The 57,671-nt window shown below is 42.4% G+C and carries 41 protein-coding genes; 12 read left to right on the top strand and 29 right to left on the bottom strand.

Features of this window, described 5'->3' with window-relative positions; genetic code table 11:
- Positions 1–291: 291 nt before the first annotated feature.
- From LCH52_04100 to LCH52_04115, 4 genes are all read right to left on the bottom strand, one after another.
- The gene (locus LCH52_04100) at positions 292–2,856 is read right to left on the bottom strand and encodes a site-specific DNA-methyltransferase (protein ID MCA0387654.1); all 2,565 of its coding nucleotides are present in this window, start codon (positions 2,854–2,856) and stop codon (positions 292–294) included.
- On the bottom strand, positions 2,853–5,933 hold the full coding sequence (locus LCH52_04105) for a DEAD/DEAH box helicase family protein (protein ID MCA0387655.1): 3,081 nt from the start codon (positions 5,931–5,933) through the stop codon (positions 2,853–2,855). Before LCH52_04105 ends, LCH52_04100 begins: the two co-directional genes overlap by 4 nt.
- Before the next feature lie 202 nt (positions 5,934–6,135).
- Positions 6,136–11,754: a tetratricopeptide repeat protein gene (locus LCH52_04110; GenBank protein ID MCA0387656.1), complete on the bottom strand. Its 5,619-nt coding sequence runs from the start codon at positions 11,752–11,754 to the stop codon at positions 6,136–6,138.
- A gap of 12 nt (positions 11,755–11,766) precedes the next feature.
- The gene (locus LCH52_04115; GenBank protein MCA0387657.1) at positions 11,767–14,217 is read right to left on the bottom strand and encodes a CHAT domain-containing protein; all 2,451 of its coding nucleotides are present in this window, start codon (positions 14,215–14,217) and stop codon (positions 11,767–11,769) included.
- A 278-nt stretch (positions 14,218–14,495) separates the two neighbouring features.
- Here LCH52_04115 and LCH52_04120 point away from each other — a divergent pair, with 278 nt between their 5' ends.
- The 6 genes from LCH52_04120 to LCH52_04145 all read left to right on the top strand — a co-directional run bounded on the left by LCH52_04120 (position 14,496) and on the right by LCH52_04145 (position 23,025).
- Positions 14,496–15,557 carry a hypothetical protein gene (locus LCH52_04120; protein ID MCA0387658.1) on the top strand — a complete coding sequence of 354 codons (1,062 nt, stop codon included), beginning with the start codon at positions 14,496–14,498 and terminating at the stop codon, positions 15,555–15,557.
- Positions 15,558–15,559: 2 nt separating this feature from the next.
- Positions 15,560–16,237 carry a FecR domain-containing protein gene (locus LCH52_04125; protein MCA0387659.1) on the top strand — a complete coding sequence of 226 codons (678 nt, stop codon included), beginning with the start codon at positions 15,560–15,562 and terminating at the stop codon, positions 16,235–16,237.
- Between the two features lie 154 nt (positions 16,238–16,391).
- Complete coding sequence (locus tag LCH52_04130) at positions 16,392–18,824, top strand: hypothetical protein (protein MCA0387660.1); 2,433 nt, start codon at positions 16,392–16,394, stop codon at positions 18,822–18,824.
- 1 nt (position 18,825) lies between these two features.
- Entirely contained in the window at positions 18,826–21,048 is a 2,223-nt protein-coding gene (locus LCH52_04135) for an adenylate/guanylate cyclase domain-containing protein (GenBank protein MCA0387661.1), read from the top strand.
- The gene (locus tag LCH52_04140; protein MCA0387662.1) at positions 21,020–21,493 is read left to right on the top strand and encodes a septal ring lytic transglycosylase RlpA family protein; all 474 of its coding nucleotides are present in this window, start codon (positions 21,020–21,022) and stop codon (positions 21,491–21,493) included. The genes LCH52_04135 and LCH52_04140 overlap by 29 nt, the downstream gene beginning before the upstream one ends.
- A gap of 83 nt (positions 21,494–21,576) precedes the next feature.
- Positions 21,577–23,025, top strand: coding sequence for an O-antigen ligase family protein (locus LCH52_04145; GenBank protein MCA0387663.1), 1,449 nt, complete (start codon positions 21,577–21,579; stop codon positions 23,023–23,025).
- On the opposite strand, the gene LCH52_04150 is transcribed toward LCH52_04145, so the two are convergent.
- Positions 22,955–23,878 (bottom strand): hypothetical protein, encoded by a 924-nt coding sequence (locus LCH52_04150; GenBank protein MCA0387664.1) that lies wholly within the window; start codon positions 23,876–23,878, stop codon positions 22,955–22,957. The genes LCH52_04145 and LCH52_04150 overlap by 71 nt on opposite strands.
- Positions 23,879–24,084: 206 nt before the next feature.
- On the opposite strand from LCH52_04150, the gene LCH52_04155 reads away from it, so the two are divergent.
- Together LCH52_04155 and LCH52_04160 are read left to right on the top strand one after the other, a co-directional pair.
- Positions 24,085–25,593 (top strand): response regulator, encoded by a 1,509-nt coding sequence (locus LCH52_04155; protein MCA0387665.1) that lies wholly within the window; start codon positions 24,085–24,087, stop codon positions 25,591–25,593.
- A gap of 79 nt (positions 25,594–25,672) precedes the next feature.
- The gene (locus LCH52_04160) at positions 25,673–27,199 is read left to right on the top strand and encodes an AbgT family transporter (protein MCA0387666.1); all 1,527 of its coding nucleotides are present in this window, start codon (positions 25,673–25,675) and stop codon (positions 27,197–27,199) included.
- 93 nt (positions 27,200–27,292) lie between these two features.
- On the opposite strand, the gene LCH52_04165 is transcribed toward LCH52_04160, so the two are convergent.
- The 6 genes from LCH52_04165 to LCH52_04190 form a co-directional block, all read right to left on the bottom strand.
- On the bottom strand, positions 27,293–28,183 hold the full coding sequence (locus LCH52_04165) for an esterase family protein (GenBank protein ID MCA0387667.1): 891 nt from the start codon (positions 28,181–28,183) through the stop codon (positions 27,293–27,295).
- 3 nt (positions 28,184–28,186) lie between these two features.
- The gene (locus LCH52_04170) at positions 28,187–29,236 is read right to left on the bottom strand and encodes a hypothetical protein (protein ID MCA0387668.1); all 1,050 of its coding nucleotides are present in this window, start codon (positions 29,234–29,236) and stop codon (positions 28,187–28,189) included.
- 64 nt (positions 29,237–29,300) lie between these two features.
- Positions 29,301–30,014, bottom strand: coding sequence for an MBL fold metallo-hydrolase (locus LCH52_04175; GenBank protein ID MCA0387669.1), 714 nt, complete (start codon positions 30,012–30,014; stop codon positions 29,301–29,303).
- 18 nt (positions 30,015–30,032) lie between these two features.
- Positions 30,033–32,069 carry a ferrous iron transporter B gene (locus LCH52_04180; GenBank protein ID MCA0387670.1) on the bottom strand — a complete coding sequence of 679 codons (2,037 nt, stop codon included), beginning with the start codon at positions 32,067–32,069 and terminating at the stop codon, positions 30,033–30,035.
- Between the two features lie 2 nt (positions 32,070–32,071).
- Positions 32,072–32,302: a ferrous iron transport protein A gene (locus LCH52_04185; protein MCA0387671.1), complete on the bottom strand. Its 231-nt coding sequence runs from the start codon at positions 32,300–32,302 to the stop codon at positions 32,072–32,074.
- Complete coding sequence (locus tag LCH52_04190) at positions 32,283–32,747, bottom strand: transcriptional repressor (protein ID MCA0387672.1); 465 nt, start codon at positions 32,745–32,747, stop codon at positions 32,283–32,285. The genes LCH52_04185 and LCH52_04190 overlap by 20 nt, the downstream gene beginning before the upstream one ends.
- Positions 32,748–32,933: 186 nt before the next feature.
- Between LCH52_04190 and LCH52_04195 the strand changes: the two genes are divergently transcribed.
- The 4 genes from LCH52_04195 to LCH52_04210 are packed head-to-tail and all read left to right on the top strand — an operon-like array spanning position 32,934 to position 38,418.
- Complete coding sequence (locus LCH52_04195; GenBank protein MCA0387673.1) at positions 32,934–34,598, top strand: CotH kinase family protein; 1,665 nt, start codon at positions 32,934–32,936, stop codon at positions 34,596–34,598.
- A 35-nt stretch (positions 34,599–34,633) separates the two neighbouring features.
- A complete protein-coding gene (locus LCH52_04200) occupies positions 34,634–35,716 on the top strand; it encodes an ABC transporter ATP-binding protein (GenBank protein ID MCA0387674.1) in 1,083 nt (360 codons plus the stop codon).
- Positions 35,706–36,569, top strand: coding sequence for an ABC transporter permease (locus LCH52_04205; protein ID MCA0387675.1), 864 nt, complete (start codon positions 35,706–35,708; stop codon positions 36,567–36,569). The genes LCH52_04200 and LCH52_04205 overlap by 11 nt, the downstream gene beginning before the upstream one ends.
- A complete protein-coding gene (locus LCH52_04210) occupies positions 36,559–38,418 on the top strand; it encodes an extracellular solute-binding protein (protein ID MCA0387676.1) in 1,860 nt (619 codons plus the stop codon). Before LCH52_04205 ends, LCH52_04210 begins: the two co-directional genes overlap by 11 nt.
- Here LCH52_04210 and LCH52_04215 read toward each other — a convergent pair.
- From LCH52_04215 to LCH52_04300, 18 genes are all read right to left on the bottom strand, one after another.
- Positions 38,415–39,167, bottom strand: a complete 753-nt coding sequence (locus LCH52_04215) for a glycosyltransferase family 2 protein (protein MCA0387677.1) — start codon at positions 39,165–39,167, stop codon at positions 38,415–38,417. The genes LCH52_04210 and LCH52_04215 overlap by 4 nt on opposite strands.
- A 2-nt stretch (positions 39,168–39,169) precedes the next feature.
- On the bottom strand, positions 39,170–39,583 hold the full coding sequence (locus LCH52_04220; protein ID MCA0387678.1) for a DCC1-like thiol-disulfide oxidoreductase family protein: 414 nt from the start codon (positions 39,581–39,583) through the stop codon (positions 39,170–39,172).
- Positions 39,576–40,799 carry a hemolysin family protein gene (locus LCH52_04225; GenBank protein ID MCA0387679.1) on the bottom strand — a complete coding sequence of 408 codons (1,224 nt, stop codon included), beginning with the start codon at positions 40,797–40,799 and terminating at the stop codon, positions 39,576–39,578. The genes LCH52_04220 and LCH52_04225 overlap by 8 nt, the downstream gene beginning before the upstream one ends.
- Complete coding sequence (locus tag LCH52_04230) at positions 40,799–41,305, bottom strand: hypothetical protein (protein ID MCA0387680.1); 507 nt, start codon at positions 41,303–41,305, stop codon at positions 40,799–40,801. Before LCH52_04230 ends, LCH52_04225 begins: the two co-directional genes overlap by 1 nt.
- Positions 41,305–42,192, bottom strand: a complete 888-nt coding sequence (locus LCH52_04235) for a decaprenyl-phosphate phosphoribosyltransferase (protein MCA0387681.1) — start codon at positions 42,190–42,192, stop codon at positions 41,305–41,307. The genes LCH52_04230 and LCH52_04235 overlap by 1 nt, the downstream gene beginning before the upstream one ends.
- A complete protein-coding gene (locus LCH52_04240; protein MCA0387682.1) occupies positions 42,189–43,844 on the bottom strand; it encodes a methylmalonyl-CoA mutase family protein in 1,656 nt (551 codons plus the stop codon). The genes LCH52_04235 and LCH52_04240 overlap by 4 nt, the downstream gene beginning before the upstream one ends.
- A 264-nt stretch (positions 43,845–44,108) precedes the next feature.
- On the bottom strand, positions 44,109–46,085 hold the full coding sequence (gene mutL, locus LCH52_04245) for a DNA mismatch repair endonuclease MutL (GenBank protein MCA0387683.1): 1,977 nt from the start codon (positions 46,083–46,085) through the stop codon (positions 44,109–44,111).
- A gap of 199 nt (positions 46,086–46,284) precedes the next feature.
- Complete coding sequence (locus LCH52_04250) at positions 46,285–46,806, bottom strand: dihydrofolate reductase (protein ID MCA0387684.1); 522 nt, start codon at positions 46,804–46,806, stop codon at positions 46,285–46,287.
- Complete coding sequence (thyA, locus tag LCH52_04255; protein MCA0387685.1) at positions 46,803–47,642, bottom strand: thymidylate synthase; 840 nt, start codon at positions 47,640–47,642, stop codon at positions 46,803–46,805. Before thyA ends, LCH52_04250 begins: the two co-directional genes overlap by 4 nt.
- A gap of 106 nt (positions 47,643–47,748) precedes the next feature.
- The gene (locus LCH52_04260; protein MCA0387686.1) at positions 47,749–49,650 is read right to left on the bottom strand and encodes a M1 family metallopeptidase; all 1,902 of its coding nucleotides are present in this window, start codon (positions 49,648–49,650) and stop codon (positions 47,749–47,751) included.
- 4 nt (positions 49,651–49,654) lie between these two features.
- Complete coding sequence (gene aroA, locus LCH52_04265) at positions 49,655–50,938, bottom strand: 3-phosphoshikimate 1-carboxyvinyltransferase (GenBank protein MCA0387687.1); 1,284 nt, start codon at positions 50,936–50,938, stop codon at positions 49,655–49,657.
- Positions 50,939–51,032: 94 nt separating this feature from the next.
- A complete protein-coding gene (locus LCH52_04270; GenBank protein ID MCA0387688.1) occupies positions 51,033–51,629 on the bottom strand; it encodes an RNA methyltransferase in 597 nt (198 codons plus the stop codon).
- A 1-nt stretch (position 51,630) separates the two neighbouring features.
- On the bottom strand, positions 51,631–51,858 hold the full coding sequence (locus tag LCH52_04275; GenBank protein ID MCA0387689.1) for a hypothetical protein: 228 nt from the start codon (positions 51,856–51,858) through the stop codon (positions 51,631–51,633).
- The gene (gene deoC / locus LCH52_04280; GenBank protein ID MCA0387690.1) at positions 51,827–52,489 is read right to left on the bottom strand and encodes a deoxyribose-phosphate aldolase; all 663 of its coding nucleotides are present in this window, start codon (positions 52,487–52,489) and stop codon (positions 51,827–51,829) included. Before deoC ends, LCH52_04275 begins: the two co-directional genes overlap by 32 nt.
- Positions 52,490–52,703: 214 nt before the next feature.
- Positions 52,704–53,582 (bottom strand): bifunctional methylenetetrahydrofolate dehydrogenase/methenyltetrahydrofolate cyclohydrolase FolD, encoded by an 879-nt coding sequence (folD, locus tag LCH52_04285; protein MCA0387691.1) that lies wholly within the window; start codon positions 53,580–53,582, stop codon positions 52,704–52,706.
- A gap of 1 nt (position 53,583) precedes the next feature.
- The gene (locus LCH52_04290) at positions 53,584–54,393 is read right to left on the bottom strand and encodes a TIGR00282 family metallophosphoesterase (protein ID MCA0387692.1); all 810 of its coding nucleotides are present in this window, start codon (positions 54,391–54,393) and stop codon (positions 53,584–53,586) included.
- Positions 54,394–54,576: 183 nt separating this feature from the next.
- A complete protein-coding gene (locus tag LCH52_04295; GenBank protein MCA0387693.1) occupies positions 54,577–56,487 on the bottom strand; it encodes a T9SS type A sorting domain-containing protein in 1,911 nt (636 codons plus the stop codon).
- A 12-nt stretch (positions 56,488–56,499) separates the two neighbouring features.
- The gene (locus LCH52_04300) at positions 56,500–57,534 is read right to left on the bottom strand and encodes a hypothetical protein (protein ID MCA0387694.1); all 1,035 of its coding nucleotides are present in this window, start codon (positions 57,532–57,534) and stop codon (positions 56,500–56,502) included.
- Positions 57,535–57,671 lie beyond the last annotated feature (137 nt).

The following is a 57,671-nucleotide window of genomic DNA, read 5'->3' on the forward strand; positions in this document are numbered from 1 at the left end:
GTTCTTGATGATAATTCAAATTATGCCAGCTAATTGCAAACTGTAAATGACCTAAAAATCTAAATCGACTAGTGTTGAAAATTAACTTATCCTAATTCCGGGGAATTAACCGTCCAAAATCCTGGTCTTTTGAATTCAGTCCCAAAATGAAAACAGCTTTTTTCTGAGTTTGAATAACTTCAATCAGTTCGTCAACCGCCTCCAAATCTTGTTGATCAAAAAGTAAACTTTCGAGAGTCATAAATTCACTGAAGATATATTATTAAACAGATTGCATTCAAAAAGATCCCCTCACCTCACCTTATAAACCTTCATGGTCTCTTCCCCGAATTGGGAGATGACCCGGACGGCGATTTTGTGATTGTTTTCTTTTATTTTGATCGGGTGTGAGCGGAAACCGTAGAGACGGTCGAACGCTTCCTCATCGATTTCGATTCTGAGGGTGTGTTCTACTTTTTTACGGGTGCCTTCTTTGGCAAGGTTGCTTAAGCCTTTTTTCCATTTGTTGAACTCATCTTTGTTGCCGCCACAGAAGAAAATCTGTTTTACTACGAAATTGCTGCTGTCATAGTCGTCATCAACCATCCAGTAGGCAATGTCGTGCAAATCACGGGGATTAACTTTGTCGCTGATGGGATCGTAAATATCCACTCCGAGTATCTCAACAGTTGCAAAGCCGTTTTCTTCCTCCACAAGGATGTCCGGTTCACCAATGGTGATGAAAGATGCTGCAGATTTGGCAGGCTTCTTTTTTAGGCCGTCTTGTAACAGATCATCGTTCATCCGTACCTTTGTTACTTCGAAAGTGCCCATGCTCATGGTTTGTTGTGTATTGGCAATTTCACTTTCAAAACTGAATCCAAGGATAACAAGCCAGTCTGCATCTCCCAGACTGCGACACTCTTTTATTGCGTTATTCACAGCCATTTTACTTACTGTTCCAAACTTGGGACCAATATAAAAGTATGCTTTTCTCTCCCCTGTACCTGTATTGTAAAATCCCTCTGCATTAATATACTCTCCGGCAAGCAGTTCGACTCTTGAAAATTTTGCGTGCTCGTCTTTTCTGCCGTTCTTTATACCCGCAGAAAGCAGATGATCTTTGATAACATTTTCGAATGTTGAACTGTCTCCCGCTTTCTTTTCTTTTGCGAAATCATCCGGTGAAAGTGGTTCAAAGTTTTGAAGTGTCTCGACGGTAAATGGTCCCGTTACTCGCATAAGATTTTTATCAATTTCCGGTTGGTCATAAAGGATCTCTGTCTCAGGCGGTTCATTGTTTGCAAGGCTTTTTAGAGTTATTCGAGGGAATTTTTTATAGACAAATCCTTGCCTGATGTCTCTTGAAATTGAGTCATATAGTTTATAATACGGAAAGTTGGCAGTAAGTAATCTTTGCTTTGTGATATTCAGCGCAATTCTACTTGTATCAATTGTAATCCATCTTCTTCCCAAATTTTCAGCTACATATGCGGTTGTTCCACCCCCACAAGTTGGATCAAGGATAAGATCTCCTGGATCTGAGGACATAATGAGACAACGATGTATAACAAGTTGATTGGTTTGAACTACATAGTCCTTGACCTCGAATGAATTGACAGTATCAAACCAAAAATTTGTTTCTTCCGATAGATGCCTATCACTTAAAAACCTCTTAAATAACAATCTTTCGCCAGAATTTACTATTCTGTCCAAATTTAATAGTCTTTCGATACCATCTTTAGTTGTTCGCCAGTGTCTATTTTGAGGCGGATAATAAGTATTACCTTGAAAATCTATCCCGAATCCTCCAGTCGGAGAGGGGTCTTGGGATGTAAGATCATCCAAGGCCACAATATTATCTGGATTAAGTTGTACATCTTCTCCCAAATCTGATATTTTTACCAAATTTTTACCCTTTTCGTACCATTTAAACTTGACATCTCGTTCACCGATGTTTTTTCTACGATAGAGTGATCGGAATTTGATCAAATCTTTTTTTCTTGCATACCAAATTATGTAATCATTTACTACGGGTAATAATTCTGAGGTCGCTCCAACAGTTTTTCTAAATGGTATGATACTGACAAAATTTTCGCTTCCAAAAACCTCATCCAACAAATTTCTTACTAAATGAATATTTTCATCAGAAATTTGAACAAAGCAACTTCCGCTTTCTTTTAAGAGATTTTTCGCAACCAGTAGACGATCTCTGAGATAACTGAGATAGGAATGAATTCCCAACTCCCAGGTATCTCTATACGCCTTGATAACTTCCGGCTCACCGGCGAGACTTTCATCACTTCCGTCTTTTACATCTTTACTATTGAGTTTTACCTGCCAGTTACTGTTATATTTTACTCCGTAAGGCGGGTCGATATAAATGGTCTGTACCTGGCCCGCCATTCCTTCTCTTTCAAGAAGGCTGGTCATTACAAGAAGGCTGTCCCCCTGAATCAACCGGTTGGTCCAGCCGTCAAAGTGACGGTAGTAGGAACTGATTTTGTCAAGTTCATCCCTGTCCAGCATGTTTCCAAACATTTCGTTGATGCTGAAAAGAGATTCCTCTTCATTAACGGAATGTTTGAGGCGATAAAGATTTTTAATTATCAGTTCTGGTGTTATGTGTTCATGTCTGTAGAGGCTTCGGATGTCAACCTTGAGCAAATTCTGTCTGTCATCATTACCATACTTGTTCATCCAGAAGAGTTCAGGGTCGTGACCCCGTGTTACGACGGGATTAAGAGGAATCTCAAGTTGGGATTTACCGTTTTCCACAGCATCGTTTGCGAGCTCCAAACCTGCTTCCTCAGTAGAGGGGATCAGCAGCCGTTTTTCTTCTTTATGTTTTATTGAATCAATTCTGTTTGCCATCATAAACTCTCTAATTTTTCAGTCAGTCTGTTTTTAATATCTCTTATTTCATCGGCTATTTCAATAAAATGCCATGTATTGAATCCAAATTTGTCTTTTATCGAATTGGCTGCCGGCAGCCATCTGTTTTCAACGAACCATTTTTTTCCATCCTTATCCTTGCTCATTCCCGTAATTTCGATGATGAGATTTATTGTTTCCCCGGATACTGTGTTGCATACTGCTATGAAATCAGGGAAATAGATTCTCTCCTTCCCTTCCTTTACATAAGGAATCTGAAAAGAAAGGAAGTTGTTTTTCACATAGGAAATTACCTGAGGCATTTCATCCAGTGCTTTTGCAGCGATTTTTTCCCAGTCACTATCAGCAATAACGAAGTTTACATGACTCTTTACGGTTCTGTAAACCTCTTTGCTTGTCCTGCCGTGAACATACTTTGTACTGCCAATTTTGTTATAAAAATTAAGCACGGGTTTAATAAATTCGGAGTTATTACGGTGGGTGTTGATGCCTCTGAAGATATGGTCGACAACCACTTTTGGCTCGAACAGATACACCAGTTTTCTGTATTTCTTTTCCGTGATTCCGATCAGTCTGATTTTATTCTCATACCAGTTAGAAACCACTTCCTTGCACGCCGGGAACAGTTCAAAATATGGGGTGCCATTTTCCTCGGAAAAATGGAACTTGATCAGACTTCTGGTGATGTCATAAATAATTTCCTGGTCTCTTTTTTCTAGGAACTCTTCAAGGGTCAAACCGCTCGTTTCGGGAGAAAAGGCAGTTTGCAGAGTTACATCAGTCGGATATTTTGTACCGTCAACTTCAAAATCGGAAACATCAGAAAAGTCGAATCTGATTTCATCCGTTCCCCTGTCAATTCTGTAACCAATGATATTGGGAAACTCAATTTCATAAGCCTCCTCCCGCTCAGGGATGGCTGTGATAATTGTGATCTCACCGGGATCAACAGGAGGTGATGTAGTTCCTCCCTTCATCATTTTGAAAGGAATACCTATGATATGGGCATATTCGGGAGGGAATTTTTCCACAACAATTTTTCTTTTATCATCGACAGGATTCCCGTCTTTGTCGTAACCTTGCAGAATATAATTTGAGCGTCTTAGTGCCCTGCCGGCAACCTGCTCACATAACAGTTGGGATCCGAAAGCCCTTAATCCCATGATATGCGTAACTGTGTTTGCATCCCACCCCTCAGTCAGCATGGAAACCGAAACGATACATTTTACATGTGCCCCAAGTTTCCCAGGCTTACCCACGGTATTAACCACTTCACGGAGAATTTCGGCATCCGTGATATCTTCCATGCTTCCACCACCGTGTTGCTGTGCATAATCCTTTTTGAATTCATCAATTTCAGATTTGAAAACTCTCTTAAAGTCATCACTGATTTGTCCCGAATCTTCAAGGGCATCGCTGTCGATAAGAAGAGTTGGCGGGCGTTTTTTTGCAAGCCCCGTAATCTCAAAATTATTAAATTCTTCGAATTTGCCATGAGCTATCTGAAGATTTCCCTTTTCATCCGTAAACTCATAACCGGCGAGATATTTATAGACCTCTTTTGATACAGAAGTGTTGTTGCAGACTACAATAAAAACAGGAGGTGCAGTAAGCAGATCCTGTTTCGCCTCATAAGCCTTTCGCAAACCTTCAGCATATTTATTATAATGATCGTGAAATTGAAAAAGAGCTGTTTGTACGAGCAACGGCAATTTCGGAGGTTCTTCAACGAGTTTTACTCCGTCTTTGTTTGCTTCCGATTTCCTTTTCTTTTGCCCCATTTTCGGGAGCTCATCTCTGACATGCTCGTAGATATTGCGAAGTTTGCTTTCTTCAAGCTCCTGTGAGTTGTCGGAAACCGGCAGAAATGGGATTTTAACGAGTCCTGCCTCAATCGCGTCAATCAAACCAAAATCTGTGACAACCCAGCCAAAAAGGCTGTAATCCCGGTAACCTGATCCTCTCAGGTAGTAGGGTGTTGCAGAGAGATCATAGACCCCTTGCAAAGTAAACCTTTTTGATATCTCTTTTATTCCGGTGAACCATACTGCCGCTCTTACATTCTCATTTACTTCCTCATTATCTTCAGTCTTTTTCTTTGATTTGGGGAAATAGCAGTGATGAGCTTCATCGTTTATTACAAGCAGCCTGTTTTTCGATTTGGATTCACCGAGCAACCTGCGAAGTGTCAGCCCAAAATCTTCGAGATTCCCCGAATCCATGGCATTTCCATAAATATCTTTTTTTCCGTCGAAAGGAGTCTTTTTATTTCCTTGAAGGGTTCTTTGTTCGAGAGCGTGATAGTTAGTAATGGTAAGTCTGGAATTCAATCCATTAATGAGGGCTTCATGCTGTCTTGGTACGAGATTTCGTTCACTGTAATAATCTTTTCGTTTTATCCCCCTGTTTATGGTATCAACAAAGAGGACTCCAAGCCTGTCTTTAATGGTAATTCCAGGGGTAATGATAAGAAATTTATCCGCAAAACGGGTATCATTTCTATACTCGTGACGGTTCAGATAATGATAAAGAATGAGACAAGCCATTACCACCGTTTTTCCTGTACCCGTTGCCATCTTAAAAGCAATTCTTTCAAACCTGTTTTCAGGATCAGGCATTTCAACAGAGCGGAATTTTTCAAGTTCCGACAGAACAAAGTTTCCAAAATTCTCTTTCGGGGCAACTTCATTTAGGTAGATGGCTGTTTCGATCGCTTCCTGCTGTGCAAAAAACAATCTGTGTGTGGAGATGCGATCGGGGTTATTAAACCAAAAGTCGAGGAGCTCTTTAGATATACGGGTAGTCCCGTGATATCCATTCTGCCTCCATTTTTTAATTTCTTCCCTTAACCTGTTAATGATGTGGGTCGAGTAATCATCCGCTAACTCAGCACCAAAGAGATTGTTTTGGTTGGTATCGGCAAAAGGAACCGAAGGAACTTCGGGTGAGAAAGGTCTTCTGCCCGGCATGATCTCTTCGTAATTGAGAGTGCCGTTAAGATTAGTATAGTAGTGCCACTTTGGTTCTTCGTATGGAGAATTTAATATTGGATTTGACAAGTATTCACCCGCTTATTTAAATCAAATTTCTTCATCTCAAATTAGGAAATTTTATCTAATTTTTAACAACCTCTCTCAAACAAAATTCAAGCAAACTTATGCAACTACCCCGAATCTCTGAAGTTCCAAATCTCCAAACCTCAACATTACTGCATTACTGCATTACTGCATTACTGCATTATTGGATTATTGGATTATTGGATTACCTGTAGTCCCCCACCATTATGAAAGGAGCCCAGAAATATGGAAATGCATATTTGGGGTTCTTAATCAGTTTAAGTTTGGCTTTTTGAAGAGCTTCACTCTTTGACATCGTTTTCAGGTTGGTGTAAAACTCTGTCATAAGGATGGAGGTTGCCTCGTCTTCCACCTGCCAAAGGGAAGCTACGACTGTTTGCACACCGATTTTAAGGAAAGCGTTTGCTGGAGATACAAGCCAGCCCTTGGCAAATTCCTCACTGATTGCTGTTTTGCAGGCGGAGAGAGTTACGAGTTTATAATTTCTCAGGTTCGTCAATCCCCACACCTCGTTAATTGTCAGTTGCCCGTCGGAGAGTGGATCCTGTCCGGCACCTTTTTTTGCCATGGTCAGAAACGACTTGGTTATTTCACCATAGTTCATGTTTCCATGGGTTGCTAGGTGGAGAGTGTTGAACTGTCCTTTGGCGAGAGAGCGGATTTTCTCCTCGGTGGCATCATCTTTTGAATAGATTTCTGCATCGGTAAACAGTTTTTTCAATCCGTTTACTTCATTCTCTGAAGAAGGAAGTGATTTATCTGCATTGGCGAATGCGATCAGTTTGAACGGAACGGCTTCTTTTGCCATGTTTTGGGAGAATACTTTGAAGGAGGTTACATAGAACAACAGGTGATCCTCCAGCAAGAACTTAACTTTTTCACCCGGTTGCGAGGAGATCAAAGTTTCAAACGGAAGATAATAGAGCTTTCCAAAAGGGACAACGCAAAGCTTTTTCTTCCCCTTGAATATCGATTTTACGGGCTGAACCAGCATCTGATAAAGCTCCATCGCAAGCTTTCTCTGCGGTGCAAGATACATTTCATCTTCCATCGTCATGCTTTTATTTTTAGGTGAGTAGGTGTCAGGATCAACCTCACCAATCTCTTTTGCAGGATAGGAATCCTTCAGCATCGAGTAAAATTCAACGAGTTTCTGCTCGAGTTCATCTTTTTTGATGTTCATCACGACAGCACCGACTGTGTCGGAAGTGGCACCAAAAATGTAGAGGTTGTTGTCGCCCATCAGGTAGGCAAGCACCGCAACATCATCGGGGATGAACTCCTGCCACTCAAGGAAACTTACAGGGTTAATGTTGTCTTTGAAATAATCGTCGAGACCCGGATTTTTTTGCACTGTCTGCATTATAAATTCAACATAACTGTTTTCAGCTACCTCGAGACTTGCCTCAAGACTCGCAATTTTCTCGTTGTTTCTTAGTTCTGCAGGTTTCGACTTCTCCTTTTGAAGCTCCTCTTCCAGACCCGATTTTTTATTTTTCAGTTCCTTCTCTTTTTCTATCGCCTCGTTTTGGTTTTTGTCATCAAATTTTGGAGTTACATTTCCAAACTGCTCTTTCAGCCCTTCATTATAACTCATATCGAGATAATAGAGAGCACTGTCCAACTGCCCTTTTTGGATGAAGGCGTTTATCAGCGCCTCATAAATTTTTACCTTCAAATCACCCGATGAGAAAAGCTTGGCAGCCTTGTCGCCTCCCACAAGTTTCCCCCGGATGTCAGAAAGTACATTCACTGCTTTTCTAAGGAAGGAAATTGAGGAATCCTGATTTTTTTCCTGCTGAAAATTCAGGGCTTTATAATAGTAGGAGTGATAGACCAGCTTGTTTGTCCCCAGCTCCTGCGAGAGTTTAATTGAATTATCAAGAAATTTATTGGAGGACTTGAAATCATTTTTGATGTAGTTGAGTCTGCCGAGCACAAGCGAACTGTACATCAGGTCGTTTCTGTCCTTCAGTTCGGTACTTAGATCATATGCAAGTTTCGCATACTTTTCTGCAAGATCGGTCTTTTTGGTATCGATATAGAGTGATGCAAGGAGTCCGTAAGGAGTGGTCAGATATGTTTTTGCACCTGTTTTCTTGGCATGTTCGATCGACTTTATCAGGAATTTCTCTGCCTCATCATATTTCTTTTGTTCATACAACACCTCACCGATGTTTGAAAGAACCGTCGCCCGGAAATCACCGAAATATTTCAATGAATCGAGTATCGAAAGTGACTTTTGGAAATATGGAAGTGCTGCTGCGTAGTCACCCTGCCAGAAATAGACGGTTCCCATGTTATTCAGAGGTGTCGCTCTGTAATAGTCGTTTTCGAGCGATTTGTATATGCTGTCAGATTTTGAATAGTTATCGATCGAAAGCTGATATTCACCAAGAGAGTTGTAAATATTCCCGTATGAAATGAAAATGCTTGCAAGAGCCCACGGATTGTCGATCTTGTCGTAATAGCTGTAGGCGGTATCGAAAATCGCCTGAGCCTTCTTGTACTCACCCAAAACACGGTTCAGATCACCTTTATAGAGGTAGACATCACCAAGAAGGTTGTTGTTGTTCATTTCCTTCGCCACAGCCTCTGCCTTAAGGAAGTAACCGAGTGCCTTGTCAAACTCTCCTCCGGCAATTGATGCGGAACCGAGATTTATCAGGACATTCCCGATCTCTGCCTTTTCCTGCATCGATTCATAAATCGCAAGTGCTGAATCGAGATATTTACCCGAAATGGCGGATCCGCCGGTTTCAGAGTAGAGTAGACCTATCTGCTTGAAGCAGTAAGCAATCGGGGAATTGTTGCTGATTTCCTTCGCCATTTTCAGGGCACTGTTGAATATCACAAGAGCGGTATCAAAATTATTCCGGTAACCATACTGCAACTGACCAAGGTTTATCATACAGTAGATGGCATCGAGTTTGTCATTCACAAGAAGGTTGAGTTCCAGACTCTTTTTAAGAGCTGTGGTTGCATTAGCCACATCGTTGAATGTCATGTAGGCAAGCCCCTGTTCAAACCAGTTTTCCGCTATTGCATACTTGTCTTTCGATTTTTCCTTTATGGCGAGACTCTTGTTGAAGAAGTCGAATGTTTTCTCGAAATCTTTCAAATATTTGTACATGGCACCGATGTTATCATACACCTCTGCCATCCCTTTTTCATCGTTTTGTGATTTGTAAAGTTCGACAGCCTTGTCAAAATATTCCATCGCTTTGCCGGGATCACCCTGTTTGCTGTAGAGTGACCCGATTTTTGAATAAGAGAAAGCCTGATCTGCCAGGTTTCCTGTCTTTATCCGGTGTTCAATCGCTTTGTTGTGGGCTTTTATTGCATCATCGAACTTGCCGAGATTCCAAAGTGCCTGCCCGATGTTCGACTGACACAGACCCGCATTGTCAAGATCTTCAAGTTCAAGATAAAGATTGTAACTTTTTGTATAGTTCTCGATTGCAATCTGGTATTCTCCGAGTTCGAAATAGGTATATCCCATGTCGAAAAGATTCTGTGCCTGTTTCTTTTTGTTACCCGTAATCAGGCTGAGTTCGTGGACTCTTTTGTAGATATCGAGCGATTTCTGATAGTTACCCATCTTCGAGTAGACATCGGCAATATTTCTTAATACTGTGAGCTTGTCGTCGGAAACAGATGTCCCCTTGCTCGAGTCGTAGGACGCAAGTGCAAGTTCATAAAACTCGACAGACTCCTTATACTTGTCCATGCCTGCGAGCGAGTATGCCTTTCCCCAGTAGGTGCCCCCGAGTCTCTCCCACAGCCAGTCGGAGGGTTCGGTGGCAACCATTTTTTTCCTGATTGCAAGACAACTGTCATAATATGCTATCGATTTTTCATATTGCTCAAGATCGGAATATAATATTCCCAGATTATGCTGATTCATAGCTATATACGATGTGTCTTTTACTAATCGTGCATACTCAAGACTTCTCTTGTAGGCGTATTCCGTTCCTGCCATGTCACCTTTTGCCTTGAGGTAAAGACCTCTTGCAAGGTAAACTCTCTTGATTTTATCGTTGTTTTTCAACCAGTCTGCAAATAAAGTTGCAGCCAGGGAGTATTTCTCTGCTTCATCCATCAGTCCCTTGGGGTAAAGGTCTTCTGTGGAATCTGCAAACTTTCCGGGAATGTCATAATCTGCGATTGAAATGCTGTCGACCTCAAATATTTTTCGCAGATCCTTTTCACCGCTGGCTTTCAGGATCAGATTAGCGAGTTTGGTCTGGCCCGCTATGGCATCAGAGGAAATCCATGAAAAGTAGGACTCGATAAATTTGAAGGAGAGCCCGAGATATTTGGCGGGGAAATCTTTTATAAAATAGAGGAAGTGTTTTACGGTCTCCACATCGGATTTTCTGATCGCCTTGTCTACCGTAAGTCCTTTGAACTCACCTGTTTCTGCCGGTTTTTGATAAGCCGGGTCTTCTTTCACGAGATCATCAATGATACTGTAAATCGGAGGATAATCAGCGAGAAATATTTCAAGAATTTTTGCATCAAGTAATGGATCTGCGAGATAATTCAGTACACCGTAACTGTATAAAATATTTTGGGAATTGTCCCTGAATACGATTTCTGACTTCGCAACATCGAGAAGCGGTGTGGAGTAACCTGTTTTTCTGGCAACCGGAATGTAAGCGTGATCTACAATAAAAAGTTTTTTGTTCTTGTTTACACCGTCGAATAACTTAATCCCGATTTTGCTTTTGTAATCACCAACATCGAGTACCCTTCCTTTTCCCAGACTGAAAACATCGTGGTCGGGAAGTTCAGGATATACACACGCCCACACATTTACTTCAGATCCGGGTACCATGTTATCATATCTCCCGCCGAAAACTGTGGCAATCAGGGAGTCGGCAGTAATGTAATTTATGTCGGAGATGAAAAACACCCTGTTCTCGGTCTCTGTGGATGAAACCTTCCAAAGGTCCTTGTATTTCGGATCCTTCAAATGCCTGGCAAGCATGTCAAGATTGACCATCATCGTCATGGCATTCACAAGGGTGGAATCGATATTCGATTCCTTTGCCAGCTTGACACTTTCCAGATAGCTCTCTTTTGCTTTTAAAAAATCACCTGTGTAAGAATACATGTCACCGAGAGTCTTGTAAGACTCAGCAATTTGAGCTTTGTTCTTTTCAGTCTTTATTTCCTGCTCCAATGCCTGTATTTTTGCGGTTGCGCTTGCAAGCAGAGATTTGGAATCAGGAAGTTTTAATTCATATTTTTCTAGGAGTGTGGCATCTTTCTCCTTGCCGAAATAATTTATTGCGTCAATTATCAGGTCCTCTGTTTTGAAACCGGCGATATATTGTTCATAATAGTAGATGAGATTGTCGTAATATGTATCAACATATTTGTTGAGTTTTAATTCCTTCGATTTTTGGAGAGAAAGCTGAAAGTAGTCGAGAGCGAGCTCGTGTCTTTTCATGTTATTGTATGCCACGCCAATATTGTTAATGGCGATTACATAATTTTCATAATCCTTTTCCTGATAAAAACCCTGAAGTGTGGAGTGCCACAAATTTATGGCAACATTGTATTTTGTGGAGTCGAAAGCTGTAAGAGCCCGGTTGAATATTTTTAGAAGTGAATCGGAACTTTCCTTTTGAGATTCTGCCGTCAGCAGCCCTTTTGCAGAATGTTCTTCCTCCGCTACAGACACTTTTTTGGTCTCCTTGCCGCTGACGGGCGAAGAGCTCAGTTTGTAGCCTGAGACCACAATTATGGTTGCAATAAAGAATAAAAGTGTAACTTGTAAAACTCGCTTTTTCATCTCAGTTCCTCGTTATTTGCCGGGTGATCCAATTAAGATAAATGGTGCCCAGTAAAATGGGTGACTCCAGTCTTTGTTCGTTTTATTGTTTAAAACGGCTATTTGAGCATCTCTCATCGAGAAGAGAAGTGGCTTTTTTTCGTCTTTGTACTTCTCGTAAAAATGTTCCATCATAAATCCGGTTGATCTGTCGTCCACAGTCCAAAGCGTACCCATTACATTGGCAGCTCCGGCATAGAGCAGCGCCCGGGTGAGCCCGGTAAGATCATCAGTTGTCAGATATTTGTGACCGCCGAAAGCTCCAACTCTTCCGGAAAGACATGCACTTAATACTACGAGATTCGCATTAAGTTTCAATTTAAATATTTCCGAGGCTCTCAGGTATCCGTCGTCACTTGCGTTTTTGGTTAGCATGAGATGACTCTTGAGTGCATCCTCCTCATAAATCCCGTGCGTGGCAAAGTGGAGTATGTCATATTTCCCCGCCTCTTTCTTTATCACCGATTCGGTTGCTGCTTCATTTATCAGCAGGAGGGTTTTATTTTTGTCGAAATGCCGCGAAATTTCATTTGCTTCTTTCTCCGCGAAGGGAAGGGGTGAGAATTTCGTGTTTGGATAGATGGGATTACCCACAATCAAAATCTTTCCTTCGTCGGTCTTTCCTGCCTTCAGAAGGAACGGAAGTGAAGAAGCGGAGGGTAAAGTCAGTATCTCTTTTTCTTCAATCCAGTATGTCGGTCTCGCTACATGATGTTTCTTTGTGAGGTCAAGATTTTTGAACGATGAGATCAACGCAGCAAATGGCATCTCGTGCAGGAAACCATGAGGAATTATTATTACTCTGTTATAATTAACGAGGTCTTTGTCCTGCTGATCACCGATTATGGTCTTGTAGAGCTGAAACAGAGCGAGTTGAAGAACCCTGTCCGCATCTGAAGCATACCACATCTCAGCGAGCTTGAGACTGTCGAGCGAGTCATCGTTTCTGTTCAGAATCTTTTGAAGTTCGGTGAATTCCCCCCTCTTGTTCGGGAAAAGATTTATGTCAGTAATAATTTTCGTGACGAGTGAATCGATTTCCCTTGGACTTTGTTTGGATCTGGAAACCGTGATCGAATTCCGGGTTACAAGAAATGTGTAAAATGCGTTCCTTCCAATAAAGAATTCGACAACGGCACTTTTTTCATCGATCAGCTTTTGGAAGTCCTTCAGTTTAACCGTTTCTTCGCTTACAAGGAGATTCAAATCCGGCTGCAATTCCTCCTTCTTCGAATAGATTTTTGAGTATTCATCGAGAAGGGAGGTAAATTTGCCGATTTTGTCCTCTTCAAAATATAACCACAACGAATCCCTGAAAACTGTTTCGATCTCGCTTTTCCTCGACAGCACTTCCTTTAATTCAGCGGGGAGGTTCTCCTCCACTCCGGATGCTTTGGTGGACAACATGTCAATGAAGGATCTGGATTTCACCTTCTCCGCAAGATTGAACATAGCTTCAAAATCTTTGTTCTCATAGAGTTCGTTGATCAGGAGGACATAATAATAAGTAAGATTGTCAAGAAATACTGCCCGCCCCCGTTCGTCATCCAGTTTGGAGCGGTACTCCTCTATAACTGCGAGATTCTCATTTAATAAATTAATTCCATTATTGCGAAATATTTCACCGTTCTCTTTTCTGTCCGACATCTCAAGATAAAGGTAACCGAGTCTCAGAGATGCTATCGCCTTCCAGTAATTATTACCGCTTTTTTTATATCCCTCGATACTCATCTCGATATTTTTTGCGGCACTGTCAAGCTGTCCGGTACTTTGAAATGAAATGCCAAGATTAAACAAAATATTTGTCTTCAGGTTTTCATCCAGTGTGGAAACGGAGAGGTTTCTTGCTTTTATCAGGGTGGTTAAAGCGTCATTCAGCACCTGATTGTAATCGCTGTTGTCAGGATCGGCAGATGCATCAAGTCTGTAAAGTATTCCGAGATTCAGAAGCACAGAGAGTCTGCCGTCATTATTCCCCTTTTTCTCATAAAAATCGAGCACTTCCATAAAAAGATTTTCGGCTTCGGTAATCTTTCCGGCATACGCTGATCTTCTGTCGGTCTCCATCAGGGTGATAGCAAGATTGTTTTTTATATTGTAGAGTTCAGTCTCAATTTCGCCCGATAACGGCTGGTTAAAAGCTTTATTCAAAAGGTTTACAGCCAGTCTGTAAAAACTTGCAGCAGCCTCCAGCTCCCTGTAATTGTAATAAAGTGTTCCGAGTAACTTTACCGACCGTATTTTGTTGTAGTTGTCTTTTTCCTTCTCCGAAACCTTGAAAGCCTCAAAAATAACCTTCTCGGCATCCTTGCACGACGATTTTTCGAGGAGTGCATAACCCTTGTCAACAAGTTTCCCCGCCTCTCCCGTCTGTGCTTCGAGCAAGGGAATAAAAACCAGAATAAAAAAGAAAATTTTTTTCATGTTGGAAAAGTTTCAGATTTTTTACTAAATTGAGTAATACAAGATTTGATTTTACCTTAATTTGTGATCCAAAGCAATTAAACGGTTTTGAAGTGCCTAAATCACAGATCAAGGAAAGATTAAAGACTATTTTAACAACAGAGATTCTAATTATTTCCTTTTGATCGTAGATGGAGTAATTTAGAATTCAATTTAATAAAGTTTATTTAGAATTCAAACTCTATTACATTTCTACGAGCAAAAAGTTTCCCTTAAGTTTATTTATCAACGGAGGACCCATGAGAAATCGAGTGGCTATATTCATCTTTTCTGTAATTATGACTCTGTCCGCGGCAGCGCAGGCACCAAGAGTCGATATACAGATACTCAATCCGCTGCCAACAGTAGATCTTACACAATTCATTAATGCAAAAGATCTGTGCGGAGCACCGGAAGTGTTTCAGGTTAGGCTTGATCCTAAAGGTCAGCAGGGCTTCATAAAAGCTTTCTTCTCCTGGAAAAAAATTGATCAGACAAGTTACGATGAAGTCTATAGAATGACCAGCGATAATTTCACGATCAGGGATTTCTACAGCAACGAATTGTGTAATTCGGAGATTACCGTCAAGGAAGAAAATTCCAACAAAACCCTCATCGACGAGGCTCTTAAAAAAGGTGTGCCGGTAGGAAGCTACAGAATTACCATCGAACTTTATAATGCACAAGGTGTTCTACTTGCTTCAGATACAGAAACCAGGGATTTCACAAACCCTGCAGCAACCCTCGCTCTTATCTCTCCGGTACAGTTGATGTCTTACAGCGAAAACAGTGTGCCTGCATCATGGAACCCGGTAATCGGTGCACAGTCTTACAGAATTAAAGCCGTCAGACTGACATCCATTCCACCTTCGCTCGAATCAGCAATTGAAGACGGTACTCCATGTATCAATAATGTTGATGTCGGACCTGTCACTCAACTGAATGACCTTTCAGTACTCCAGTCGGCAAACCCCTGGAGACCGGGTGACTTCGTTGTTGTAAGAGTAACGGCAATCATTCCCGGAGCAGGTACAAATCAGGAATTGAACAGTAACATAATCCTTTTCCAGATCAGGAATGTTAATAATCCCCAGTCATCAGTTGTTTCACAGTTGATAATGAATCTTCTGTCATTCCTGCCACCAAACCTGGTTACTCCCGAGTTGCAGCAGTTCCTTACACAGTATGGAGCCTCAATCACCGGTTATCAGGGCGATGGTGGACAAAACCTGAATTTGAACGAATTCCTTAATCTCTTAAACATGATAATTGCGAACCCGGATATGCTGATCAATATCCGTCTCGAAGGTTCCGGGAGTTAAATATGAAAAAATATCTGCTAAATTTATCCATACTCGTGGTTGCTGTTTTCTTCTTCTCGGGAGCAACCGAAGAGGTTAATGCACCTGCTGCTGTTGTTACGAAGGTTGTTAACGCCGCCGAATACAAGACTTCTTCAGGGAAGTGGACCGATTTGAAAGTTGGACAGGCTCTCAACTCTGAAGATATGATCAAGACTTCAGGGAAATCTCTCGTCGTTGTCAAGTTTACCGATAACTCGGTGCTTAAGGTAAGAGAGAATTCACAGGTTAAAATATCAACCCTCAAGAAAGACAAAAATGTCTCCAAAACAGTAGATGTTGATAAAGGAGCCGTAAATGCCTCTGTAACCAAACAGGATCAGCAGGATTTCAAATTCAAATCACCGACTCTCGTGGCTTCGGTCCGCGGTACATGGCTCCTCTTTGGAGTGGGTAGCGACACTACAAATGTCGATTTGAAAGAAGGACAACTCTTCTGCGAAGCCCAGCTTGGACGACAGGAATCGGGAGATTTGAAAGAGAACCAGACTGTTACAGTAACCCCGGAAGGGTCATTTAAACCGAGAGAAATGACGGACTCCGAGAAAAAACGATTCGAGAATTCGAACAGGTCAAATGTCAAAAAAGTGGTGATAAAAACACCACAAGGTGACATCGTAATCGAATATCTGGAAAACTAAAGAATATATTTTCAGTATTAAGCCGCTTTTCATATTAGAACCATGTAAAAGCGGCTTTTATTTTTTGTTTTTTTTTAGCTATTTTGTAAATTCCATGAACCGTTAAAGAAATTACCCAACTCCCGTTTCATCAATATCCCGGAGGTTTAATAGAATGTTAAATTACTTTTTCAAAATCAGTTTCTTTTTGCTCCTGCCTGTAGTTATCTTTGCACAGGCAAGCAATTTTGTGACCAGTGTGTCACTTACGGATGCCAGAGAGGGCTCTGATCTCACCATAAGAGCGGACCTGACCAATATCAGCGAAATTTCTGATATCACGATAGCTTATCGTGTATTTGGCACAACAGAATTCATTAAAAAAGAGATGGACCTTTCGGGTGGTAGTGCAAGCATAAATCTGGGTGCTGACGAAATAAGACTGCCGTCTCTCGAATATTATTTTATAATCAAAATAAGAAGCGGTGGTGAAGAAACCTATCCTGTCGATGCTGTCATGCAGTCATATCTGAATGTACAGGTTCAACCAAAGTCAGCGAAAGACAGTGAAGTTTTACTCCTTAACCCAGAACCCGGCACACCAATGACGACCGATGAGGCTCTGGTAACCATTTCGCTGTTGAAAGCCAGCGATGAGGTTGACAAAGGTAAAACCCGTTTTTTCGTTAATGGAGTCGATCTCTCAGATCAGCTTTTTATCGCCGAAGATCTTATTATTCTTGCCGGTGACAAGCTCGTTTCAAATCTTAAAACCGGAAGTTTGAACTCTTTCAGAGTGGAACTCTACAAAAAAGACGGTTCAGCCTACCATGCCTACTCTGCCGGTTTTGAAGTAAAGGAAAAAGCCGGTAACAGAATTCAGGGCACACCTTTTGAATATTTCCTGAATGTAAGAGGTGAGTCCCGAAACGAAAATGTAAGAGAAGTGAACAACTGGTACAATAACATCTCCATCGATGGTAAAGCCACCTATGGTGCATTTGATGCCGATCTGCAGGTTTACGCCACTTCTGAAGAAAAAGATTACTTTCAGCCGTACAACAGGTATAAACTCGGAATTTACAACGAGTATTTCAGAGTAATCGGTGGAGATTATACACCCGGATATCAGTCACTGATCATGAACGGTAAAAGAGTCAGAGGTATAACCGGAAGCGTGCATGCAGGTTTCTTTAATGTTCAGGCTTCCTATGGCGAGATAAACCGTGGAATAGACGGAGGGATTGTCGAAATTTTACCTCCAAACACATCTCTTCTGGGCTCTGATATCCAGCGACTCCCTGACGGAAGAATCGCAAGGGTTAATCAGGGAACATTCAAAAGGGATGTTCTTGCTGTAAATCCTTACTTTACTGCAGGAGAAACCTTTAAACTTGGTTTTACCTATCTTCATTCCAAGGATGATATTGCTACTGCAAAGTATACAAAACAACCTCAGGAAAATGTGGTTGCAGGCGCTGACTTTGCTTTGAACCTTGACGACAACAGAATTCAACTCTATGCTCAGGGAGCCTTCTCCGTCGTCAACAAGGATATCACCACGGGAAACATTGCCGACACGACTATTGACAAGGTTTTTGGTCCCGGCGGTGCATTCAGTGGTAATGCCGGTCAGATAAAGGATATTAAAGACATCATCAGCCGGTTCATCACTTTCAACCAGTTCCTTTCACCATTGAAACCGGATGAACTTTCTTCCCTTGCTTATGAAGTAAGCCTTTCACTCAATTATTTCAACAATTTTTTCAAAGGTTCATACATAAGCAGAGGATTCGACTACATCTCCTTCGGTAATAATTATCTTAGAACCGATGTCTCCGGATTTAATCTTTTCGACCGTGTCTCTCTGCTCGACAACAAGATGTTCCTCTCCCTCGGATACGAGAGACTCGAAGACAACAGAAACAAGACCAAATTTGCGACAACCAAATTCACCAATTTTAATGCATCAGTATCATATTACCCCGCTTTCAATCTGCCCGGAATCATACTTTCCTACTCCAGAAATGAAAACAACAATGGAATCCTAAGTACCGACCCGGATCTTCAAAGAAGAACTTACGGTATTGATGACTATACAAACAGATTCGGATTGCAGGTAACTTACAGATTCTTCGCCGGGTACAACCACAATCTCTCTGCAAATGCCTCAATTTCGAGCAGAAAAGACAACACTATTTTCCAGTTTGATGCGAACAATACAATGCTTGGTCTTAACTACTCGACCGAGTGGAGTAAATATTTACAGTCGTTCCTGAATCTCAATATGAGTAATAACGAGATTGTTCAAGGACCGGGAAGACCGACAGTCAACTTTAACATCACTTCACTTGTTGCCGGAGCAAAATATTATCTCATGCAGAATAAGCTCGTTCTAAACGGTTCAGTCTCCCCCACTTTCGGAGATGCAAAAAGAACAGCAATCGATGTGAGCGCTCTTTATTATGTGCTTCAGAATTTCTCTCTGCAGTTACAGGTAAGATACATACTGAACAGTGGTGATATAATTGACCCTGTAAGAAATGTCACAATTCCGATAGCAAATGATTCTATCATTGGATTAACAACAAGATATGAATTGAGGTAAGATGCAACCCAGGAAAAACAAGTCAGGTTTCGTAACAAAACTTGCCACAGCAGCAGTTGTTGCACTTCTGACAATTCTTCTCACGGGTGACTTTTTTATCTCAATAAAGCCCATCAAAGAGCTTGAACTTAAGCAAATTGATGAGAAATTTACAAAAAGAGGTGCTGTCCCGTTCAAGGACAGCACCTCTAATGTTATTATACTCGAGATAACCCGGAATACTTTTAAGGGCATGCCCGAAAAGTATAAAAAATGGCCCTACCCCCGTGAATTTTTCGCCCGTGTAATTAATAACCTGAATAATGCCGGTGTAAAAGCGATCGGCGTCGACCTTCTTATGGAAAGTTCCAGCATCTTCTCCCATGAAGATGACTCCACATTGATAAATGCCATTCTCGCCAAACACAATGTGGTGGTCGCCGGCAAGACTTTCGACGAGAACAAAAACACCGGAGGCAATGTACAGGTTGAGGTCGAAAACCTGAAGGAAGACTACGGAAGTTTCCTTTTCCCCGTCGACAGTTCGATCGGAATCGTGCAGGTGATAGCAGATAACGATGGTGTTCACCGCCGTTACTACCCCTTTGCCTATTCCCAGACCTCCAAAAAAAGTGTCCCCACTTTCTCATTTGCAGTGTTAAACAAGTGGTTCGGTCTCTCTCCGCTTACCATTTCCGAACTTTCAGGTGACCACTTTAAATTGGGGAAAAATCTGATTCCAAAATACGACGATGTTTCAATGCTGGTAAACCTATACGGTTCATCCCGCACATTCAAGCATGTTGATTTTATAGATGTACTTGATGATTCAGTCTTCAACACCGCTGAGGAACTTGAATACGGTACTTCGTTGAATATTTGGGATGACCCTGCTTCGGGATTGCTCCATTCGGGGATGTTCAAGGATAAGATAGTGCTGATCGGCTCCACACTCGAGGAGGATCGTGATGTTATTCCCGTTGCATTGTCCACTGATGAGAAAGGCGGAAGCAATACTATCTACGGTGTCGAGTTCCACGCCAATGTCATCCAAAACATTATCGATGGAAACTACATCAACAAGTTTCCCTATTGGGCTGAAGTTCTCCTGATAATTGCTTTTGTAATGATCAGTTTTTTCCTGACTTCATCTCTGAGAGATCTGAAACTTCGAATGAGCTGGATCGTCGAGATCGGAAGCGTCTTGCTTGTCTTTCTTCTGGTTTTTGGAATCAGGGAGCTCTCTAACTTTCTTTTCATCAATCAGAAACTCCTCCTCTCGTATGTTGGAATTGACCTCGGAATCATCCTCGGTTATTTTTCGAGTACAGCCTACTACTTCATCCTCGAAAGAAGACAGAAAACACAGATCAAAGGAATGTTTTCACAATATGTCGATAAATCGATGGTTGATGAATTGATTGCCAATCCCGATAAACTTCGACTTGGCGGTGAGAAAAAATTTGTCACGGTCTTCTTTTCTGACATCGCAGGATTCTCAACTTTCTCCGAGAACAAGGAACCGGAAGAGCTGGTGGCATTCCTGAACCAGTATCTCAGTGCGATGACTGAAACTGTTATTGCAAACAAAGGGACTCTCGACAAGTATATCGGCGATGCCGTGATGGCTTTTTGGGGAGCTCCGATTCCGATTGAGAACCACGCCCAACTCGCCTGCAAAACGGCTCTTACCCAGCAGGAAATCATCAAAAAGATGCAGAAAAAGTGGAAAGAGGAAGGTCAGCCGATTATTGATGTGAGAATCGGTATAAACACAGGTGACATGGTTGTTGGAAATGTCGGTGGCACACAAAGATTCGATTACACCGTAATGGGTGACAATGTGAACCTCGCTTCCAGGCTCGAAGGAGCAAACAAAGCCTATGGCACCCACATCATGATCAGCGAGTCAACCTTTGAACTCGTCAACAAGGAGTTCATGACGCGTGAACTCGACCGGCTCGTGGTAAAAGGCAAAACCCTGCCAGTTAAAGTCTATGAACTTGTTGCCGAAGCCGGTGCTGAAATTGATGAGGAGACAAAAAAGGCGATGCAACACTACTGTGATGCCATGTCGAAATATCGTATTCGTGACTTCGAAGGCGCACTCGAACTTTTCAACAAGGCTCTCGAAACCAAACCTGATGACGGACCTTCAAAGGTTTACATCGAAAGGTCGAAACACTATATTGAATCACCTCCTGATGAGAACTGGGATGGCGTCTTTAAACTCACTACAAAATAATTTGTTAAGAGGCGGGGTTATTCTCGCCTCTTCCCTTATTATCACTGCCTGTGCCTCCACGGTACGAATACCCGACAACAGGAACAAACCCGACATCGAGGTAAACAATCCTGAAAGCAATCCCGCCTCCTTCGATTTGAAGGTCGTTTCAACATTTACAGGGAAAGCAACTTATTATGCCGATAAATTTCAGAACCAAAAGACTGCAAGTGGTGAGATTTACAAAAAAAGCAAGTTTACCGCTGCACACAAAGATCTTCCCTTCAATACCCTTGTGAAGGTTACAAATCTGAAAAACGGGAAAAGTGTCGTCGTAAAAATAAACGACAGAGGACCCTTCGGAAGGGACAGGGAAATCGACCTTTCATACATAGCTGCAAAATCGATTGACATGCTCGCCGATGGTGTGGTGGATGTGAAAGTGGATATCCTCGGAAACAACTGATTTTCACCCCGCTCCCCTGGAACAACAAATCCCCTCTCCTTTTTCCTGCTTATTGTTAAATTCACACTTTACAATTTATTTTTTTGGAAAACTCTCTGATTCTCAGGTCACTTACAGAAATCAAGAACTCTGACACAGGATTCCTGCTTGCCTTGCTGCTTACGGCTGCAGTGTCAGCAGTTATGCCTGCAATGGCAGTCCCGGTTCTTCTCGGGGCGGTTCTCTTCTACGCCCTTATTAAAGCGGGAGGTCGAGAGTTTAATCTTGTAGTGGTCATGCTTCTCCTCTTTCTTACCAGCAGCACACTCGATCCTTCGTTCCGTGTGGCAGTAATCGTATGGTCACTCGCATCTCTTGCATGGTTTGCATTCGATGATCCGGAAAAGCATGAGCGGATGAAAATCCCCCGGGGGATAATCCTGTTTGCAGTTTTCACTCTCTTTTTTATTGTACTTTCCTCTCTTGTATCGATAAATCCAATAAAAGGACTGTCAGCGGCATTTCGTCAGGCAGTATTCTTTGTTTTTGCGTTTTTGATCTTCATGAATATAAAAAGCCTGAAAGATGTGTATCTCCTGCAGGCTACCGTCCTGCTCACAGGTTTGATCAACGGATTTGCAATACTCTATTCCATTTTTGCGGGGGGTATCTCGGCACATACATTGCTGGAGGGACCAAGCAGATTTGGCGGGCTCTTTACGAATATAAATATAAATTTTTCGGGTGTAACTCTCGCTGTCTCTTTCCTGATTATCGTGGCATATTTCTTCCTGAAAAATAACCGGAACATGCAGCGAAGGGGATTTCTCCTGGCAATTCTTCTGCCACTCTCCCTGGCATTGTTGATTTCAAATTCCAGAGCCGCACTTCTCGCTGCCTTCGCCGGTGGTATTACATTCTTTTTGATAGTCTTCCCAAAATACAGGTTCCATTTTTTCGGAGGAGTCATCGTGCTTGTTTTGGCTGCTTTCCTCATTCCTCCCGTTAACGAGTTTCTTTCGCTGATGCTCCGTTTTGAGCGATTTTTGAATGTAAGGGATCATTTGTGGGCTATGTCGTGGGAATCCATCAAAGACCATCCTCTGCTTGGCACGGGTCCTGACCAGTTTAAGGACTACTTCTTCAAGTACATGACCGCCTCAGAAGGAAGCTATGCGGAAATGATGATAAAAAGTCTTTACAAAGAAGCAGGTGACAGCGGTCTCTCCCATAATTTTTTCCTCTTCAGACAGACAGAACTCGGTCTCCCCGGACTTCTTTCAGCTTTTTGGCTGCCGGGAATGTTCATTCTATTCGCTGTAAGGGCAATGAAAGGGTTACGAAATACGGACAGGGATGGTTTTATTCTGGTTGCCGCATCTTTGTCAGTAGGTGTGGGACTTTTTGCGAGGTCAGTCTTCGAATCAATAGGAATTCTTACTCACGGATGGCTGATGGTCGACCTTCCGTTCTGGGTTTGCTTTATGGTGATTGTTTATTTTTACCGGAAGACCCGCCAAATCCAAACAGAAATCCCGAAAAGCTCCCCATAGCATAATAGAAATGCATCATAATAAGAATTGACGGGAGGCTCACCGCCGGCAGCCCGTATTTCAGAAACTTGCTGAAACTTTCCACCATAACCGCCGTCAGATAAATCCCCAGAATCATCATGAACGAACCGATGGTGAACAATGCGGTGCGTGAAGAATTGAAAAAATGAAGTATCCCTGTTAACAACAGCAAAGAAATCTGCAAAGTATAGAAGAGTGCCGGAGCAGCCTGTTTAAGACTGTGACTGAGGGGATCAAGTGCGAAATACTTCCCGTAGTCAAAGTTTTGCTTCTTTAGTTTTATCAGGGTTTTCCTGGTTCTGTAATAGTAAACCAGTTCAGGATAGGCGAATCCCTTAAACCCTTTTTTCTCCGCCCTGTGATAAAATTCATTGTCCTGGTTCCTGATAAATTTTTCATCGAACAAACCGACCGAATCGAAAACCTCCTTACGAACGGCAAAGGCACCACTCCCAAATCCGGGAACAGGTTTTGAGACTCCGGATATCCTTTGCCAGTTCCTTCCCAGTCTCGAAAGATGAAACAACTGAATCGACCGTTCTATCATGCTCTCAGCTTTTGGAAAATCGTAACATGGTGAGAATATCGATACCTCTTTGTCCCTTTCGGCAACCAGAGCCAGATTTCTGAAGTAACCGGGATTCAGACTGCTGTGTGCTCCGAGCATCTGTACCAGATCAGCCCCGTGGTCGAGAGCATAGCGGACACCAATATTCAACGCATGGGGGGTGTATCTTGCAGGATTTTCCAACAGAACAATTTCAATCCCGTCAGAGACTGACTGGCTTACTGTCCACTCGATTTCCTTGTTCTTCGAGCCTGATACAACCACGACCGAAGTAAGATAACCGGTGTTTTCTTCCGTAAGAATGTTGTTTAATAAAGTTTTTAGGGAAAGATGGTCGTCGAGAACAGGAATTACTGCAAAAATTTTGATGGCGATATCTGTTTTTGTTAGAAATTTTATTAATTTTCTTTGTAATTTAACCTATGTTTCGTAAATATAAAAAGCTATTAACCATTAATTGTTGAATTCACTTGAAACAGTACAATCATAGCGGCTCAAAAATTCTTGTTGTTGATGATGATGCAACAAATCTTAAGTACCTTCTTATCAGACTGACACAGGCAGGATACGAGGTAACCCAGTCACAATCGGGCAATGAAGCACTTCAGATGCTTCAAACTTTTTTACCTGATCTCATCCTCCTCGATATCAAAATGCCGGGCCTCGACGGTTTTGAGGTTTGCAGGATTGTCAAGGCAATGGAAGAAACTGAGGATATCCCCATAATTTTCCTGACCGCCCTGACTGATACAATCGACAAGATTAAAGGATTTCAAGCCGGCGGTGTTGATTATGTTACCAAACCGATCAACTTCGATGAGCTTAACGCAAGAATAAATGCACACCTCACTCTCATCAAACAGCACAGGGAACTGAAAGCCAGTGAAGCAAAGTTTCAGATGCTCGCAGATTTTTCGTTCGATTTCGAATACTGGCTGAATGACATGAACAAATTCAACTATGTTTCTCCCTCTGCAAAAAGAATAACAGGATATGAAGCCTCGGATTTTGAGAACGACCCTGCACTGCTCAGAAGAATAATTCACCCCGAAGACAGAGAAAAAATCTGGAAGGACATCGAGTCAGGTTTCGATTCCACTGAACCGATTATGCGACAATTCAGAATCGTTACCAAAAGTGGCGAAATCAAGTGGATAGCCCACAAATCCCTCATCATCACAGATAAAGACGGTAAAAACTACGGCAGAAGAGCTTCAAATCAGGACATCACGACCCTGAAACTCGTCGAGGATGCCCTGCGCCAGTCGGAACAGGAACTGAAAGCTGCAAATCATTCCAAGGATGAATTCCTTTCAATCCTCGCTCACGACCTCAAGTCCCCGTTTACAGGATTGATTGGTTTATCAGAGATGATGAACAACTATTATAATGAGCTCAATTCTGATGAAATCCGGGAATTCTCTTCAGGTATTTACGAATCTGCAAAGGTAATCTACGCCCTCATCGAAAATCTCCTTACCTGGACAAGAATTCAGTCGGGTAAACTGGAGTTTGAACCTTCAGAAACCAATTTAAGAGATGCTGTCAGGGATGTGGTTTTCGCGAGTGAAACCAGTGCCCTTAAAAAAAACATCACCTTGCTGAACGAGGTTGAACCGGGTGTCAGCATAATTTGCGACAGAAACATGCTTGATATGATTTTAAGAAACATTATATCGAATGCGATCAAGTTTACATATTACGGAGGTGAAGTCAGGATCTCAGCCGGGCTGGCGGGCAATTTCGTGAATCTTGTGATAAAAGACAGTGGCATGGGAATAACTGCCGAGAATCTTACAAAACTCTTTAAAATGGAGTCAATCATCTCAACCACCGGTACGAACAAGGAACAGGGTTCGGGTATGGGTCTGCTCCTCACAAAAGATTTTGTTGAAATACAGGGTGGTACGATATTAATTGAAAGCGAACCGGGAGAAGGCACAACTGTCTCTATCTCATTGCCGTTACATAAAAAATAATTTTTATTAATGAACTAATTTTCTCCGAAATAAATTAATAATGTAGAGCTTTCTACATCTGTTAATCTTTCGGAGTACTATGTCAACAAAACCGGCTAACGCGGGTATTTGGGATAAATTCCTGAATATCATTGAAAAGGGGGGAAATCTTCTTCCTCATCCTGCAACACTCTTTCTGATTTTTGCCATTCTTATCGTAGCCGCTTCCGGAGTGGCTTCCTGGCTTGGGCTTGAGGTTCAACATCCCGCAAAAGACGAGATGATTAAACCCGTCAACCTCCTTTCGGTTGAAGGTCTTCATTACATCCTTACTTCGATGGTTCATAATTTTACCTCTTTTGCGCCGCTCGGTACGGTGCTCGTAGCACTGCTTGGAATTGGAGTTGCAGAAGGGAGCGGATTGATGGGCACCGCATTGAGACTGATTGTCATAAAAGCACCCGCAAAAATCCTCACTTTTGTAATCGTTTTTTGCGGTGTGATGTCAAATGCTGCGAGTGAAGTGGGATATGTTCTTCTGATTCCCCTAGCAGCTATTATTTTTCTCGCTGTGGGAAGACACCCTGTTCTCGGAATCGCAGCCGCTTTTGCGGGAGTTTCCGGAGGCTACAGCGCCAATCTCCTTCTTGGCACAATCGATCCCCTGCTCGCCGGTCTCTCTCAGGAGGCAGCCCATATCATAGAACCCAACTACTCTGTAAACCCGGCAGCAAATTACTACTTCCTCGCAGTCTCGACATTCATTATTGCAGCAGCAGGAACCTGGGTGACAGAAAAACTTGTTGCCCCACGACTCGGGAAATATACAGGAGACGAAAAACCTGAAGAACTTAAACCTCTAACATCTCTCGAGAAAAAAGGTTTATGGTCGGCTTCTGCTGTAGTTTTTATTCTTACACTGGTGATCATCGCCGGGCTCGTTCCTGAAAACGGGTATCTTCGCGATCCAAAGACAAACGATATTCTAAAATCACCTTTTATGTCGGGAATTGTAGCAATCATTTTTATTGGAGGAGGACTCGCAGGTCTTGCATATGGAATCGCTGCAAAAACGATAAAGAGTGATTCCGATGCCATGAGAGGGATGAGTAAATCGATGGAAACACTCGGATCATACCTTGTGCTGGTCTTCTTTGCGGCTCAGTTTGTTGCATATTTCAATAAAACAAATCTTGGTTTGATAATTGCCGTTGAAGGCTCCACTGTACTGAAGTCACTTAATCTCGGTGAGATTCCCCTGATGATTTCATTCGTTATTCTGACTGCAATACTAAATCTCTTCATGGGCTCAGCTTCAGCAAAATGGGCAATAATGGCACCTGTTTTCATTCCAATGTTTATGCTGCTGGGTTATTCCCCGGAATTTACGCAGGCAGCTTACAGAGTGGGTGACAGCGTCTCGAATGTAATTTCACCCATGATGTCATATTTTGCCCTGATCATAGCAATGATTCAGAAATATGACAAGAATGCCGGATTGGGGACATTGATATCCACCATGTTACCTTATACCGTGGTATTCTTCATAATCTGGTCGTTGTTGCTCGTGGGATGGGTGGCCCTGGATTTACCCTTGGGTCCCGGCTCCCGATTGTATTATCCGTGAGGTAAAAGCTGTTGCAGGATTTATTTTGAGATCCGGGAAGAAGAATTGATTAAATACTGTAGTCAATTCTTCTTCCGGTTTTAAAGTGAGAAGTTACAGTTTCAGTATCTTCTTTATATCTTTCATCGATTTGTTCTGCGAGACGAGACTAAAAAACTGGAACTGTTTTTCCACATGGCTCGTCCAGTATTCCCAGTTGTGGTCTCCGGAATCAGCCAGGTTTATATGCGGAATCTTTCTGGCTGCTGCCTCTTTTGCAAAGGAGGAATTGACTCCAAAAGCAAAATCCTTTTTACCACAGGTAATGAAGATTTTCAGGTTATCTTTCTTCCCTTTGAAACTTTTCAGAAGGTGGATCGCCGAATTCTTTTCCCAAACCTTTTTGTTTTTTGCATAGTCGCCGAGTCTCTTTTTAATTCCCCAGTTCCCGGAAAATTTGGTGATGTCCAATATTCCGCTCATCGATCCGGCAGCCTTGAAATAGCCTTCCTTTTTAAGATAAAACGATATGGCACCATGTCCACCCATACTCAAGCCGGTAATAAACCTGTTTTTTTCATCGACCCGGTACTTGCTCTCGATGAAAGGGACAACCCTTTTCCAAAATGCACTCTCATACTGCAGTTCTTTTCTGTCACTGCTGTTCACATACCAGGAATCATAGTAGCCGTCAGGAAGTACGATGATCATCTTATACAAGTCAGCAAGTTTCTGAATGTCATAATTTACTTTCCAGTCATAAGACGAACCCGCCCAGCCGTGAAGAAGATAAACGAGTGGATACTTGGTATTGTTCTTCCTGTATTCCTTCGGAGTATAGATGAAAAGTTTGTTGATAATCGTCGACTTGTCATCTTTTCTCTTGTCAAGCTGCTCATACTCTGCCTTTGGAGAGAAAAAAGCAAGATTTACGGAATCCTGAGAATAGAGAGTCCCGGCAAATAAAAGGAAAAGGAATAAGAGTATTCTGGCTGCGGGTCTCACTTGTTATTCTCCATCAACCCAGTCGGCAAAGAATACATTTGTATCACCTTTTTCTTTGTTAAATCTGTTGGAGGCGAATACGAGGTGTTTACCATCCTTTGTAAACATGGGGAATCCGTCAAAAGATTCGTTGAATGTAACCTGTTCGAGACCTGTGCCGTCAGTATTGATCAGGTATAGATCGAAGTTCCTCGGGTCTTTACTTAAAGCGTTTGAACAGAAAATTATTCTTTTACCGTCGGGATGGAAGAAGGGAGCGAAACTTGCCTTGCCAAAATTCGTTACCTGAACCTTGTTTTTGCCGTCAGCATCCATCACAAATATCTCGAGTGCTCCTGGTCTTACAAGTTTTTCCTTTACAAGTTCGTCATAATCCTTAAGTTCTTTTTCAGTTTTAGGTCTGCTTGCCCTGTAAACAATTTTGGAACCGTCTCCGGAGAAAAATGCACCGCCGTCATATCCTTTTTCGAAAGTGAGCCTCTTCTGGTTGCTGCCGTCTATGTCCATGATGTACAGTTCAGGATCACCATCGCGGAGAGATGTGAAAATTATTTTATCCCCTTTAGGCGAAACTGTTGCCTCTGCATCATAAGAGTCATTGCTGGTTACCTGACGGATGTTTTTGCCGTCTTTATCGGCAATAAATATTTCGTAGGAATCGTAAAGTTTCCAGACATAACCTTTTGAAAAATCGGGATTGGCAGGGCATTTGGCATCTGCCATATGTGTGGAGGCATAGATAATTGATTCATCTCCGGGCATGAAATAAGAACAGGTGGTTCTGCCATGACCCGTGGAAACCATTTTCTTATCTGTGCCGTCAATATTCATTGTGAATATCTGATCGCACTCCATCCCCTTGGTTTTTGCCTGAAATATCAACTTTTTGTTGTCAAACGAGAGATAGGCTTCTGCATTTTCACCACCGTCAGTGATCATTTTTATATTTTTTAGTCTCTTCTCGCCTTTAAAAACCATGCTGTCGGCATTTTGGGCTGTTGCAGTGATATTGAAAATAACCATTGATATCAGTAAAAGCAGAATGCTCTTCATCTAATTAACCTCGTAGATTGTGATTGTGTTCGAAAAAGTTTTAAGATAAGCCTTAAATTAAGGTTTATTGCGGGACATGGACAAGGAAAAATTCTTTGGCGGCTTTGCCGATTCTTTCAGCCTCTTCCATCGTCATGTGCATACCCGGTACACTTTCATCGTCCTCACCTGCTTCAAGTATTGCAAGGTCGGCTCCTTTGGCGTGGTGCAAAAGTTCGTCACAGTATGCAGTATCACCACCGTAGCAAATTTTCTTGCCGCCGTATCCAAATTTAAAACCGATGGCGGGCACAAGTCGGGTTTCGTTTCCTTTTCCTGTCATTTCGCTGTGCTTTACGGGGAATGGAGTGATTGATACTCCGTGACGGGAGAACCGTTTCGAGTCCATGATTGGCTTTAAGTATATCGGGTAGGAAGTGCTGAGACCGTAAACGGTCCGGAATGCATTATAGATACTTTCTATCTCGAAGCATCCTTCGGGATAGTGGATGTTCATTGGCGAGCGTTTTCTCATAACACGAAGGTAGGTTAGCAACGACCATACACCACCCACATGATCATGATGACCATGAGTAATAAAAATATCTGTGATCGATAAAATCTCCTCCGGGTGAAGTTCTTCATTAAGATCACGAAGTATCCCGTCACCTGGATCGATTACTATCTTCGTCTCACCGGCTCGCAGTAAAATACCCGTGGCAATGGCAGGAATTGAACAAAAAATCTTGATACTGAAATCTTCCTTTTCCCAGAAGATTGGATATTCGGATTTAACCATAAAGAAGCCATCTCATATTTAAATTACAACCATTGCTGTCAGTCCGCCGACAAAAAACGCTATCACCCATGCACTGATCCAAATTGTAAAGCCTTCTTTCCAGCCCCTCTCTTTCAACATCACCATGAATGATGCTATACAAGGGACAAAAAGAGTAATCACCACCAGTGACACGGCAACCTGCATCGGGGTAAGCGACAGATCGAACAGACCCGCAGCTCCAAAATCTCTTCTGACTGTACCCATCACAAAGGCAACAGACGCCTCGGAAGGAAGTTTCAGCCAGTTAACCGTTAACGGTTCAAGGAATTTGGTGAATACTGCAAGTAATCCCGTTATCTCTAAAATTCCAACTCCAAGCGCTCCGATGAAAAACCATAAGGCTGCCTCTTTCATGAAACCGGTCGACCTGTACCATGTTTTTTTCAAAATATTGTCTATCCTCGGTACACGCATCATCGGCAAATCAATCAACAAGGGAGTGCTTTGTCCGGGCAGCATCTTGTGCAAAACTGTTGAAACTGTTATCATCATTGCTACAATTACCGTTGCATACACCATCATTGCCTGAGGACCGGCGGTTCCTGCAAGTACTGCAATAACAGCGAGCTGGGCAGAACAGGGAATAACAAATTGAAGAATCGCAGTGGCGATGGTTTTTTCCCGTTCACTTCCGAGTATTCTGGTGGTAATGGTTGCCATGGTTACGCATCCGAATCCGAGAAGAATCGGGATAACCGCTCTTCCATTCAATCCGATTCTGGAGAGCGACCGGTCCATCATCGTGGCAAGCCGTGGCAAATAACCTGAATCCTCGAGAATAGCCATGACAAAATAAAAAGCTATCACCAGGGGTAAAAGAAGAAACAGCAGATAGGTAATTGTCATGCTGAAAACGCCAAACTCACCAAAGAAGAGTTTTACGATGGGATTGCTGAAATGAAAATCGACCTGAGTGTCTTTGTTTGCGGCAGCATCCTCAAATGATTTTTTCAGCTCCGGTTCGTACTTGATTCCTTCTTTGAAATTAAACTCTTTGGTGCCTGTTGCATTTCCATCCTGATCGAGGGTGGTTACTTTAATATCAACGGGTGTAAATTCACCGACAAAACTCTTTGTGTAAAATTCAAAATACCTCTTCCCTATCGTGTCCTCTGTGAATCCTACAAGTCGCTGTGCAACCAAATCGCCAACCAGAAAATAGAGAACCACCAGTACAACCGCCAGAATCGGTATTCCTGTTACGGGATTTAGTGAAAGGCTTCCCAGTATATTGAAAAAACGCCCTTTTGAAGTGTCTTCATACTCGACATCGGCAATTATTTCATTTACACTTTTTCTTCTTTCAATATAAATGGCTTCACGGTCGTCAGCACTTCCACATTCAAAGCCGTACTTGGCGGATACTTCCTCATCACCTTCAGCTACGAGAAGAGCGACTCCCCTGCCGTGATTATTCACGATGTGCTGGTTCAATCTTCCGGTAATTTCACCGCTGACATTTCCCGTTCTTGCTTTCTCAATTGCCTCAGGCAGACGGTCAAAACCCGACTTGCTGACGGCAGAACTCTCTATCACCTCAACACCGAAAAGTGCCGACAGCCGGGCGGCATCTATTTTTATTTTTTTTCTTTTAACTTCATCGCTGAAATTAAGAACGATCGTAACCTTCTTTCCCATTTCAATCAGTTGCTTTGTAAGAAAGAGGTCCCTTTCAAGATGGAGTGAATTTACAACATTCAGCACTATATCCGCTTCGATGATCACATCCCGGGCAACCCTCTCCTCATCGTTAAATGATGAAACACCATATATTCCCGGGGTATCAAGAATTTCATAATTTTTCCATGTTCCCGTACTTACTGATACGGTGGTACCGGGAAAATTCGATACATCAACATAAACTCCACTCAGATAATTGAAGACAAGCGATTTGCCCACATTGGGATTACCAACGAGGACAACCCTTTTTCTCTCTACAAGTGGTTCGCTTAAATTTGGAGTCTGTAATAAATCTTTCGGGCTTACTTTTATGCCCGTGGCTTCTGTTCTCATTGTCAAAGTTCTTCTGAAATTAATATCTGCGATGCAAGTTCATATCCCAGTGCAATCTCCTGACGGTTCTTCTGTATAACTACAGTGCCTCCCGGCAATCTCTCAAGACAAAATATTCTGTCTCCCTCGCTTATTCCAAATCTGATCAACTGCACTTTCAGCACTCCGTGTGGCAGAGCCATCACAGTAAAATATTTCCCTTTACGGGCAGAATCAAGCGTTCTTTTTTCCATTATACCAGGGGCAATCCGGTTTTTTCTCACACCGGGCAAAAATGTTGTAGGAATAACTCGAGGTCTTAAAACCCAGATTTTCACCGATTTCTTTCGACATCTCTTCGAGCCTGTTGTCAGTAAATTCCACGATCCTTCCACAATCCATACATACCAGATGGAAGTGATTCTGTCTCTTGAAGTTGCTTTCGTAGTAATTTACTTTATTTGAAAAATTGCGGAGGGATAAAAGTTCTGCCTGACAGAGGAGTTCGAGTGTATTATACACGGTTGCCCGCGATACATGCGAGTGGTTGTTCTTCATCGATATAAAAAGTTCATCGGCGCTGAAATGACCATCGAACTCCAATGCCGCTTCAAGAACTTCAAATCTTTCGGGTGTTATTCTGTTGCTCCCCCGTTTGAGGAAGTCTCTGAATAACTCGGTTGCCTGGTTGTTTTTCACTTCTTCTTAAAATTATTTAGATTTAATCTACATAAAAATAACATTTACCCGGCAATTAAACAAATAAAATTTCCATGGCTTGCAAATAGATTTTTCCAAACCCTCCTGTTGAGTGATTTTTATCATATTATTTAATTAATTTACCATGTAAATCATTCAATTTTTGAACCATTAAATACAACTAAATTGAACCCGATAATTAAATTCTTTGTATTACTTTTCCTCTTTCCGTTTTTTGCACAGGCACAGTTTACATCATCCAATCTTCCCATCGTAATTATCAATACCAACGGGCAGATTATTATTGATGATGAAAAAATAACTGCCGACATGGGTGTGATATATAATGGAGAGGGCGTCCGCAATTACATGACCGATCCCCGAAATCACTATAACGGTAAGATTGGTATTGAAATCAGAGGCTCCAGCACACAGATGTTCCCTAAAAAAGGCTATGCAGTCGAGACCAGAGACTCAGCCGGGGAAAATCTTAATGTACAGTTGCTCGGCTTGCCATCCGAAAACGACTGGGTCTTTAATGCCGAGTACAACGACAAAACCCTGATGCGAAACACCCTGGTGTATGATATGGCAAGAAAAACCGGTCGATATGCCTCAAGGTCGCGCTATTTCGAACTTGTACTGAATGGAGAGTATATTGGTACATACCTCCTGTTGGAAAAAATTAAAAACGACAACAACCGTGTCCCGATTAAGAAACTTAACCCGACTGACATCACGGGTGACGCCCTTACAGGGGGTTACATCGTTAAAGTGGACAAACTTGACGGTGAAGACAATGGAGGCTGGTATTCAACATACCCTCCCTACCCGGGTGCCTCACAGTCAATTTATTATCAGTTCCACATACCAAAAGCCTCCGATATTGTCCCGCAGCAGATCAATTACATAAGAGCGTTCGTAACCAATTTTGAAGGCGTCATGGCATCCCCTCAGTTCGAGGACTCCTTATATGGCTACCCTTCAATTATTGATGAAAATTCTTTTGCCGACATGTTCCTCATCAGCGAAGTTTCGAGGAATGTGGACGCATACCGCTTGAGTGCTTTTATGTACAAAGACAGAGACTCAAGGGACAGGAAACTTTTTGCCGGTCCTGCATGGGATTTTAACCACTCCCTCGGAAATGCAAACTACTATAGTGCCTGGCTCGGAAACGGGTGGCAGCTCGATGTTCTCACCGGCGATACGAGTTTCCTCTACAATGACTATTTCCAGGTCCCCTTCTGGTGGAAAAAATTTAAGGACTCCCCAAGATTCAAAGCTAAAGTGAAGGAAAGATGGGCTGTACTTAAAAACACAGCCTTCGATAAAACCCGGATTTTTGGTGTAATAGATTCGCTGGTGACATATCTGAACGAAAGTCAAACCCGCAACTTCCAAAAATGGCCCATACTTGGTCAATGGATCTGGCCCAACTGGTATGTGGGACAAACATATCAGGATGAGATCAACTACCTGAAAAACTGGATTAATGGTAGACTCCTTTGGGTTAACTCCACGATTAATCTCTTTACTTCCACCGAAGATGAGAAACCCCTCCCTGAAGATATTCTCCTCATTTCCAACTATCCGAACCCGTTTAATCCGGTCACTAATATTGATTATCAGATACCGGGAAATGGTAGTGCAAACATTTCCGTCTTTTCCGCAGACGGAAGTCTCGTTTCCACACTTTTCTCAGGCGAGGTTACAAAAGGGAGATATAAAGTGGAATTTGATGCAGGTAATTTGGGACTGGCATCCGGTTTTTATCCTGTTGTTATTTCCTTTTACCCTGAAAATGGTGTAATGCAAAAGAAAACTGCAAAAGTGATTTTTTTGAAATAATTTTTTTCAATACAAGCGAGGTAAACCCGTTAAAGATGCTCGAATTACGAAACATTACAAAAACATTTGGAAAGACAACAGTTGTTGATAATATATCAATTACGATAGACGAGGGTGAATTTTTCTGTCTATTGGGTCCCAGTGGTTGTGGCAAAACCACCCTCCTGAGAATGATTGCAGGATTTGAGACCCCGACGAAAGGCTCAATTGTATTAAACGGTCTGGATATCACTTCCTTTCCCGCATACAAAAGGGATTTCAACCTCGTCTTCCAGAATTTTGCCCTGTTTCCACATCTTTCGGTCTATGACAATGTTGCTTACGGCCTCAAAGTGAAAAGAATCAACGCTTCAGAAATCGGGGAGAGAGTAAATCAGACGCTCGATTCCCTCGGTCTGCAGGGTTTCGGGAAGAGACTACCTTCAACCCTTTCAGGAGGACAGCAACAAAGAGTGGCGGTTGCCCGGGCAATCATAAACCGCCCTAAAATTTTACTCCTCGATGAACCATTGTCATCACTCGATAAAAAAATCGCTGAACGCACCCTCATTGAGCTCACTGATCTGCAGAAAAACCTCGGAATCACTTTTTTGTATGTCACCCACAATCAGCATGAGGCCCTTTCACTTGCCGACAGAATAGCACTTATAAACAACGGAAGAATTTCACAACTGGCGTCTCCTGCCGCTCTGTACGAAAAACCTGCTGACCGTTTCACCGCCGGTTTTATAGGTAAAATGAATTTTCTTCCCGCCGAGATAATCAGCAGAGTTGATGACCACTATAAAATTAAACTTTTCGACACCCACACTATCAACTTCAAATCCGGTGGTGATTTCAGACTTGGAAACAGTTCATACTTTTGCCTGAGACCCGAAAATATCTCGATCTCCAGAAGTCCGGATGAAATAACAGGAAACTCCCTCCCGGCAGTTCTAAAGCACAGGGTCTATCTCGGTGATTCCATCGATTTCGAATTTGTTACCGGGAACGGCACCTCCCTTCTTGTGAAATCTCATCGCCACCCGGGCAGTGAGAACTTAAACTCCATTATTCCCGGCGATCAGTGTTTCCTTAAGTGGGAAGACTCTTCAGGTTGGATAGTTAGTGAAAACTAAAAAAAGAGATTTCCTTTTTTATCTCGCACCGCCGGGATTTTGGCTGTTCATCTTCTTTTTTATTCCTCTTCTTCTCATTGCAGGATATGCCTTTGCGGTAAAAGATGCATACGGTGGAATAAAGGAAGGATTCACTTTCGAAAATTTCAGTCAGGTGTTTGAACCCCTTTATCTCGGAGTTTTTGTAAGATCTCTTCTGGTTTCTTTAGGTGTAACTGTCACCACTGTGTTACTCGGGTTTCCTGTCGCATATTACTTGAGTTTTACACGAAGCAGGTTAAAGTACTTTTTACTTTTTTGCATTACACTTCCGCTGTGGACCAATTTTCTCGTAAAGGTTTATTCGTTTATAATTCTGCTCGGTGAAAACGGACTTGTAAACAATTTCCTGATCTGGTGCGGACTGGTTGATAAACCCCTGGCTCTGATCAACAATACATTTTCTCTCTACCTGTCATTCGTCTATATCAACCTTCCTTTCCTTATAATGCCAGTTTATGCATCACTCGATAAAATAGACCACTCATTTATTGAAGCGTCACAGGACCTCGGGGCGGGGAGAGTAAAGACTTTCTGGAAGATTATTGTCCCCTGGTCAGCTCCGGGACTTGCAGCCGGAATCGTATTTGTGTTTGTTCCAACTCTCACAAATTTTCTCGTCCCCGAGTTTCTCGGTGGAATCAACAACTATATGATCGGAAATCTGATCACACAACAGTTCTCTCACTCAAGAAATCTCCCCCTCGGTGCCGCCTTCAGTTCGATAATTGTTATCCTCGTGGTGATAGTGACCGCCGCCTACCTGAAATATTTCAATCCATATTCAAAAGATGAGGATTCGAATGAACGGTAACGCCGGTGAAGAACGCTTCGAAAAACAGAGCATAAAAGTCTCCAAAGGAACTGTCCTGACTTCATTTGCCATTGGACTCTTCCTTCTCTTTCCCGTGATAATAACAATGTTTTTTTCTTTTAACGAGTCAAACAGAATTACATCATGGGAGGGATTCAGTCTGAAGTGGTACCGGAGTGCATTCGAGAATATTTCACTTTGGGCTGCAATAAAAAACACAGTGATCGTAGCTGTTGCCAACACCTTTTTCTCTACAATTCTTGGAACCCTGGCTGCATACGGGATGGCACGATATAATTTCAAATTCAAATCAGTCTTCAGAAATTTCATCTACATCCCTGTAATTCTTCCGGAAGTTATTTTCGGAATGGCTCTTCTGACACTTTTCAACGCGCTGGGTTTGGGACTTGGGCTCACCACTGTTATTATATCTCACATTTCGTTTTCCGTCTCATTTGTGATTCTGATTGTGGGTGCCCGCCTCGATCACTTCGACTTTAAACTCGAGGAAGCAAGTCTTGATCTGGGAGCTACTCCCTCCGCAACATTTTTCAAAGTTGTACTCCCTGTCATCTACCCGGGAGTACTCTCGGCAGCAATTTTTGCTTTCACTTTGAGTGTCGATGATTTTATTATCACTTTTTTTACGGCAGGGACGGGGGCATCCACACTACCCGTAAAAATCTATTCAATGATCAAATTTGCGATCACTCCCGAGATAAATGCCGTATCAACAATTCTGATCATACTGACCTCCATCGCACTTGTCTCATCATTTTTTCTGCAAAAATCTAATCTGCTCGAAAAAATCAAACCCCGCTACATAGTTTCCGTTTTTATCATATTTACTCTTGGTATTGCCTCCGTTTCTTTCTGGCTCGGCAACCGTGAGCAGGTGAATGTGTTCATTTGGACTGAATACATCGATCAAAAAATAATAGATGAATTCGAAGCAAAATATGATATCAAGGTAAACCTCGATTATTACAGCAACAACGAGGAGATGCTGTCAAAACTGCAGATGGGATATAACGGATACGATCTCATCTTCCCTTCCGATTATATGGTGGATATCATGTTAAAGAAAGGGATGCTGGGAAAAATTGACAAGACAGCAATTCCAAATTATAAATACATCGACCGTTCTTTCAAATCGGGTTATTTCGACCCAAAAGGTGATTTTCACATCCCTTATGCATATGGTTACATGGGAATTGTTTACAACAGGGAAATGGTGAAAAACCCGCCCGCATCGTGGAGTATCCTTTGGGATGAACGCTTCAAAGGAAAGATCATCATGATGAATGACATGAGAGAGGTTTTCTCAGTGGTGTATAATTATCTTGGGATGGACATCGAAAAAAGAAGTGAAGCCGATCTCGAACGGGCTCTTACAATGCTAAAAAACCAAAAGAGGCTGTTAAAGAAATATGAGAGCAGCGTTGTGCAGGAATATCTCTACTCAGGCGAAGTGTGGCTCGCCCATACCGACCTCGGTACTGCCCTCAAAATTATGCAAAACGACCCGAAATTCGATTTTATCGCCCCGCTTGAAGGAACCAATATCTTCCTCGACAATATGAGCATCCCGGCTCAGGCACCCAACCGGCAGAATGCCCTCAAATTCATAAACTTCCTTCTCGAACCCCGGAACACCGCCCTCAACATCGCAAAAGTTCTCTACCCGATGCCAAATACAGGTGCTGCCGAATTTCTCCCTGAACAGATAAAAAAGAATTCACTCCTCTTCCCCACTCCCGAACAGATAAAATCATTCACCATGCTGAAAGATCTCGGAGACTTTAACACAAAACTCGATATTGCCTGGACAAGGCTGATGAATTATTAGGTTTTCTTCTCTCTCCTCATCTCCCAAATTTTCATATAGGTGAGGAGATTTGTAAGAGCGTGAAGTATTGAGATTATCAGTCCTTCTACTCCGTCTGTGAAACCGCGGCGGAGGATGTAATGCTGCAGGAAAGCTGCGAGAGGATTGACAATGAAATTCAAAGGTGTGGAGCGCTTTGTAAGATAGCTTTCTTCAGCTTCGAGAGTGGAATAATTGTTGATCTTTGCAAAGGTGCTTTTAAGGTCAAAATGGGTGTAGTGAAGTATATCCTTTGTCAGATAGCCAACCTCGCCGGCAACGACAAATCCTTCATGAACTTTTCGATCAGTAAGTCTGGTGAGGCTTTTTTTGAACAGCCGAAGCTGAAATCCGGGGTACCAGCCGCACGATTTTATCCATTTCCCGTTAAAAAAAGTCTTGCGGGGGATGTAAAAGCCATCAAACGAGGGGTCTGCCTGAAGTATGCCAGTGATTTCGTTTTTCAGCTCTTCTGAAACTTCCTCATCAGCATCGAGACTCAGAACCCATTCATTTGTGCAGCTTCTCAAGGCAAAGTCTTTCTGTTCCGAAAAACCTTTCCATTCATTGTGGATTACTTTTGCTCCCAATCCTTTTGCGATCTCTACAGTCCCGTCCTTGCTTCCTGAATCCACCACGATAATTTCATCAGCCCAGGCAACGCTTTTCAGACAACGGGCAATATTTTTTTCTTCGTTGAGGGTAATAATTGAAATGGATATTTTTTGCAAGCTCAGCCTAAAAATTTCTTCCGGGTTTCAGGAGTCGGAATTCTGCACGCCTCTTCCCTGCCGAAAAACCTGTATCTGTTTTTCGCTATAAGAGAATAGACTCCGTTTCTAATAAAAGGGGGAACAATAATGAATATATATAAGATTCCGAAAAAGCCACCCAGTTCTCTCGCCACCCTGAGACCGGCACTTGAACTTGTGTAATGTTTTTCTCCATTCAGAAGTATAAATGTATCAAAATCCGTCTGTGAGAGTTTTAAATTGGAGAGGGTTTCCTGTCCAAGGTCTGACTGAAGCGATGCAAACCGGAATTTATCGTTCTTATCTCTGTCAATTATAAAATTCACCCAAAAATTGCAGAAATTACATACACCATCGAACAGGATTACAAACTTATCTTTTGGGAGATCAAACATCTTCTATCTGTGAGAGTTTGATCATTTCGATTCTTCTTGCAGACGACCGGATAATATGAATCCTGAATATACCCGCGGTAACTATCTCACCCTGTGCAGGAATATTCCCCGTCTCTGCCATTATGAAACCACCAATCGTATTGTAATCTCCATCCGGAATACCAAGATCAAATTTTTCATTAATGCTGTCAACTTCAACATCTCCACCAATCAGGTATTCGTTATCCCCCGTCTGACGGCAGACATTCTCTTCAACATCATATTCATCTTTAATCTCACCAAACACTTCCTCAATCAGGTCTTCTGCAGTCACAATTCCGGCGGTTCCTCCAAATTCATCTATCACGACTGCGATCGAGATTCTTTCCCTAAGAAAATCATTCAGCATATCAACGCTTTTTTTCGTCTCGGGAACATTCAGTATCTGACGGACAATTTCAGACAGATACGCCGGCTGTTTAAAGAGGTCGTAGGCAAGTACAAATCCCGTGATGTTGTCAAGATTGTCTTCGTACACAGGAAGTTTCGAGTAACCCGATTCGATAAATGTTTCAATAACCTCTTCAAGACTGCTGTTTATTTCCACACCCACAATTTCGGTCCTGGGTCTCATTGCCTCATTAACCCGCTGATCCTGCATCTCGATCAGTTTCCTGATTGCCTTCCCTTCCTTCTTGTTCACATTTCCGGCATTCTCTCCTTCCTCTATCAGCAACTGGAGGTCTTCACGACGAACCAGATCAAGAAGTGAATCGGAGGTTGATTTTTTTCGACTTATTAAGAGGGTGAAATAACTTGCAAGCTTGACAAGAGGATAGAACACTATGTAAAGACCACGCATCGGAATAGAGAAAACAATTAACATGGTCGTGCTGAGTTCCCTGCCGATGTATTTTGGGATCAGTTCACCAAAAAACAAGATAACCATGGTGGAAATTATCAGAATCTCAAATTCATTGAAACCAAACCGTTCTGCTAAGAAAATGGTGGAAATGGAGGCAAAAGTGATATTCGCGATGTTGTTGCCAATCAGAAGTGTGGAAAAGAATTTCTCGGGATTATTGATGAAATAATGTGCAGCCTTCGCACCCGGATTGTTCTTCCCTGCTTTTATCTCAATTTTGAGCTTGTTGGAGACAATGTATGCCATTTCAGTCCCCGAGAAGAAGGCACTCATCAAAATCAATATTCCAAGAAGAAGAAGTTGCGTCTCCATCAGTATGTTCTCTTTACCTCGATACCGTCAATTCTCCCCTTATAAGTCTCACCTTTGTATCTGATCTCCAGCTTAAGGTCGATAGCTTTCAAATCCTTCAAGCCGGAAGTGCTGTTCCGCTCTTTTGAGGAAAATCTGAAATTGATAAAACTTGACTTACCCGGTTTCTGAAGTTTGTCATCCTCGGGGAGGATTAAAAACGGAAACTTTTTTAACTCCTTGCCCTCCGCATATATGATGGCATTCAAACAGACTATACTGTCGATTTCAGGTTTCTCCCAGGCAGCAAACATCGCATCTCCTGTGAAAAGAAAACCATTGGGACCACCCGGCATCATGTCAATCCAGGCTTCCGCTCTGTCTATCTTGAGAAAACCTTGGGTAACTGCATTTTCCACCGTCTTCCCGTTCTCCATCGAATTGCTCTCTTTCTCACAATTGCAGCATCCAGCAATAAAAACCATGGAAAGCAGAACCGGCATAAATTTTAAGTTGTGAAGTCTCATCATAAAACCTTGTAAACAATCAGAATTGTAGCCGAAAGATATAAAATTGCATTCAGTATTGTAGGAATATCTTTGAATAAAATTTCAATCGTACTCTCCCCTCTGTTATGAAGATAAACGAGATACATGTATCTGTAAATTCCAAACACTACAAATCCGGTTGTATAGATCAGTTTTTCGGTTCCAAAAGTTTCAACCGTTCTCTGTGAAACAGTGTAAAGGGTGTAAAAAACAATTACACTTCCCGCAGAAACAGCAGATATCTGATCGATGAATCTCCGTGAATAGTTCTCAAGCACCCGTCTGACCGGAACTGAATCCTGATCTTCCGAACTGAGCAGTTCCGACTCCGACATTCTTTTCATCACCGCAAGAAACAGGGAAATGAAAAGTGTAATAAGAATCAGCCAGCTTGAAGCCTCAACTCCTATTACCACAGTTCCTGCCCAAACTCTTAATATAAAACCGCCCGCTATTGAAAAAATATCCAGTAACACAATGTTTTTCAGCTTAAATGAGTAGGCTGTGTTTAGCAGAATGTATAAAATCACTATAATCTGAAACTGGAAATTCAGTTTTAAGGAGAAAAGAACAACAAGGATACCCAGCCCAAGCAAAACAAAAAGGGCATTTTGAACACTGATTTCACCCGACGGGATCGGTCTGAATCTCTTTTTCGGATGCAGCTTGTCCCTGTCCTTGTCGATGATATCATTCAGCACATAGACAATGCTCGAAGCAAAATTAAATGCTACAAATCCGAGAAGTGAAAGGATCAGGTCATCGGGACTAAAAAGCTTCCGGGAATAGACCAGGGGCACAAACAGGAAAACATTCTTAATCCAGTGTGGTGCCCTGATCAATCTCAGATATTTTTTGAAAATCAAAATACCGCTTCTTCCGTATATATTCCGAATGGTTCTTTTAATACATCTATCATCTCACCGAGTGTAACATAGTTTGCCGCAGCTTCCACAAACTCGGGCATCAAATTGTTACCGTTTTCGGCGGCATTTTTTATTGCTTCGAGTGATGCTTCAACCCCGGCACTGCTCCTGTGTTGTTTCAAATCGGCGAGCCGTTCCCTCTGAATCTTTTCCACTTCGGGCGAAATTGTCAGAATGGGAATATCAATTTTCTCGTCAGTTTCAACAAATTCATTCACACCGACGATTATTTTTTCTTTTTTATCCACTTCTTTTTGATAGGCATAGGCAGCGTCCGCAATCTGTTTTTGGAAGTAACCCGTCTCAATAGCAGGAATTACACCGCCAAGTGAATCAATTTCATCAAATATTCTGTTTGCTTCTGCTTCCATTTTGTCAGTCATCGACTCAACCATGTAGCTTCCGGCAAGCGGATCGACAGAGTTGATTACTCCCGTCTCATAAGCTATCAACTGCTGTGTTCTCAATGCAATTTTTACCGCTTTTTCGCTCGGAAGTGCAAGTGTCTCATCCATGGAATTGGTATGAAGTGACTGTGTACCACCCAAAACTGCGGCAAGCGCCTGAAATGCAGTTCTTACGATATTGTTTTCAGGCTGTTGTGCAGTGAGTGTACACCCTGCGGTCTGGGTATGGAACCTCAACCACCAGCTTCTCGGATTTTTTGCACCATATTTTTCCTTCATTCTCTTGGCATATATTCTTCTTGCAGCCCTGAATTTGGCAATTTCTTCGAAGAAATCAAGGTGTGAATTGAAGAAAAATGATATTCTCGGGGCAAATTCATCAATGTCCATACCTCGTTCCATACAAGCTTCGATATAGGCAAAACCATCGGCAAGAGTATATGCAAGTTCCTGAACAGATGTGGAGCCTGCTTCCCTTATATGATAACCGCTCACAGAAACGGGATTCCATTGCGGCACTTCATTTGTGCAATACTCGATCATGTCCACAATGATTCGCATTGATGGATGTGGAGGATAAATATATTCCTTTTGTGCTATATACTCTTTCAAAATATCATTCTGAAGTGTACCTCTGAGACTCTTAAAATCAACTCCCTGCTTCTGCGCTACTGCGAGATAAAAAGCAAAAATCATTGCAGCAGGTGAATTTATAGTCATGGAAGTGGAAACCTTGTCCAAAGGAATTCCCTTAAACAGTATTTCCATATCTTTCAGGGAAGAGATTGAAACTCCGCATATTCCCACTTCCCCTTCACTGAGAGGTGCATCGGCATCCCAGCCCATAAGTGTTGGAAGATCAAAAGCAACCGAAAGACCCGTCTGACCATTTTTCAATAAATAATGGAATCGCTCATTTGTATCCTCGGGTGAACCGAATCCGGCAAACTGCCGCATCGTCCACACCTTTCCCCGGTACCCGTTTGGATGAATTCCTCTGGTGTATGGATACTCACCGGGAAAACTCAAATCGCGATTGTAGTCAAAATTCTCTATGTCATGCGGACCATAAAGCACCTTAACGGGTTCACCGCTCACTGTGGTGTACTTCAGTCCCTTGTCTTTCGAACGGGCAACTTTTTGATTGTACTCGTTCAGCTTTTCGTTGTAAATCGAATTACTCATATTGATCTCCTGTTTTTCGTTTCGTTTTTCTTCCTACTCCCAATTTCAAATTTCAGCCGTCAAGAATTCAATGCATTCAAAATTAATCCCCCTGTGGTTAAAACCACAGGCTATTGTATTTTGTGTCCGTCGATTCATTACCCCTGTGGTTGAAACCACAGGCTATTGTATTTTGTGTTCGTTGATTCATTCCCCCTGTGGTTAAAACCACAGGCTATTGTATTTGGTATGAAAAATCATAACTAATAACTCATACCTAATACCTCAAGATGTTCTCCCAAACCTTCTGTCGAATTCATCAAGTGAGATTTTCAGAACGACAGGTCTTCCGTGTGGACAGACATATGGATTCTCGGTGGCAAAGAGTTCGTCTATCAGCCGTCGCATCTCTTCCTGCGAGAGCCGGTCACCCACTTTGATTGCAGCTTTACACGAGAATGATTTTGCCATGTTTTCAGTGGCATCCAAAATTTTCTCTTCCCTGTTCTCAATATACTGATCAAGAATTTCCAAAAGAATCTTTTCTTCCTCACCCGTCTTCACCTGTGAAGGGATGCTTTCAACAACCAGATCTGTTTTGGAAATTACTTTTACAATAAAACCCAGCCTCTGAAGATATTCCTGCAACTCCTTAACCAGCATCACCCTCGCGGGGTCCGTATGAATCACTTTTGGGAAAAGAAGCTGCTGAAAAAGGGGCATCCCTCTCGTCAACTGCTTTTTTGCCATTTCATATAAAATTCTCTCATGTGCCACATGCTGATCAATTATCATCAGACCCGTTTTAATCTGGCACAATATGTATTTGTTGTGCAACTGAATGATAAAGGGTGTCGAGTCGGTCTCCGCAGTGTCAGCGGGTATTCTCTCAAAAATCTTCGGAGTGTAGGCATCCACATTTTTATCACCGTATGATCCAACACTCACTGACTTACCTCCAAATGCAGTTGCATTTCCCTGACCATCACCCGAACCTGCATCTGCAAATGGATGATTCTCGTCATCGGTCTCTTCCCCCGTTTCTACTCTTCGCGAAATGGCGCCAAATATCAGGTCGATATCGCTGTCATTTATCACGGGACGCTTGGGAATGGAAGAGGAACCTGACCGGAAATCTCTCTCCCAGTTGTTTGCAGATCGTTGAGTGTTTTCGGGTCTGTCACTGAAATCACTTCTTTGCGTTCTGGAATAGTTGTCAAAACCAAGTTTTTCGGTCTCACCAAGACTGTTCACCGTAAATGAAAGTGAAGGGACAAGATCAAATTCCCCAAGACCTTTTCTGACCACTGCACTAACAAAGTTATATATATCCTTCTCCTCATCAAATCTCACTTCGAGTTTTGAGGGATGGACATTTACATCCACCTTGGCAGGATCAATCTCGAGAAAAAGGACAAAAAAAGGATAGTCCCCCTTCTCAAGGAAATTTTCATAAGCATTAAAAACTGCAAAATTCACCTGCTTCGACGAAACAAACCTTCCGTTCAGAAAAAGATACTGGTCTCCCCTTGCCTTCTTCACAAGTGCAGGCTTACCCAAATAGCCTTTTATCGAAAGATAATCGGTTTTTTCTTCAACGAATATTGTATTGTTTCTTACTTTATCCCCAAAAACCTGTGCAAGTCTTTCGACAAGTTCACACGCCGGGAAATCATGCACGAGCGAATCATCCGTAAAAAATTTAAAACTTATATCAGGTCGCCCCAATGCAAGCCTCTGAAATACATCGATTACATGACGCAATTCTGTGGAATCAGACTTTAAAAAATTTCTTCTTGCGGGAATATTGTAAAAAAGATTCTTTACACTAATATCCGTTCCTTTAAAATAACCACCCTGATCCTTCGTGATCGTTCGGCTGTCATCTATTTTAATTACAGTGGAAAGCTGCTCATTGCTTGTTCCCGTTTTCATTTCAAACTGTGCAACAGCAATCATCGAACTTAATGCCTCACCCCGGAATCCAAGAGTTGTTATCGCATCAAGATCACTCTCCACCACAATCTTGCTTGTAGCATGCTTCATAATGGAAACCAGAGCATCCTCTTCGGTCATCCCCTCACCATTGTCGATCACTCTTATGAGAGTTCTCCCGGCATTTTTAATGACGAGTTCGATCTCAGTGGCACCGGCATCAATAGAGTTTTCCATCAACTCCTTCACAGCCGATTCAGGCCTCTGGATGACCTCACCCGCCGCAATCTTGCTTGCTATATTCTCAGGTAAAACTCTTATTTTCATCTTTTTTTGTCTCTTTGCGTTCTTTGTGTCCTCTGCGGTTTCAGATAGTTACACGGATTTCACGGATTTTACACAGACTTCACGGATACTCTCTTTGCGTTCTTTGCGTCCTCTGCGGTTTCAGATAGTTACACGGATTTCAGGGATTTTACACAGATTTCACGGATACTTTCTTTGCGTTCTTTGCGTTCTCTGCGGTTTATTCTATCACCGAAGTTCCGAAGTTCTGAAGTTCCGAAGTTCTCTCGTACCTTGCAATTACAAACTCATCCCGTGCTTCACTGCTTACAAGGTTCCACTCCTCAAAGCTAAACCGTGGGAAAGTCACCTCTCCTTCGGCAGAAAACCTCATCCACGAAATTATCATCTCATCCACCAGTCCTTTTTCGAGAACCTGCCGGTAAATTTCACCCCCGCCAATTATAAACATTTTTTCTTTGGAAATGGTGCTTGCATATTCAAAGCCCTCCTCAAGTGAATGAAAAACCTTCACTTCAGGAAATTTTGGATCAAAGTTTTTATCGCGGGTTATAACTATATGTTCCCTGTCCCGCAGAGGTTTTTTGAAAAAACCGTATGTTTTTCGCCCCATAAGAACGGGATAACCGATGGTGGTAGCCTTGAAATGGTCAAAATCCTCTTTTACATTCCACGACATGTCACCGTTGGCTTTGCCGATTACGAAATTATTTGCCACAGCGACGATAATTATTCGCTTCAAACGGCAACCTCGAATTTAATCGCAGGGTGACTTGTATATCCAACCAGTTCAAAATCCTCGAATTTCAACTCATCAATCGGTTTTTTGGCAATTTTAAGTGTGGGAAGTGGAAGCGGTACCCTCTCAAGCTGTAATTTCAATCCTTCGAGGTGGTCATACTTCTCCTGCGGGGTTCCTTTATCGGCTACATATATATGAGCATCTATAATGGTGTGACTGAAAATCCCCGGCTCAAGTCCCGTTTCATTTGCGATTATCATGGTGAGCATCGAGTAAGCCGCAAGGTTGAAAGGTATTCCGAGAGCTATGTCCCCCGATCTTTGGGTAAGGTGACAGTTCAGTCTGTTCCCCTGAACATTAAATGCAAAGGTGTAGTGACACGGAGGAAGTTTGCTTTTTGTGGCATTTCCCGGTTCCCAGGCTGTTACAATCAGTCTGCGGCTGTATGGATTTCTCTTTATTTCGTCAATAATATATCTTATCTGATCAACCTGCCTTACCTGCCAGTTACCGTTTTCATCCATTTCAGCGGAGGGAAATTTCCTCCAGTAATAACCGTAGGCGGTTTCAAGATTTCCTTCCTCGTCAGCCCAGGCATCCCAAATCTTTGTGTGCTGCCTCAAATTCCTGATGTGGTCTTCACCCGAGAGATACCATAAAACTTCGTGTAAAAGCGATTTCCAGATCATCTTTTTGGTCGTCAGAAGTGGAAATCCTTTTGAAATATCCACACGATAATTCGCTGAAAAATAAGATATCGTATCAATCCCCGTCCGTGATGGTTTACGAACTCCTTCGTTCATTACGAGACGGACAAGGTCCAGGTATTCTTTCATCTTTGCTGTTCTGTTTAGAGGGATTTAAGAAAAAATTAAACCGCAATTTACAAAATTCGGGAGAATGTCTAATGGCAATTACTTACTCTCAAACAGGGTTCAAGAGTTACTTCAAAAGATTATCAACTCTGTTCACATCAGGAACATTTTCGTCACCAAGCAGGTAGGATGCACCTTTTCGCAGCACAGGCAGGTTGATATTAAGTGATTTTCTTCCTTCTTTCCATACGAGAGCGGTTTTGGAGTAAATGAGTTTCTTGTTATCCCCGTTTACTTCATAGATTCGTACTGGCAACGGGAGTCTCCCTTTGTTTTCAACCACAACCGCCACTTCACCATCCCCGGCTCCCTTCCCTTTTGTTTTATCTCCGTCGATTAAACTGTATTTCAATGTCATGTCAGGATAATCCCAGTTAAAAAACCACGATTTAAAATACCAGCTAAGGTCTTCACCATAGAAACTGCTCATGGTATTAAAAAAGTCAAACGGCATCGGGTGCTTTCCGTTCCACAATGAGATATAATATCTCATGGCTTCACGGAATTTCTCCTCACCCATAATATCCTGCAAAAAGAGATAAGCAAGTGAAGGTCTGTTATAGGCTGCCATTCTGTAGGTTTGTCCTTTAAGTTGAATTGAAGGTACCATAGGCGGCACTTCAAACTCTCGTCCGGCGAGTTCGTCGAAAGCCTTCATCTGGTTTGCTACCGGATTGTATTTCCCGACTTCTTTCTGAAATTTGTAAGGAATCATTCTTGCCCAGCCCTCGTCCATAAAAGCATATTTCACTTCATTTGTTCCCATAAAAAACGGGAAATATGTGTGTGCAATTTCGTGAGAAGTGAGCCCCACGGCCGAGGCATACGAATTTTCGGACCCGTCGTTCACCATCATCGGAAACTCCATACCTCCCTGACCATTAAAGACAGTCATCACAGGGTACGGATAAGGGACACCCGGTAAATCTTCGGAAAAATAGTTTATTGCCTTAACCGCAATGTCAGCAACCTGATAAAAATCTTCCGAATTTTCGTTATAAACTGCTGATACAAAAGCTTTTCTGCCTGTTTTTTTATCCACAATCATGGTTGAAGCATCCCATAGATAATCAACTGCAGAAGCAAATGCAAAATCAGGAACGAATTTGGCTTTATAATAAAAGGTGTTTTTCCCTTTTTTCGTCTTCAGGGCGGTTTTGTTCTCATTTGTGATGATGTTTACAATCTTTTCAGAGTTCATAGCCTTTTTCCATGAGTCAAGAATTGCATCTGAATATACTTCTGACGGGTTTTGCAATTCTCCCGTTGCCCAAACAAGGAATCCCTCGGGAACGGTAACTTTTACATCAAAATCTGCAAAATTATTGTAAAATTCCTGATTCATGGTGTAGTTTTGCATGTCCCATCCCTGAAGATCATCATAAACTGACATCTGGGGGTACCAGTAGGCAACGAAGAGGGTTGAATCGCTGTATTTCCCCATTCTGACTCTGGATATCTCCGGAATTTTAGCCTCCCAATTCATTGCGAGCGAAACCTTTGCACCACTTAACAAAGGTGAATCGAGACTTATCGTCATTAATGTGCCAGACCTGTTAATCATCCCGCTTTTTAAATCGATCTCCACACCATCAATTTTCAGGTCGGATATTACAGTGCCGTCATGCACATCTTTTGGATTGATCTGAAAATCCCTCGCCACTCCCTTTTTAAATGCATCCTGATATAATCTCAGAACGAGTTTTGTGAGGTTTTTGGGAAAGTTGTTTTTATATTCGATATTGATTTTTCCTTTTACCACTCCCTCGACGGGAAACAATTCTGCATCAATTTTGTAAGCAACATCGTTCATCACATAATTTTTCCCCGGTTTTCCCTCCGGAGTCCGAAATCCGCTTTCAACCGCCTCTCTGATATTCAGGGGCATATACTCATTTATTTCAAAGTTCTGGGCGAAGCCTGAGAATGACAGAAGAATGATTAACGGAACGATTGCAAACCGGAACATTGTGTCAGTCCTTTTTGGAAATTGAGTCTAATTGATCATAAAAAGCGGGATTGGAAACCGCGACACACTCTGATTCATTTACTTTCCCCCCCTGATTCAGAAGTGCCGCAAGAATTGAAAAAGCCATCGCGATTCTGTGATCGCCGTAGCTCTCAAAAAGGGCAAAATCATCCAAATCCTTTCCGTACAAAAGGAATCCGTCATCATACTCTGCCACTCCCGCACCGCAGAACTGAAGATTTTTCACAATTGCGGAGATTCTGTCTGTCTCTTTCACTCTAAGTTCTTTTGCATTTTTTATCTGAAATCCCCCCTCTGCAAAAAGTCCGGCAATGGTTAAAGCGGGAATTTCATCGATAATAAGGGGAATCTCTTCAGGGTCAATTTCTATATTTATAAGGTCGGATCTTTTAACAAAAATATCGCCCGACTTGCCACAGTTTCCCGTCTCTTCCCTGTCCACAATTATTTGACCACCCATTCGTTTCAGAATTTCGATCGCCATTGTCCGCTCAGGCGTAAGAAGGAGATTTTTAATTCTGAGGGTATCCCCCGCTATCAGGGTAAGAACTATGAAGAACATCGCACTCGAAATATCACCCGGAACCGTAAACTCTCCCGGTTTTGGATAGTATGCTTTTGAAACGGTCATTACTTTTCCCGAGGGGTGTGCCTCCCTTGGAATCCCGAGCATCTCCTCGGTATGATTTCTCGTTTCAAATGGATCAATCAGAGTCAATTTGCCTCTTCCGAGATGTAACCCCGCGAGAATCAGTGCACTTTTTACCTGTGCACTCGCCACTTCAAGAGTAATCTCAGCCGATTTGAACTTCCCTTTACTGACCGTCATCGGGAGGGAGTTGCCCGTAAGCTCAATTTTGGCACCAATTTTCTTGAGGGGATTTGCCACCCTCTCCATCGGTCTGGTTCTGAGGGAATCATCACCTGTGAGGGTTGATTCGAAATCCTGAGCAGAAAGAAGTCCTGCCAAAAGTCGTGCGGTCGTCCCTGAATTTCCGGCATCAAGATCTTTCTCAGGCTTTTTGAATCCCTTAAAACCAACACCCGTTACAACCAGATCCTCCCCTCTCTTTTCGAATCCGGCTCCCAGCTCTTTCAGGCAGTTGATGGATGATTCGACATCGGCACTGTGAGAAATATTCTTAATCACCGACTCCCCTTCAGCCATTGCAGCAAAAATCACAGCCCTGTGAGATACCGATTTGTCGCCAGAAAAGGTCAGTTCACCTTTTACTCTTTGTATCTGCTTGATTGTCTTTAAAGTCATAGTCTTTCCATATTCATTTCAGCCAAAATTCGACTGATATTTTTCTTCTTTTATCTTTTTTTAATTTTGTTTCAGTATTCTTCCACCTGAGGAGCTATTTCTTCATCCACTTCGAAACCATCTCTTCATATTCATCATCCGGAAGCCGGGACTGCTGATAATGTCCTGCGAGAAGTTTCTGCCTCATCGCCTCATAAACAGATACTGCAGCGGCAACCGAGGCATTAAGACTTTGAATCATCCCTTTCATGGGAATGTAATAACTGAAATCCGCTTTGGCGAGTGCATCGGGTGAAACACCTCTGTGCTCATTTCCCATTACAAAAGCAACCTTACGGGTGAAATCGATGTCATAAAGCGATCTCGAATTTTCATCCAGATAACTGGCTGCGATGATAAATCCTTTTTCACGAAGCGAAGTGTAGCAATCATCAACGGTTTTGAATTTTTCAGTCTCCACCCACTTCGATGCTGAAGCTGATGACTTACCGCCAAGTTTCGGGAATTTTTCAATATTGTAGAGGAGTGATACTTTTTTTATGCCCACAGCATCGCAACTTCTTAGAATTGCACTCACATTGTGGGGGTCGTGTATGTTTTCAAGTACTAAAGTGAGATCATTCTGTCTGTTTGCTGCTACACGAAGAATCTTTTCGCGGCGGGATTGTGTAATTTCGCGGGATTTTTCCAATTTACTTTACAATCAGTTTGTAAATACTAAAGGTGAAGTCGCCTCTCGATTTGTCCAGCTTGAGGCGTTTGATGTCATCAATCTTGAGATAGAAAAGAGCAAGTTCGAGAATCTTGTCCATCACTTCATCCTCGGAATGAGCCCAGCTTTCGCAACCGTGAAGTGATGGTATTTCGGCAGTAAAGCCGTCGTCTGTCTTAGTAACTACCAGTTCCAGAACCACTGCCACCGCCCGTCACAATTTTTACGCTGGCACTGGCACCAATTCTGTCGGCACCGCTTTCCACCATCGCTTTTGCATCTTCCGTGGTCCTTATTCCACCTGATGCCTTCACTCCGAGTGTGGTACCCACAACCTGCCGCATCAGAGCGACCGCCTGCACCGTTGCACCCCCCTTCGAGAAGCCGGTGGAGGTTTTTACATAATTTGCACCTGCCTGTTTGCAGATCAGCGAAGCCTTTACGATCTCCTCATCTGTCAGAAGACATGTCTCAAGGATCACTTTTACAATTATTCTTCTGTTTTTCGCAGGAATCACAATCTGTTGAATGTCTTCAAAAACCTCACGGTACATCCCCGATTTCAGCCAGCCGACATTAATTACCATGTCAAGTTCCTGCGCTCCCTCTGCCATTGCCTGCTCCGCTTCAGCCCTTTTTACAGCAGTCGGGTTGGAACCCAAAGGGAAGCCGATAACGGTACAAACTTTTACTCTCGTCCCCCTGAGCAGATCGCTGCACAGTTTTACATGGCAAGGATTCACACATACACTCGCAAATTCATACTGCTTCGCCTCTGCACAAAGAGTTTTTATTTCGGCAATCGTTGCATCGGGTTTAAGGAGGGTATGGTCAATCATCCTTGCGAGTTCGTGATCGCTGAGCTCGTGACCCACACCAATTCCGGCAGAAATTCTTTCCGCACCCGCATTCACAATTTTATTAACTGTCAGAGGTTGTGTTACCACATTTCGTTCCCACCCCTTGCAGGTCTCTGAAGTGCAGTAAAAATCGCTAAGTTTTCTCTCGAGCAGTGCCTGATGCACAATTTTTGAAATTCTGGTTGAATCCATTTTACATTCCGTAATCTTTGAATGCTTTTACTGTGTTTTTTAATAACATTGCGATGGTCATCGGTCCTACACCACCCGGAACGGGTGTAATATACGAGGCGACCTCCGAAACTCTGTCAAAATCGACATCACCCACAAGTCTGTATCCCGTCTTTGAAGTGGCGTCCTCCACTCTGTTTGTCCCCACATCTATAACAACAACTCCCTCTTTTACCATCTCTTTTTTGATAAATTTAGGAACTCCCATTGCCGCTATCAGGATATCCGCCTGCTTTGTGAATACAGAAATATCCCTGGCTGCCGAATGACAAACTGTTACTATTGCATTTGCAAATTTCTTTTTCTGCATCAAAAGAAGTGCGGCAGGTTTGCCGACTATGTTGCTTCTACCCACCACAACCACATGCTTTCCTGCCGGATCAATATCATATCTCTTTAGCAGTTCCACAACACCTGCAGGTGTACACGGCAGAAATCCGGGATTACCTGTTACCATCTCACCGACTGTTTGGGGGTGAAAAGCGTCAACATCTTTTTTGGGATTAACCGCCCTGATTATCACATCTTCATTTATCTGCTTTGGAAGAGGCAACTGAACGAGTATCCCGTGAAAATCACGATTTTCATTGTAATACTCAACAGTCTTCAGAAGTTCTTTTTCAGTGGTATCCTCCGGCAGGTTCACAACAACCGAATTTATCCCGACTTCACCACATGATTTATGTTTGTTTCTTACATAAACTTCGCTCGCCGGGTTATTGCCGACTATTATGACTACAAGTCCCGGAACCCTCCCTGTTTTGAGTCTGAGTTCTTCAATCTCAATCTTGAGTTCGGCTTTGATCTCACTGGATACTTTTTTACCGTCGATAAGAATCATATCAGTTTTGTGCTGTTTTATCAAATTCAGGAAAAATAAATTTCTCTATTTCAACAGTTTTACCTGTTTCGGTATCAATCTTCAGAAAAACTCCGCAGATATGCACATCTTCAAGAGCTGTCTCATATTTTTGAGGTGTCTGATACAAAAATCTGTTTAGCGCGGGTGCCACCTTCATACCGATTACTGAATTGTAAGGACCCGTCATGCCGACATCAGAAATAAATGCCGTTCCCTGTGGAAAGATTCTTTCGTCATTTGTCTGCACATGTGTATGTGTACCAAGTATGGCAGATACCTTCCCGTCGAGGTGATAGGCAAGTGCCTGCTTTTCGGCTGTCGCTTCGGCGTGAAAATCGACAATTATTACTTTTGCCTCCCCCTTTATTTTGTTTGCAAGAATCCATTCAGCAGATCTGAAGGGACAATCTATTATCGGCATAAATGTTCTGCCCTGAAGATTCAAAACCGCAACCTTCCCTTTTGCAGTCTCGAAAATGTAGTGTCCGTTGCCGTGGGCACCCCTCGGGTAGTTCTGAGGTCTCAAAACGCGGGGTTCATTTTTAAAATATTCCTGAGCCTGAGGTTTATCCCAGGTGTGGTTTCCCCCTGTTATAACTCTTACTCCCAAATTGAAAAGTGCCTCTCCCTCTTTTGGTAGAATCCCTTTCCCGTCGTTTGTGTTTTCCCCGTTAACTATTATTGCATCGGTTTTATATTTTTGTTGAAATGTCGGCAGCCATGTGAGTACCATTTCAAAACCCGGTTTCCCCACGATGTCTCCGATAAACAATATGTTGATTGTCGCCATAAATTTCCTTAATCTGAATCCTAAATATAGCAAAAATTAGAGTATCGATTGTCGGGTTGGAACGATATCATATTTGGAACCAAAGTCAAAACTAAAAAGGCTGCCCCCCTGTAGAACTTCAGAACTCCGGAACCCCGGAACCTCAGTAACTCTGAAGTTCTGAGGTTCTGAAACTCTGAGGTTCTATTTCAAAAGTACCATCTTCCGGCTCTGAATATATACGGGGATGTTCTTTTCACTATCTATCACATTGATGCGATAGATATATACCCCGCTCGCAACCCCTCCGGTTTTACTCCCCGGTGCTGCAATATCTTCCGCGGTTACCGTCAGCGAATAATATCCCCCCTCCTGTTCCTTGTTTATCATTGTCTTCACCAGTTCACCACTCGAGTTGTAGATATCAAGCCGTACCCTCGACCTTGTCTTTAGTTTATACTCTATCGTTGTGGAAGGGTTAAAAGGATTCGGATAGTTCTGATAAAGGTGATAATCTTCTGAAATAACATCTCCCTCATCAACCGATACGGGTACTATTCCCGTCTCCTCACTCGCATCACTCTTTAGATTCTGGTTATCCACTGCCTTTACTTTAAAAAAGACAGGTTTGTTGTACGGTTTCTCGTGTACGAAGTTAAACAGTGTATCCGTACCGTTCCAGATCATCTTCGTTGTGTCGGGGGTAAATCCTCTGGTACTGTCGGCATATACCTCATATCTGTTCAGGTCTGATTCCGTGTTTGGTCTCCAAGAGAGTTCATAGATTCCCTGTGTACCCGTGGAGCGGAGTTTCACTCTCGCCGGAACACGGGGAGCATAATCCTGATATGTATAACTTTCACCATACGGTCCACCGTAGAAACCGATGTCGCTTCTCGTTCCGTCCCTGTCAAGTATCGTTGAGTCTCCCGCATTTATAAGGGGGGAATACATCTGGAGATGAAAATCGATGTCGGGAAAGTCACCGTAATCCTTCACAAACATCGGATTAACATACAGATTCCCGCTGTTTACAAGTGGTGGCTGAGTTCCGCTAATCGGGGTGGGTACATTCCAGAAACAGTTGTTGTTTACCTTCAGATTGGGGGAGCTGTTCCAGATACCTTTATCAAACCCGTAAACCACATTATTGGTAAAGGTTACATTGCCGGAGGAGACCATGAAGTCTTTGCGGTAATCCCAGCCGGGACCCTCTGAAATGCAAAATACATTGTTGAAGAATGACATGGTGCCGGTTGCAGGTACAAAAGGGTTCTCATCAGAGTTGTAGGATTTTGTATAAAAGAGATTGTTAGAGAATTCGACCCGGGGGTCAATTGTAAACGCTGTGGTGTATAACTTATTGTAAAAATCAGAGGAAACAAATGGTTTTGTAAATATGTTATTTCGGATAAAAATTCGGGGATATTCCTGGTAATTTCTGATGAAATGAGACATTGAATAGAGGGGATGCACAAAAACATTATTTATTAAAAAAACTGAATCCTCATTCTGACCATCTAAACTAACATCACAAAAAATATCGACATTAATCATAATATTGTCAGATATCACCCCATTACTGAAATGAATCGCTTTTCCGAAATTTCTTAATGTAGAATAAGAAAGACTGCTCCGACTTGCTTTTTGAATGAAACCGGAGTCTAAAAAGGCTGTAGTTATCAATCGGTAATTATCTGAGTTTCTGTTGCCAATTAGAGTGAAATTTTCTACCACCAAGGAATCAGAAATTGAAAATATTGTTCTGTCGAAAAGTGTTGCACCCTCCAGCCCCTGACAGTCAATTATAGTTGAGAGCATCTCCTCACCTAAAATGGTAAGATTCGGGGGAGTCTTGTATATCCGTTCCCTGTACACCCCCGCTCCGACATAGATAGTGTCACCTCTTTGACATACATTCACACATTTCTGAATGCTGTCTGAGGCGGTTGCCCAGGATGTGTAGGGCGGTTGTGGGGCAGGGTTACCCGATTTCACATAGCGGATAGTACCATGCACATTTGTTATGAGACTGCATAGCAATACAGTAAACAGGAATGCAGTCATTTGATTTCTCTTGCAACCGGAATCATCAGGAGACAATCTTTTCGTCATATCTGTCTCCTCTTACCTCTCCTGCTGCAAGATGATATTGTTGGATGATGTCCGTAAAGGGCTCTGCAGTTTCTTAACCGGTTGTACCAGTCCCTCTTTGTAAAGATATGCGATTGATTCCCCGAGTATTTGTATCGCATCATAATTATCTACTGAATTGGGAACCGGTATTTCAATTTCATAATCCTCGACCAGGGATGTAAATGAAGCATTTATATTATCATCTGTTTGTAATGATTTGAGATAATACAAAAGACGGCTCATTCTTTCGGAACTTCCTGTCGGCGAAAAGTAATTTTCCCAAATAAACGAATCTGAAACTTCAATACTCTCAACGGCATATAATTCACGGGTGGTTTTGTTTTCCAATTCAAACTCTATTCCCAGGAGTTTCTTTCCGGAGGTGTGGTTTCCGGCAAACTCAACAGGGGAGGTGTTGTCTTCAAGAAAGCCAAGTTTATAAGAAATGTAGCAAAGATTTGTATTAACCAGTTCCCCTGAACGGACTGCATGAGAGATCACGGAATCCTTCACCAGACCCCCGTCTTCATAGTGAATGATTACTTTTGCAAGACACAGAGTATCATGAGGCCTTCTGATCCCGTCCCCGTTCGAGAGTCTTCTCAAATGGAAATCAACTCTGTACCGGATGGTATCAAGGCACCACTCATTAGCCGGTACTCTGTATCTGGTAACCTGTCTGTAGCCTCTTTCTTCCCTGTACGGAGAGGATTGCCAAACCGAAGGTCCGTATATTATCTTTGAGTTTAAGGGTGCATTCAGGTTGGTCCGGTAATATTTCCCGTCCAGAAGTGTGTCTTTGCCGGATTCATGACGGAGTTCGAGACGATGGGCACTTGCATAGGGATTGAAGGCTTTCCAGGTTTTGTGATATGCATTGGAAAAATAAAAAATCCAGTCCATGCTTTCTATTCGCTCTGCACTAAAGAAATTGAAATTTTCAATCCTGCTCTGGGGAAAACCCGCTACCATCATGAAAACCATCAAAGACAGGGTCTTGACTAAAAATTTGTTTCTTTTTATCATATTAATTCCTGCGAATAAAAAATATCCTGTGCCTGAAAATAAGTAATTTTTTGGAAAGGGAAAGTTTTAGAACTTCAGAACCTCAGTAACTCCGATGCGCCGCGGCGTACTGAGGTTCTGAAACTCTGAAGTTCTGA

This window comes from Bacteroidota bacterium (assembly GCA_020161395.1).
Classification (GTDB): Bacteria; Bacteroidota; Ignavibacteria; order Ignavibacteriales; family Ignavibacteriaceae; genus UTCHB3.

Coding starts and splice junctions, on each gene's coding strand:
- thyA (MCA0387685.1), bottom strand. CDS start 47,642: ATGAAAGAATACCTGGACCTTGTCCGTCTCGTAATGAACGAAGGAGTT.
- LCH52_04100 (MCA0387654.1), bottom strand. CDS start 2,856: ATGATGGCAAACAGAATTGATTCAATAAAACATAAAGAAGAAAAACGG.
- mutL (MCA0387683.1), bottom strand. CDS start 46,085: ATGAAAATAAGAGTTTTACCTGAGAATATAGCAAGCAAGATTGCGGCG.
- LCH52_04135 (MCA0387661.1), top strand. CDS start 18,826: ATGCAACCCAGGAAAAACAAGTCAGGTTTCGTAACAAAACTTGCCACA.
- LCH52_04170 (MCA0387668.1), bottom strand. CDS start 29,236: ATGAAGAGCATTCTGCTTTTACTGATATCAATGGTTATTTTCAATATC.
- LCH52_04120 (MCA0387658.1), top strand. CDS start 14,496: ATGAGAAATCGAGTGGCTATATTCATCTTTTCTGTAATTATGACTCTG.
- LCH52_04110 (MCA0387656.1), bottom strand. CDS start 11,754: ATGAAAAAGCGAGTTTTACAAGTTACACTTTTATTCTTTATTGCAACC.
- LCH52_04115 (MCA0387657.1), bottom strand. CDS start 14,217: ATGAAAAAAATTTTCTTTTTTATTCTGGTTTTTATTCCCTTGCTCGAA.
- LCH52_04260 (MCA0387686.1), bottom strand. CDS start 49,650: ATGTTCCGGTTTGCAATCGTTCCGTTAATCATTCTTCTGTCATTCTCA.
- LCH52_04220 (MCA0387678.1), bottom strand. CDS start 39,583: ATGTTTGATCTCCCAAAAGATAAGTTTGTAATCCTGTTCGATGGTGTA.
- LCH52_04130 (MCA0387660.1), top strand. CDS start 16,392: ATGTTAAATTACTTTTTCAAAATCAGTTTCTTTTTGCTCCTGCCTGTA.
- LCH52_04185 (MCA0387671.1), bottom strand. CDS start 32,302: ATGGAAAAAAGAACGCTTGATTCTGCCCGTAAAGGGAAATATTTTACT.
- LCH52_04125 (MCA0387659.1), top strand. CDS start 15,560: ATGAAAAAATATCTGCTAAATTTATCCATACTCGTGGTTGCTGTTTTC.
- LCH52_04200 (MCA0387674.1), top strand. CDS start 34,634: ATGCTCGAATTACGAAACATTACAAAAACATTTGGAAAGACAACAGTT.
- LCH52_04295 (MCA0387693.1), bottom strand. CDS start 56,487: ATGACGAAAAGATTGTCTCCTGATGATTCCGGTTGCAAGAGAAATCAA.
- LCH52_04175 (MCA0387669.1), bottom strand. CDS start 30,014: ATGGTTAAATCCGAATATCCAATCTTCTGGGAAAAGGAAGATTTCAGT.
- LCH52_04290 (MCA0387692.1), bottom strand. CDS start 54,393: ATGGCGACAATCAACATATTGTTTATCGGAGACATCGTGGGGAAACCG.
- aroA (MCA0387687.1), bottom strand. CDS start 50,938: ATGACTTTAAAGACAATCAAGCAGATACAAAGAGTAAAAGGTGAACTG.
- LCH52_04140 (MCA0387662.1), top strand. CDS start 21,020: ATGGCGTCTTTAAACTCACTACAAAATAATTTGTTAAGAGGCGGGGTT.
- LCH52_04225 (MCA0387679.1), bottom strand. CDS start 40,799: ATGGAGACGCAACTTCTTCTTCTTGGAATATTGATTTTGATGAGTGCC.
- LCH52_04230 (MCA0387680.1), bottom strand. CDS start 41,305: ATGAGACTTCACAACTTAAAATTTATGCCGGTTCTGCTTTCCATGGTT.
- deoC (MCA0387690.1), bottom strand. CDS start 52,489: ATGATTGACCATACCCTCCTTAAACCCGATGCAACGATTGCCGAAATA.
- LCH52_04210 (MCA0387676.1), top strand. CDS start 36,559: ATGAACGGTAACGCCGGTGAAGAACGCTTCGAAAAACAGAGCATAAAA.
- LCH52_04160 (MCA0387666.1), top strand. CDS start 25,673: ATGTCAACAAAACCGGCTAACGCGGGTATTTGGGATAAATTCCTGAAT.
- LCH52_04180 (MCA0387670.1), bottom strand. CDS start 32,069: ATGAGAACAGAAGCCACGGGCATAAAAGTAAGCCCGAAAGATTTATTA.
- folD (MCA0387691.1), bottom strand. CDS start 53,582: ATGATTCTTATCGACGGTAAAAAAGTATCCAGTGAGATCAAAGCCGAA.
- LCH52_04240 (MCA0387682.1), bottom strand. CDS start 43,844: ATGAGTAATTCGATTTACAACGAAAAGCTGAACGAGTACAATCAAAAA.
- LCH52_04300 (MCA0387694.1), bottom strand. CDS start 57,534: ATGATAAAAAGAAACAAATTTTTAGTCAAGACCCTGTCTTTGATGGTT.